This is a genomic window from Pseudoalteromonas sp. NS-SX12 (assembly GCF_057367955.1).
The window spans coordinates 230,686-288,356 of the sequence record NZ_CM170634.1; the positions used below are offsets into that span (position 1 = coordinate 230,686).

The window sequence follows — 57,671 nt, forward strand, 5'->3', positions numbered from 1 at the left end:
TACACAAAATTTGGGTTTAATAAACTTACAAGCAGAGCATTTTGCGCATGCATACGATTTTCAGCTTGTTGTATTATGAATGATTTTTCACCGTCCATTACCTCAGAGGTAATCTCAAATTCACGGTGCGCTGGTTGACAATGAAGCACACTTGATGCGCCTGTCATATCAAGCAGTTTTTGATTAATTTGGTACGGCATGTACTTTTCTTTTACCAGCTCTAATGGTGTGTTATCGCCCATTGATACCCAAGTATCGGCATAGAGTGCGTTCGACCCAACTGCAGCTTCTACGCGGTCACTTACCGAGACCGATGCACCATTTTGTGCTGCGATTGCTTCAGCTTGTTTTACAATTTGTGCATCAGGTGATGCGCCTTTAGGGCATACCGCAACAAAGTCAGTACCTAAACTTGCCGCTAATAGCATTAGTGAGTGCGTAACATTGTTACCTTCACCTAAATAAGCCAATTTTAGTTGGCTTACGTCGCCGTAAATTTCAGTCAGTGTCAAAAAGTCAGCGAGTGCTTGGCATGGGTGATATAAATCACACAAACTATTTACAACCGGCACAGACGAAAATTCGCTAAGCGTAGTTAATGTACTATGCGCCATTACACGCGCCACAATGCCATCCGCCCACGTCGAAATATTCAAGGCAAAATCTTTTACCGATTCACGTTGCCCCATAGCACCGTTTTGCTGGTCAAGATAAACCGCATGACCACCGAGTTTGTTAATGCCGATATCAAACGACAGGCGAGTACGTAAACTTGGTTTTTCAAATAACGTAACAACCGATTTCCCTTTAAGAGCATCGGCAAAATCCATTGGATTATTTTTAATTTGTAATGCTAAGCTAAGTAATTTTAAGTTGGCTTCTTTGTTGAGCTCTAAGCCCGTAATAAATTGTTGAGTCATTGTTTTTCCTATGGCGTAATCTTGGTTCCCACATGCTCACCATTGAGCAATGCGATTAAGTTATCTGGCTTTTGCCAGCTCGAGATATACACGCCACGTCGTAAATGTTGAGCAGCTTGCAAGCTGGTATTTACTTTTACCTGCATGCCGCCTTTAATGACTCCCTCTTCGATTAATGTGCTGATATCAGCACTTGATAACTGATGTAATGGATTAAGCTTGTGATCTAATACTGCTTCTACATCTGTCATAAAAATAAGTTCCGCATCAAGCAATTGAGCGATACTAGCTGCTGCTTCATCGGCGTTTACGTTGTACCAATTGCCTTCTAAGTCAAAACCAATTGAGCTCACGATCGGAAAACATCCCGCATTTAGCAGCGATTTAAGAATACTGGCATCGTTTTCAATGCAGGTACCGACTTGGCCAAGCGCTTTTAGCTTTTGTTCACTAACAAGACCTGCTTCATAAAGGCTTAAACCAACAGGTTTAAAACCATTACTAATTGCCGCGCCCATTAATTGCTTATTTGCGCAGCCCGCAAGCGCACCAACAATGTAAGGCATTTGTTCACGCGGACTAATACGCAGGCCAAGGTGCTTTGACGTAACAAAGCCCGCATCGCTTAACCAGCTATCTACTAATGAGCCACCGCCATGAACTAGAATAAATTTGTCTTCTGGCTTTTGATGAAGCACATCAATTAACGCTTTTGCAGCGTCAATATTATTTAATACCGCGCCACCTAGCTTAATTACCCAATTAGCCATGATTCACTCCTTGAAAGCCACTATGAGCAGGCAGTCCTAAAGTTAAATTAATACATTGTAGTGCTTGGCCTGACGCGCCTTTAAGTAAATTATCAATCGCAGAAATAACAATAAGTTGTTCACCCTGTAACTGCCAACCAATATCAACAAACGGCGTGTTCTCAACACCTTTAATTGATGGAATAACATCGCCAAGTAAGCGAATTAAAGGTTCATCTGCAAGCACTTGATATGACTCAGCTATTTGCTTTGCAGTCGTGCCTGGTTTTACTGTGACATAGATCGTTTCAAGAATACCGCGCTTAAAATTACCTAAATGCGGTGTGAACAACACCTTGTGGTCAAGGTATTTTTCAATTTCAGGGCCATGTCTATGATTAAATAAACCGTAAGGTTTTAGGCTCACTTCGCAAAAATGCGTTGCCACATTGGCTTTACGCCCAGCGCCAGTAACACCAGAAACCGCATTGATAATCACAGTATCATCAGTAAGTAAGCCAGCTTGTTTTAATGGTTTGAGGGCATTTAGCGCAGCGGTTGGGTAACAACCAGGTACTGCTACTAACTGTGCATTTTTGATTTGATCTTTTTGCCATTCAACAAGACCATAAACAGCTTGTTCTAATAGCTCAGGGCTAGTGTGTTTAAAGCCATAATAGGTTTCATAGTCATCATTTGATGAGAGGCGAAAGCCTCCAGATAAATCAAATACTTTTTTGCCCATTGCTAAAAACTGAGGTGCAAGTTCGACACTGACTGAATGTTCAGTGCATAGGCAAATGGCATCAGCATGTTGTTCGATTACTGAAAACGCCTCACTATTTAACGGCGCTAATTCACCTGCAACAATGCCATTTAGTTCGGGGTAAAGACTAGCAAGCGATTTACCTTTATCTAGGCTATTTTCAGACACATACATACCCACTAACTTTAGCGAGTTATGTAGAGAGATTAATTTGGCAAGCTCAGCACCTGAGTAACCGCTTGCACCAACGATAACGATATTCATATTTTTTCCAAAAAACTATTAAGGGTATAAAGACAAGTTTTCAAAAAGTGTTATCGTCGTAAAATTGAGTTCTGCATGCTGTTAGTCTCGGTACTAATTATTTCAAAATAATGAATTGAAATGCAGAATAAACCAATGTAAATTTATATTCAACTTTTTTGAATAATTATTTATAAGGTATTTTGAGGTATTCATGTCGCAATTACAATTTCTTGATATGTACGGTGCACTTATTGCCGCACCGTCGATTAGCGCAACAGTGCCATCACTCGACATGAGTAACCGCGAAGTCATCAATTTATTGGCAACTTGGTGTGAATCTCTAGGCTTTGCAGTCGAAATTACCGAACTTGATAATAATCCAGGAAAATACAATTTAGCGGCAAAGCTAGGTACAGGTGAAGGCGGTTTAATGCTGGCAGGACATACAGACACAGTGCCATTTGACGATAGTCGTTGGCAGTTCGACCCGTTCAAATTAAGCGAACAAGACAATAAGTTTTATGGCTTAGGCAGTATCGATATGAAAGGCTTTTTTGCTTTTGTTTTAAATGCATTACAAGAAATAGATAACGATACTGGACTCGCTAATCTAAAACAGCCTATTACAATTTTAGCGACCGCAGATGAAGAAACCACAATGGCTGGCGCAATTGAAATCGCCAAACAGAATAAGTTAAAGCCAGCTCGTTGTATTATAGGTGAACCTACCGACATGGTGCCTGTTTATACTCATAAAGGACATATGTCGACGGCAATTCGTGTAACAGGTAAAGCAGGTCATAGCTCTGATCCTGATGCGGGTTTAAACGCGATAGAAGTCATGCAGCTTGTGATTAGTCAGCTATTAAAACTAAAAGAAGATATAAAGAATAAATATTCATTATCAGATTTTAAAATACCCTACCCAACTTTAAACCTTGGACACATTCATGGTGGTGACAATGCCAACCGCATTTGTGGATGTTGTGAGCTACATATTGATATGCGCCCAATTCCCGGCATTAGTATTCCAGAACTTCAAGCAATGCTGTTGCAGGCGGTAGCACCGATAAATGACCAATATCCAAACGCGGTGGCGGTACATGATTTGCACGAACCTATTCCCGCGTTTTCAGGCAGCACCGATAGCAGTTTAGTAAAACTTGCTGAAAAACTGTCTGGTGAAAAAGCACAAGCAGTAAACTATTGCACCGAAGCGCCTTTTTTACAACAACTCGGTTGTGAAACAATCGTAATGGGCCCAGGCTCAATACAACAAGCCCACCAACCCGATGAATTTTTAGCGATGGAAAAAATAAAACCAAGCCAAGAGATGATTAAGCAGCTTATTGTCGCATCCTGTTTCTAAAGCCCCTCGCCTTGCTCATGCAGCTTAATAAAGGCGTTAAAGATCAGCTCATCAATATCACAAAATGGTGAGCTGTCGATGACACCCGTTACCAACTCAATAGGGCTATCATGGTGCACGTCAAAATCAACGTCGTTCATTTGCGTAATCAAACTATCAAGTAGCTCTTGCGTATTATGTTTGTCCGCATTACTTACTAGCGCAACAAACCCATTTTCATCGTAATGCGCAATTATATCAGTCGCTCGAAATGTGGTTTTATAAAGTTCAGCTGTCGTATTTAAAATAGTTATATACTTCTGGCGATCATGACGATAACTAAGCAGCCCTTTCATAAACAAATACACTACCGAAACTTTAAGATTTAACTTTTGGCACACCTTTAAACTAATCGGCGCTAATAACTTAAAACCGGCTTTGTTTGATAACCCTGTTACAGGATCTGTGGTATTTGGTAATTTATTTACTAATTCAAGTTCAACAAGCACCGCAAGCTCTTTTAACAAGGTAATATCGTCGGTATTAAAACTACGCGGTTTGCTATCAATAATGCACAAGGTACCCAGACGACATCCATTTTCATGTTCAAGAGGGATCCCCGCATAAAAACGAATATTTGGCTCGCCCTGTACGAGCGGGTTATCTGCAAAACGCTCATCCGCTAAAGTATCTGTTACAACCAATGCTTGCTCACTTAAAATCGCATGACCGCAAAAGGAAATATCACGCGCTGTTTCACTTGCCGTTAAACCAACACAAGACTTAAACCACTGTCGCTCTTTATCAACTAATGATACCAATGCAATAGGCACGTTAAACATTTTAGCGGCAATTTGCGTAACTCTATCAAGCCTTTGCTCTGGAGGGGTATCGAGCACATTTAAGTTTTGCAGGGTTTTAATTCTTGTATTTTCATTGGCTGGTAAATCGGGGGTTAGCATAGTGAACTCTCACATTACATTACACACAGTATAGGCAACATTGAGTTAAATGCGGTGTTCGTGAACAGCTAATTGAAACATTTACTTTTAGCACGCTCGTGCTATTATCACATCAATAATAGCACGAGCGTACTTTTATGAGTAAAGGTCAAGAAACAAAACAGCAGATCCTCGCAACGGCGTTAAAAATTGCTACCCAGTCAAGCTTAGACAACCTCACTATTGGCGGCCTTGCAGTTGCTACGGGTATGTCCAAATCGGGCTTGTTTTCGCATTTTAAATCAAAAGAAACGCTGCAATTGAATGTACTAACATTCGCCAATGAACTTTTTCAAAGCACGGTTATTCAGCCAATCAACCGCGAGCTTGATCCTCTTGGGCAATTACTTAGCTTGTGTGAGAACTGGCTAGATTGGTATGAAAACCAAGCAAAGACCTGCATTTTTATCTCCGCGGCAGTGGAATTTGATGACCAACCAGGCGCTATACACGACCAAGTTAAGCAAGATCTTGCAAATTGGCTTGGCTATCTAACTCACAAGGTTAAGCAAGTAATAAGTGCCGGGCAATTCAAACAAGACGTAAGCGCAGAGCAATTTGTGTTTGAACTCTACGCACTTTATTTGGGCAGCCAAAGCATGTCGTGGCTAGGTGTTGAAGACGCTGAGCATAGCCGTTTTAAAACAGCCCTAAACCAATTAATTGAGCGCCACCGCGCAGAGGAATCTGTATGAGCAGTAAAATCTATTTTTCATCATCGGCAAAAAGAAAGCCGCTTGCCTACTATTTGATTAAAGCGGCATCGACTACCGCGCTTAAAATTGCTCCAAAGTTTGCCTTTAATCAAACAAGAAAATTACTGTTAACACCGGTAAAAAATCGCAAAAGAACAACTTTGTCAGCCCAGTTTACGCAACAAAAACTGTCAACAGAGCACGGTGACTTACACCTTACCTCAATCGGTGAAGGTCCAGTTGTTGTTTTTACCCATGGCTGGTCTGGTAGCAGCCGTCAATTTTTACCACTTATGGAGAAAGTAGCGGCAAGTGGTTTTAAAGCGATGGCATTTGATCATTACGGTCATGGTGAAAGCGATGGTAAGTTTGCTAATTTACCGCTTTTTATCAAAGGGCTAAAATCGGTAATGGCAAGCATTGATCAACCAAAAGCAATTGTCAGTCATTCTATGGGAACAATTGCAGCACTTAATGTGAGTAAAGATGTACCACACTTTTTAATTGCGCCTACCTTTGGCTTTTACGATTCTTTTGAAGAACGTATTTTAAATACGGGCATTCACCAACACTTATTTAGTGGCGTGCTAAAAAGTGTTGAAGATGAACACGATATGCGTTTTGGTGAGATTTTGCCTGAATTACACGTTGCAGATCACGCCCACCCAATTCATATTATTCACGACCAAAAAGACCGATTTGCTAAGTTTGAACTAACCAACCAGCAAGCAAGTCAGCACAGCCATATCAACTTAAAAGCTGTTAATAAGCTTGGTCACGGTCGCATTATAAATTCTGAAGAAACTTGGCAGTTTATGAAGCAAAGTTTATTCGCTTAGCGCAATGAGTGTACCTTCTATAGAACGTACATACGCCAAGTTTTTACCTTCCATTTCATGCGGTGCAGAAAGTGGTTCTGCGCCTGCATCTACCGCTTTTGCAAATGCTAAATTAATGTCATCAACCTTTAAGACTAACTCAAAACCAAGTGCCGGTTGTTTTGGCTGCGCGCGAATATAACTCTGCTTAAAGTGAGATTGCGCTAAGGGGTGTGCCGCGAAGGCAATACACGCACCTTGGAAGTCCAGCTCGCCGTATTGCCCGTCTTCATCGAGCTGAGCCGTGCTGACGGCAAATGCTTGGAAGTAGAAATCTAACGTTTCTTCAACATTATCAACGTAGATAACTGTTTTTAAGTAATCCATTTATGACATGATGGTTAATTATTCTTATTGTCTAATTATTAGCACATAACTGCTGGTAATTGCAGCTATTTCCATCATCACATACGAAAAAAGCACCTATTCGGTGCTTTTTTCAACAAATCTAAAATTAAGGCTTTTTGCTATACATTTTAGAAATACGTTTGCGCTGTCGCTGCTGCGACAAGGTCATCTTATTAGTGCGACCTGCATACGGGTTATCGCCTTCTCTAAATTCAATCTTGATTGGCGTACCCATAACCTTAAGCGCTTTACGATAATAGTTCATCATATAACGCTTGTACGAATCAGGTAAGTCTTTAACTTGGTTACCGTGAATAACGATAATTGGCGGGTTGTATCCCCCTGCGTGCGCGTATTTTAACTTAACACGACGACCACGTACTAACGGTGGCTGGTGATCAGCTTGTGCCATATCCATAATACGGCGTAACATTGCAGTACTGATACGTTTTGTTGCCGATTCATAGGCTTCATCTACTGACTCAAATAAATGACCAACACCAGTACCGTGCAGTGCCGAGATAAAGTGAATACGCGCAAAATCAATAAAACCTAAACGACGATCAAGCTCTGATTTAATGCGATCTTTTACATCCGTATCCAAGCCATCCCACTTGTTTACCGCAATCACTAATGAACGACCCGCGTTAAGCGTATAGCCTAATAAGCTTAAGTCTTGATCACTAATACCCTCACGTGCATCAATTACCAGTAATACAACGTTTGCATCTTCAATCGCTTTCAGTGTTTTAATTACTGAGAACTTTTCTACAACGTCAGATACTTTTTTACGTTTACGCACACCTGCGGTATCAATCAGTACGTACTCTTTTTCATTGCGTGTCATTGGAATATACACAGAGTCACGAGTGGTACCTGGCATATCGTAAACAATAACGCGCTCTTCACCTAAAATACGGTTTGTAAGAGTCGATTTACCCACGTTTGGACGACCAATGATCGCAAGCTTAACCGGTTTGTCTGGGCGCTCACCATCAACTTCTTCACCTTCGTTTTCATCATCGTAAAGTGAATCAACTAGGTCATCTTCAAACTCTTCCGGATTTGCTTCACGATACGCCTCAGCATATTCTGCAATTACTGGCTGTAGTGCCGTATCAAGTAACGATGTAATACCGCGACCATGAGCTGCAGCAATTTGATATACTTCGCCAAGTGCTAATTGGTAAAACTCAGCACAGTTTGAATCCGCATCAATACCATCAATCTTGTTGGCAACAACAAACACTTTCTTTTGCTGTTTACGTAAGTGATCTGCAATGCCAATATCAGATGCGGTTAAGCCCGCTCTAGCATCAACTAAAAACATTACAATATCGGCTTCTTCAATCGCTAACAGCGATTGCTCAGCCATTTCAGATTCAATGCCCTGCTCAGACCCGTCGATACCGCCAGTATCCACTAAAATGAACTCGTAATCTTCATAACTCGCCTGACCATATTTACGATCGCGTGTCAGACCTGGAAAGTCTGCCACAAGTGCATCACGCGTTCGCGTCAAGCGATTAAACAATGTTGATTTCCCAACATTAGGACGGCCCACAAGGGCAATCACAGGAAGCATATTCAACCTCTTAAATAAACAACAAAAGGCTTCGTCCAGAGCAAGCCGTAACGAAGCCTTTAATTTACCAAGTCACACTTGGCAATAAATATTAATTCGCTAGTGGTAAGTTAACTAAACTCACTTCACCATCACGTGTGATAACAATTAGTTTATCACCCGCTGTAATTGGCTCGACGTAGAAACCTGAACTATCGAATTCACTGCGCGATACAAGATCGCCGGTTTCTTTATCTAACCAGTGTAGGTTACCTTCTTGGTCACCCGTTACTAGATAGTTGCCAAATACTGTTGGACCCGTCAAAAACCAACCATTTAAAGCTGGTTGACTCCAACGTTCAATACCTGAGCTTGCATCTAAAGCATAGATAGAACCTTGGCTATCTACCAAATAGATATTGCGACCATCAACGGTAAAATCGCGGTAGCCACTGTATTCACGCTTCCAAAGCACATTACCTGAACGAATATCAACAGCCACTAAGTTGCCGTTATACGCCAGTGAATAAACTGTTGAGCCCTGTACAACTGGCTGCGTATCTACATCCGCCAAACGTTCAAACTCTGATGCACCTTGTGGAATTGCAACGTCAGCTTGCCACGCTAAAAAGCCGTTTTCTGCGATAACTACTGACAGCTTACCGTTCTCTTCACCAAAGATAACGCCGCCGTTTGCTGATTGCGGAGAGCTAATGCCACGTAACGTAAGTGCTGGCACTTCATGCTCATACACCCAACGCTGTTCACCTTCATCTGGATGTAGTGCAACTAACTTACCTGAACCTAAATTCACATAAATTAAGCCATCGCCTGCAGCAGGTGCTGAAAGTGCTTCGCCTGGCACTTGTTTGCGCCAAGCAAGTTCACCGGTTTCACGATCAAGTGCAATCACTTCACCGCGTTCTGTACCAACAAAAATTTTGCCGTACGCTTCGCTTAAGCCACCCGATAGCTTAGCGCTATCGTCATCTTCCCATGGCCAAAACGCAGGGTTTTTACGCACATCGCTGCGCCAAAGTTCTTTGCCGCTGTTAATATCAATTGCTTTGATTTCACCACGACGTGACGCAACAAATACTGTGTCTTTGTAAACCACTGGCGAAAGACGCGAAAAGTAATGTTCAACACCAGAACTGACACTAGTTTGCCATACGCTATCAGCTTCAAACTGATTAACGATTTCAGGCAGTGTTAACTCGTCTTCTTCATCATCACTTGATGAACAGCCAGTTAAGCCAAGTGTTAACAGCAACAAAGTTGCTAAGGTAATTTTTTTCATAAATCACCTACAGCGTCTGAGCAACAGCTAGATTATCCAATTTAACTTGAAGAAGCTGATTTTGCGTTTCACCTGCCGCATCAAGTGCTGCTTGGTATGCTAAACGTGCATTGTCTTTATCGTCTTTAGCAAGATAGATGTCACCTTTAAGCTCTTCTACTTGTGCTTTGAACGCTTCTGGCAACGTTGTGTTTAGTTTTGCAAGTGCCGCGTCAAAGTTTCCTTCAGCAAGTTCAATACGTGCAATACGTGTTGTAGCAATAGCTTTCAACTCAGCTTTTGGTGCATTTGTTACAATCCACTCTAGCTTTTCTTTTGCTGCACTGTAGTCTTTTGCATCAACTGCTTCACGTGCGCTTACAAACGCCGCTAATACAGAATAGCTAGAATCTTTATACTCAGTTAAAAATGCGTCTGACTTTGCAAGTACGTCAGAGTTCTCTTGACCTGCCGTCGAGATTAATTGCGTGTAGGCATCCGACGCTGCTTCAGCGCTATCAATTTGTGATTGGTTATATGCTTTCCAGCCATATAAACCACCTAAACCTAGCACTACACCGGCAATCAGAGATGTGCCATTTTCACGGAAAAATCGTTTTATTGCTTCTGCTTGTTGTTCTTCTGTTGAATAAACTTCCATTCTAACCTCTTATACCAAGCCTGTTAGCAACTCGGCTGCTTGATCTAAATTTAGTGTTTGTTGTTCTTGATGCTCGCGTAAGTGTTTTACAGTCACTTGGTTATTTTCAAGTTCACTGTCACCGATAATCAGTGCGTATACAGCATCGCTTTTATCTGCGCGTTTTAATTGTTTCTTAAAGTTACCGCCACCGGCATGCACGGTAATGCGTATTCCAGGTACTTTTTCACGTAACTTCTCGGCAATAACAGGGGCTTGAATGCTTGCTGCATCACCCATTGCCGCAATATAAACATCACTGGTGCGACGAATTTCGCCAACACAGTTAAGCTCTTGCAACATCAGCACTAAACGTTCCATGCCCATTGCAAAACCCACTGCAGGTGTCGCTTTACCGCCTAGTTGTTCAACTAAGCCATCGTAACGACCGCCAGCGCACACTGTACCCTGTGCACCTAAACTTTCAGTAACCCATTCAAATACAGTGCGGTTGTAGTAATCTAAACCACGTACCAGTTTTTCATTAACCTGATATTCGATGCCTGCAGCATCTAAACGTTCACATAAATTTGCAAAATGCTGTTGTGACTCTGGGTCTAAGTGTTCAGATAGCTTTGGTGCATCAACTAAAACTGCTTGCACGTCTGGGTTTTTACTGTCGAGTACACGTAATGGATTTGAGTGCATACGGCGCTTTGAATCTTCGTCTAATGCATCAATATTTTGCTCAAGGTAAGCAACAAGTGCATCACGATATTGCGCGCGTGCTTCATTTGAGCCAAGTGAGTTAAGCTCTAATCGAACGTAGTCACTAATACCAAATGCTTTCCATAAACGTGCCGTCAAAATAATTACTTCAGCATCGATGTCTGCAGTTTCAAAGCCAAAAACTTCTAAGCCAAACTGGTGAAACTGACGGTAGCGACCTTTTTGAGGTCTTTCGTGGCGGAACATTGGGCCCATATACCAAAGGCGCTGTTCTTGATTATACAGTAAACCATTTTGGTTACCCGCACGCACACATACCGCTGTACCTTCAGGGCGTAATGTTAGGCTGTCACCATTGCGATCTTCAAAGGTGTACATTTCCTTTTCAACGATATCGGTAACTTCGCCAATTGAGCGTTTAAACAAATCAGTTGATTCAACAATTGGAAAACGAATTTCCTGATAACCATACGATGCAACTGTTTCGCGTAAAATGCTTTCAACTTTTTGCCATACCTGAGTATCACCCGGTACACAATCATTCATGCCGCGAACTGCTTGGATTTGTTTTGCCACGCTGCTTTTACCCTATTGCTAATTAAATGCATGGGGCGAATATCGCCCCAGAAAAAAGAAGATTGTCAATTATACTCAACGAGACTACTTACTCAACTAACTTAACGTCTATTTGTTGTTCAGTGTCTTTTTTTGCGATGTAATCGCGAATTTGCGTTTCTAGTTGGTCAACAATTTGAGTATTATCAATACGCGTTTTTTGACGCTCACCATTGATATACAAACCAGAGCGCTTATTAGCGCCCGCTAAACCTAAATCGCTCACCAGAGCTTCGCCCGGACCATTTACCACACAGCCAATAACCGAAACAGTCACGGGTTCAATAACGTCTTCTAAACGCTCTTCGAGCTGATTCATCGTGCTTACTACATCAAATTCTTGACGTGAACAGCTTGGGCAGGCAATAAAATTAATACCGCGAGAGCGAATACGCAAAGATTTTAAGATATCAAAACCTACTTTGATTTCTTGCACTGGGTCGGCTGCAAGTGAGACACGTAACGTATCACCAATACCCTCGGCTAGTAACATGCCTAGTCCAACCGCAGATTTAACTGAGCCCGCTCTAAAACCACCGGCCTCGGTAATCCCTAAATGCAGCGGCTGTTCAATTTCTTTCGCAAGCAATCGATACGCACCCACCGCCAAAAATACATCTGACGCTTTTACCGATACTTTAAAGTTATCGAAATTAAGACGCTTTAAAATATTGACATGACGCATCGCTGATTCAAGCAATGCTTCAGGTGTTGGCTCACCGTATTTTTCTTGGATATCGCGCTCTAACGACCCACCATTCACGCCAATGCGAATAGGAATGTTCTTTTCGCGTGCAGCATCAACAACCGCTTGAATACGCTCTTCACTGCCGATATTACCTGGGTTAATACGCAAGCAATCAGCACCATATTCAGCAACTTTTAGCGCGATACGGTAATCGAAGTGAATATCCGCTACCAGCGGAATATCAACTTGCTGTTTAATTTCTTTAAATGCTTCAGCCGCGTCCATTGTTGGCACAGAAACACGTACAATATCCGCACCTGCGGCTTGAATTGCATTGATTTGCGCAACCGTAGCCGCGACATCGGTAGTTTCGGTATTGGTCATTGACTGCACGGCAATCGGTGCGCCATCGCCAATTGGCACATTACCTACATAAATGCGTTTTGATTTGCGGCGTTTTATCGGAGATTCTGAAAACATACTTATTACTCACTCAACGGCAGGCTAAATTTGGCGAGTCGATTAGTAGGGAAATGTGACATATCAACTAACTCACCATTAAACTCAACATCAACAATATAGTGCTTGCCCAGCACCACATTAAATGGCGCTTTGCCATCTAATGTCATGACATAGCCTTTTTTCTTAACACCAAATGCGACACGCTCGCCATGGGCATCAAAAATCTCGACCCAGCTATCATCTTTAAACGTCATGACAATAGTACTGACGTTTTTCTTAGTATTTCTTTTCTTTTCAGCCACCGCCGGTTTAGTTACTTCTGGCTGCTCAACTGACGTGGTTTCAGGTTCTTGACTGCTTGTTTGCTGAGGTTCGTCATTGCTTAACTGAGACACTTCAGCAAGGTTTATTTGGTTTGCAGCTTGACGCTCAGTTACAACCGGTACAGTACTGTTTTCTTGACTTGGCGTTTCAACCACGGTTTTGCTTGTTTCAGGTTCCGTTGGTGCAGGTTCACGATTTTGCCACCAGATAAACAATGATGAACCAAGAATAAGTGCAATAATTGCGTAACTAAAAAGCATTAATCGGTTATCTTTTGCTTCGCGTTCCGTACGTCTTGAAAAGCTCTGCATTCGCTTTTCGGTTTCTTCCCTTTGGTGCCTAAACTGCGACATTAACTGCGCTTCGTTTAGGTTAAATTCGCGACAGTAACTGCGAATATGGCCTTTTACAAACGTGACAGGCCCTAACTGGCTGTAATCGTCACATTCAATGGCTGAAATTTGTTTTGCTGTTAATTTTAACTTATGTGCCATTTCATCAACTGAAACAGCGTGTTGCTCGCGAGCAGTTGCTAACTGCTCACCTAAACCTGTTGTTGGTTCTTGAGCTAATACTTCTTCGGTCATAGTGCGTATGTTGTAGGGTTTACTAACAAGATCTTTTTACCAGGACTTAATGTTGCCGACTCTTGGATCTCGTTCCACTCAGCAAGCGACTTCATGCGTAAATTGTACTTCACAGAAATACTAAATAGGGTGTCGCCATCTTTAACTAGGTGGTAAATATTCGGATTATTAAGATAAATTTTTGTGCCAGCAAAAACCGGATCGTTCTCTGTTAAGCCATTCCATTCAAGTAGCTTCGCTAATTTAACATTGTATTTAACCGATACCGAGAACAGGTTTTCACCGCCTTTCATAATATGATACGGCGTTTCAACCAGCTTAAGTGGAATACGTTGTGTAACCGGCGCTTGCTGCTGTGCTTTGGCTTGCGCTACAACCACTTCATTTTTTGCAACTTGTGTAGTTGGCTTAGCAACTTCCACTTTTACTTGTGGTTCAATCTCGGCTTTGCTTGGTGTTACTTCCGCTTGCTCTGGTTGTGCTTTACGTTTAACCACTTTTACTTTTGGCTTAGCAACAACCGCTTTACCATCTGGGTTAAGCTCTTTTTTAAGCTTGCTTAACTCATTTTTACGGTATTTTTCACGTAGACGCTCAAATTCACTGTCAGATGTTTTCTTAAGTTTGATCTGTTGCGCTTCAATTGAATTACTGTAGGTTTGCTGTAGCGTTAATGCCAATGTGTTGGCTTTTTCGATATGCCCCATACGGTTTTCAATTAAGTATGACAACATTAACGAGCGTGAAGAGATACGGCCTGATTTTTCATAACGATTCATAAATGTTTGCGCGCGATGTAAATCGCTTTTGGCATAATAAATCGCAGACAAGTTAACCAGTGACGAGCCGCGTGATGGGCTGTGTTTTACTGAAGCTTCAAGATATTCTTCCGCCTCATCAAACTCGTTATTTTCAATCGCACATAACGCTAGGTTTTCATAACTTTGCGAAACGCGCAGATAGCTTGGAATTTCGATTGCACGCAAAATGTATTCTGACGCTTCATCGTACTCACCTAAACCACATAAAAATACACCATAGTTATTTAGTGTATTTGGATCGTCTGGGGCAATGTCAATCGCGCGTAAATATGATTCTTTAGCAAGTTCATTTTCACCCACTTGCTGATAATAATACGCAGTAGTGTAATGAACTTCAGGTAATTTAGGCGCAAATTTAGCGGCGCGCTCTAAGTTATATTTTGCTTGTGTGCTATCGCCAGAAGCTAAGTATTTTAATGCTAATGAAATGCGTGTTCTTGCCGCTTCATCGTTATCAATTCGATTTTCGACAACTGGCTTATCACTACCAACATAAACACTTTCGGTTACACATCCTGTTGTTGCTAATAGCGCAACACCTACTAATATTGAACGACGCATAGTTATACTCATTTTCTGACAATTATCTCAATTCTACCCGAATTAGCCTCGGGATCATCTTATTTTTTCTAGATCCTTTACGGGTTTACCGTATTGACACTAATTTTGTTATCGTCGAGTTGCTTTTTCTTCATTACACGCTTAGTACGATCCACAACATCACCCACTAACTGACCACATGCTGCATCGATATCATCACCACGTGTACGACGTACAATACAAGTTAAACCAGCGGCTTGTAACACTTTAGAGAAACGGTCAATACGACTGTTACTTGAACGGCCGTATTCATTGCCCGGGAACGGGTTGAATGGAATCAAGTTAATTTTTGATGGCGTGCCTTTTAACACTTTAACTAGCTCGTGTGCATGATCAGTGCTGTCATTCACACCTTGCAGCATAACGTACTCAATAGTGATGTCTTTGTTTGCTTTAGAGCCGTCAATGTAGCGACGACACGCAGCTAAGAACTCTTCAATTGGGTACTTCTTGTTGATTGGTACAAGCACGTCACGCAATTCGTTATTCGGCGCGTGAAGTGAAATAGCTAATGCAACGTCGATTTTTTCTTTTAAGATATCCAGTGCAGGAACAACGCCTGAGGTACTTAAAGTAACGCGACGTTTTGATAAACCAAATGCCCAATCATCCATCATCAGTTCCATCGCTGGAACAACATTATTGAGATTAAGTAATGGCTCACCCATGCCCATCATTACCACGTTGGTAACTGGTCGCTTAGTTGAATCACCGTGTAAACCGATATCTTTTGCGACACGCCAAACTTGGCCAATGATTTCAGATACTTTTAGGTTACGGTTAAAGCCCTGTTGCGCTGTTGAACAGAAAGTACACTCAAGTGCACAACCAACCTGTGATGAAACACATAATGTTGCACGGTCTTTTTCAGGGATCCACACTGTTTCAACTTCTTGACCACCTTCAAGCACTAATGCGTACTTAATTGTGCCATCTGAAGCCACTTGCTTAACTGAAATTTCAGGCGCTTTAATTTCGCATTCTGCGTGTAGTTTGGCTTTTAGCTTTTTGTTGATATTCGACATTTCATCAAAGTTATCAATGCCGAAATGGTACATCCATTTCATTACCTGATCGCCACGGAACGGCTTTTCACCCCATGAAACAAATAACTCTCGCATTCCTTCACGGGTTAAATCTAATAAATTAATTTTCTTTTCCGCAGCACTCATAACTCAGACCCTAGTACGTAATACAACTTTATATTAGCTGATATATCAACTTTGCTTTACTTTTACATTTGCGCAACCGGCGTATTAAGCCAAGTACCGTAAATTTAAAGCAAAGTTGACACTGTGACTAAAACAGACTGTTTTAGTTCAAAATGACAAGAAAAGGGCTAAAGAGCCCTTTTCTACTGCATTAACCTAAGCTAATGCATGTTTGTCTACGTCGTTAAAATTAACGAGTACGTGGACAGATTTCTTCGTCAGAGAAGAAGTATGCGATTTCGCGAGCAGCTGATTCTACAGCGTCTGAACCATGTACTGCGTTCTCGTCGATGCTGTCTGCGTAGTCAGCACGTAAAGTACCAGCTAGTGCTTCAGCAGGGTTAGTAGCACCCATGATTTCACGGTTTTTAAGTACTGCGTTCTCACCTTCAAGAACAGTAACCATTACTGGACCAGATGTCATGAACTCAACTAAAGCACCGAAGAAAGGACGCTCGCTGTGCTCAGCGTAGAAACCTTCAGCTTTTTCTTTTGAAAGGTGAACCATTTTAGCTGCAACGATTTTAAGACCAGCAGTTTCGAAACGGTTGTAGATAGCACCGATGTGGTTTTTAGCAACTGCATCAGGTTTTACGATAGAAAAAGTACGCTCTAAAGCCATCTTTTATGCTCCATAAATAATTAATGATTTTAACGGCCGCGAATTATACGCATATTTGTGTGAAAATCCTATTAAAACCGAAAATAATCTGATTACTTTTCCAACAAAGTAAGAAAAATATACAAACATAATCACCTCAACGCTAATTCAATACAGCGAAACAAAACACCTTGGCTAATTTGATCTATATCAAAATTCTCTATTTGTCTGTGCGTTAGAATTGCCCGCTTTTTTAATCATGCAACTGGCCAGCACCCAGTTCGATGTATGAGGACACGTCAATGAACACACCTTTTGTACCTGAATTACTGTCGCCTGCAGGTAGCTTAAAGAACATGCGTTATGCCTTTGCCTATGGCTCTGATGCGGTATATGCCGGTCAACCTCGCTATAGTTTACGCGTGCGTAATAATGAATTTGACCTTGATAACTTAGCGCTCGGGATCAATGAAGCGCACGATTTAGGTAAAAAGCTTTATGTGGTATCAAATATTGCGCCGCATAATGCCAAAGTTAATACCTATTTGCGTGATATTGAACCAGTTATTGAAATGGGCCCCGATGCATTAATCATGTCAGATCCTGGGTTAATTATGCTGGTACGCGAAAAATGGCCAGATATGCCAATTCACCTTTCTGTTCAAGCTAATGCTGTAAACTTTGCAACGGTAAAATTTTGGGCCCAACAAGGGGTTGAGCGCGTTATTTTATCGCGTGAGTTATCACTTGAAGAAATTGGCCAAATTCGTGAGTTATGCCCTGAAACCGAGTTAGAAGTATTTGTTCACGGTGCACTATGCATGGCGTACTCAGGTCGTTGTTTGCTGTCTGGTTATATTAATAAGCGTGACCCAAACCAAGGTACCTGCACCAATGCATGTCGCTGGGAATACGATGTAAAGCCGGGTAAAGAAACTGAAACCGGTGATGTTGTGCATAAAATTGATCCGAGCTCAGTGATCCCAACGTTAGGTGAAGGTGCCCCAACCAGTGAAGTGTTTATGTTGGAAGAGCAAGGCCGCCCTGGCGAATACATGCCTGCGTTTGAAGATGAACATGGCACTTACATTATGAACTCGAAAGATTTACGTGCAGTGCAATACGTAGATCAGCTAACCAAAATGGGGGTTCACAGCTTAAAAATTGAAGGTCGTACTAAGTCGTTTTATTACGTTGCGCGTACCGCACAAGTTTACCGTAAAGCCATTGACGACGCTGTTGCCGGTAAACCATTTGATCCTAACTTGATGCGCACCTTAGAAAACCTTGCGCACCGTGGTTACACCGAGGGCTTTTTAAAGCGCCATGTGCACCAAGAATACCAAAACTATGAATATGGGCACTCAGTGTCAGACAAGCAGCAATTTGTTGGTGAAGTTTTAGGTCGTCACAACAACGGTTTGGTTGGAATTGATGTTAAGAACAAGTTCTGTACCGGCCATTCAATGGAACTTATGACGCCACAAGGCAATATTCAGTTTACCTTAGATCATATGGAAAATAAGAAAGGTGAACGCATTGATGATGCTAAAGGTTCAGGCCATATTGTAAAAATTCCATTACCGGAAGATATTGAACTTGATAAAGCGATTCTATTAAGAAATTTAGATTCAGACCAAGATACGCGTAACCCTTTTAAAAAGGCCTAGTATCATGGCATTGATGATAAATTCGAAGTGTATCAATTGTGATATGTGCGACCCTGAATGTCCTAATCAGGCAATTTACATGGGTGATAAAATTTATCAAATTGATCCTGAAAAATGCACCGAGTGTGTTGGACATTACGACCAACCGACTTGTGTCAGCGTTTGTCCGATTGACTGTATTAAAAAAGACCCACAGCATGTTGAGTCTCTAGATGAGTTAGCCGAGAAGTTTATTCGCCTAACATCAAACTAATAACGGCAATTACAGATATTTTAGAAAGAAAAAACCGAGCATATTTGCTCGGTTTTTTATTATTTTTAATGTGCTAATTAGATTCAACTGGCTCTAACTGCAGCTTACTGGCAATTAATACCGCTTGCGTGCGGTTGTAAACACCTAGTTTTCTAAATATTGCTGTGATATGTGCTTTCACGGTAGCTTCTGAAATATTCAGTTCGTACGCAATTTGCTTGTTTAACAAACCTTCGTGTAAATAGCTTAGCACTTTGTATTGTTGCGGTGTGAGTGATGCAATTTGCTGCGCAAGCTCTGCGTCTTGCTCAATCACTTCTTCAACTTTATCAGCCATTGATTCTGGCAACCAGGTTTCACCATCTAGAATTTCTTCGATTGCAGCGGCAATTTGTGCTGAAGATGACGATTTTGGAATAAAACCAAGGGCACCATAACTCATTACTTTTGAAACGATTTGAATGTCTTCGGTGCCAGAAACAACGGCAATAGGTAAATCGGGGTAATCTTCACGAATACGAATTAGACCATATAAATCGCCGCTACCGGGCATGTGTAGGTCTAGTAATAATAAATCGAGCTCTTGTTGTTGTTCTAGTACTTGCAGCGTTGTATCAAAGCTCTCAGATTCAAATATCTCTAAATCATCGAAACTGCCATTTAAAGCCCCTTTAAGTGCTTCGCGAAACAAAGGGTGATCATCCGCTATCAAAAACTTGCTCATATATGACTCCTAATAAAAAGGCTGTTATCCCTGATAACAGCCTTAATGTTACTGTGAGTTTAATTGATTCACAAACCTTTTAGCGGTTTAGGCGGTTTTCAATTAGCTCCTCTACAACACTTGGATCGGCAAGTGTTGATGTATCACCTAGCTGTTGGTATTCATTTGCAGCGATCTTACGTAAAATACGGCGCATAATCTTACCTGAGCGTGTTTTTGGTAAACCAGGTGACCATTGGATCATATCTGGTGTTGCTATTGGACTAAGCTCTTTACGAACCCAATTGCGTACTTCTTTGGTTAATTCGTCGCTTACCGCTACGCCATCATTCGGCGTAATGTAAACGTAAATACCTTGGCCTTTAATATCGTGTGGGAAACCAACAACCGCCGCTTCAGCAACCGCTTCGTGCGCTACTAACGCGCTTTCAATCTCAGCTGTACCTAAACGGTGACCTGAAACATTCAGTACATCATCTACGCGGCCTGTGATCCAGTAATAATCATCTTCATCACGACGACAACCATCACCGGTAAAGTAAACGCCTGGGTACGCTGAGAAATAAGTTTGTTCAAAGCGCTCATGGTCACCGTAAACAGTACGTGCTTGTGACGGCCAGCTATCAAGAATAACTAGATTACCTTCTGTTGCACCTTGTAACGTTTCACCCTCGGCATCAAACAGTGCAGGCAAAATACCAAAGAATGGACGTGATGCTGAGCCTGGTTTTAAATCTGTTGCGCCTGGTAGTGGTGTAATCATCATCCCGCCAGTTTCAGTTTGCCACCATGTATCAACGATTGGACAGCTGCTGTTACCGATATTTTCATAATACCAAGCCCATGCTTCTGGGTTAATTGGCTCACCTACTGAACCTAAAATGCGCAGTGATTCACGTGTAGAAGAAGCTGTTGGCTCATCGCCTTTCGCCATTAACGCGCGAATAGCCGTTGGTGCAGTATATAGAATGGTAACGTTATGCTTATCAACCACTTCACCCATACGACCTGATGATGGATAGGTTGGTACACCTTCAAATACAACCTGAGTACAACCATTCGCCAGTGGCCCATAGGCAATGTAACTGTGACCGGTGATCCAGCCCACATCTGCGCTACACCAGAAAACGTCATCTTCTTGTAAATCGAAAACATATTGATGGGTAAGCGAAGTATAAACTAAGTAACCTGCCGTGCTATGCACAACGCCTTTAGGCTGACCTGTTGAACCTGAGGTATAAAGAATAAATAACGGATCTTCGGCATCCATTACTTCTGGTTCGCAGTTTGTTGCTTGATCAGCAACTAAATCATGCCACCAAACGTCTACATCATTCCATGCAACATCGCCACCTGTAAGCTGGTGCACAACAACGTGTTCAACACTTGTAACGCCAGCTTGCGTTAATGCTTCATCAACGTTTGCTTTTAATGGAACGGCATTACCACCGCGACGACCTTGGTCAGATGTGATAACTACTTTCGCACCAGAATCTTGAATACGGTCTGCAATTGCTGAAGGAGAAAAACCACCAAACACAACTGAATGCACTGCACCAATACGAGCACACGCTTGCATTGCATAAATTGCTTGTGGCGTCATAGGCATATAAATCGCAACGCGGTCGCCCTTTTGCACGCCTAGCTTACGTAAACCATTTGCTAGCTTACACACTTCATCATGAAGTTGCTGATAAGTAATGTTTTCTGAATGCTCAGGGTTGTCACCTTCCCAGATAAGCGCAACTTTATCGGCTTTATCTTTTAAGTGACGGTCAATACAGTTATAAGACACATTCAGTTGACCATCTTCATACCAACGGATATCAACATGGCCTTTATCAAATGAGGTGTTTTTAACTTTGGTATACGGCTTAATCCAGTCTAGTCGCTTACCTTGCTCACCCCAAAATGCTTCTGGGTCGTCAATCGACCATTGATATAGTTCGTTATATTTTGCTTCGTCAATTAACGCTGCTTCTTTAACAGACGCTGGTACTGGGTAAATTTCTTGTGACATGAGTGCCCCTTTCTTAACTTTGTTGCTAGTCGCCTAAATGCAACCTAGACCAATACCCTCAAGCATTACTCAGCTAGGTGGTATAAAGAATTAGACCTTAGTAGCATCTTAATTTAAATATAGAGAGTACTTAATCAAGATCATCTTTTTAACAACTTAAATTATTACTGCTATCTCAATTACTTTTATTATTCATAATATTAAATTTTTATTTTGCGATTTACCGCTATCTACGACTATATTTTTTAACGAATTATTCACAAATACAACTAGTTCCATAGGTTTTAATGGAATAAACACACTGCTTAAGCCCGTTTAGCTATACCTTAGTCGTATAGACCAATGGGTAATTGAGCAAAATCTGAACATAGCCAACAGTGAAGATGTTAACTTAATCGGGATACAGTTATGAAAAACAATAAACTAACAACAACAGCGCTCAGCGTTTTAGCAGTATTGTTCGGTACTTCAGCCCAAGCGGGTGTATTAGAGTCTACAGATGTAAAATATGGTGGTTATGTAAAGCTTGATGCAATGTGGAGTGATTGGTCTGCTGGTACGGTAGGTGGCACGAGCATTGGTCGTGATTTTTATGTACCAAGTACCACTCCGGTGGGTGGTGACGCAGATACAGATCCTGTATTTGATATGCATGCACGTCAATCACGTTTTAACTTGGCAACATCAACTAAATTAGACAACGGCGAATCAATTAATACCAAAATTGAGCTCGATTTTATTGCATCGCCAGGTGGTAATGAGCGTGTATCAAATTCTTATGCGCCGCGTATTCGTCAAGCATTTGTAACGTACAATGGCTTCTTGTTTGGTCAAGCGTGGTCAAACTTCCAAAATGTTAGCGCATTACCAGAAACACTTGATTTCGTCGGCCCTGCTGAAGGTACTGTGTTCGTGCGTCAAGCAATGATTAAGTACACTTCAGGTGGTTTTTCTGTATCGGCAGAAAACCCTGAAAGCACGATTACCACAGCAGGTGGTGTGCGCAACGAAACCGACGACTCTAGCCTACCAGATATCACAGCTCGTTATACCTTTAAAGGCGATTGGGGTCACTTCACTGTTGCGGGTCTTGCAAGACAACTTACTTATAAAGCAGGTGGTGCAGACGCATCAACATCATCATTTGGTGTGAGCGCATCAGGTCGCGTTAACTTTGGTAAGAATAATTTAAAATACATGGTCACAGCAGGTAGTGGTTTAGGGCGTTACGTTGGTTTAAACGTCGCACATGGCGCAGTGCTTGATGGTAATGATTTAGATGCAATTGACTCAGTTTCGGGCTTTGTTGGTTATCAACACCACTGGAATGAAAAGTTACGTTCAACTTTCCTCGCGTCATATTTTAGTGCTGATAATAACCAAAACTTGTTAAATATCACTGGAGACCCAACAAAAACATCAATGAGTTACAGTGCAAACTTGCTTTATTCTCCTGAGAAAAAACTTACTTTTGGTGTTGAATACAAAGTAGGCGAGCGCGAAACCGAAAGTGGTGTTGATGGCGATATCAACCGCTTACAACTTTCAGCAAAGTATGCTTTCTAAAGGCTACTTGCGAACTTTATAACTTAGATTGCTTCCTAAGTTGTTGTCAGTAATAAGCGACCAATTGGTCGCTTATTTTTTTGCTAATTAACAGTCATTTTCTGCTTGGGGAAACGACACAGTATTTTTCAATACAGTTAAGCAAGTGTTTGCTTAGCAAAAAAACCACCTAATAAGTAAAGTTGATGCTACCTTTGACCTTCACCAAAAAAGTAAATTAGCGAAAAGTTATATGCTGTGTCGTTGTTACTGTATTTACTATTGAAGAAACGTTTAGCGTCTAACTGAAGAGCAAAATTGTTGCTAATTTGGTAATGCATACCTAGGCCTGCATTTAACGCAAATGTACTGTCACCATCATCTTCATTATTCTTTGCATACAACATTTCACCAGCACCTGCGCTAACAAACGGGCGAAAGCTACCATCGCTGTTAAAGTAATAGTTTGCACCCACATTAAATTGTTCAAATGTTTGGTCACCTGAACCAATTTCTCGCGGTAGTTGACCTTTTAAATAATCAAGCTTCATAGAGAATCGCGGTGAAAAATACAGACCTAAATTCCAGCCATTGGCAACATCTTGCTCTAAACCCCAATGCTCACCAGGATTTAAACTGCCGTAATTTAGACCAAGACCTATTACGCCGATATCAACTGGATCTTTATTACTAATATAGTTTTTTTGATAAGTAGGTGCTTGCTGTGCTTTACCTGAACCAAGTTGATAGTGCACATTAAGTTGCACTTGGTCTTCATACTCACCTGTTGGTAGTTGCGTCTTTGCAAAGTTAATGCCACCGGTACCCGCTTTAACCACTTCCATATCAAACAGGTTGTTAATCCCCTTACCCGCAGCATCAATTGGATCAAGTAAAAATAGCGACACATCACCTAAGGTTTTTGAGCCCAACACTTCTCCGCCGGTGCTACGAATTTCCATTTCTGTTTGGTATGCCCATTCGCCGTAAGCCCAACCTAATACCGGTGTAATCACTAAATCTTGCATTGACGGTATTTCAGCAAACCCTTCAATACCGTATTCCCAATAAAATGTGCTCATAGTGAATGCGTATAAAAACGAATCCCACTGGCGATAGCCTGACTTACGTGCAACTTGGTAATAAACACCACCAAAATACGGGTGCCCAATCCAGTTGAGCCACCAAACGTCGCGGTCCCATGTCGGACCTTCTTTTACATTGTCAGTCCACTTAGAAAATACGCCGTTTTCCTTATCCCATTTCGAGATATCTTCTGGCAACATTAAAATCAAACCAGCAACACCAAAACCATATGCCATTACCGATTGGGTTTGCGACCATAAACGTTCGCGATCTTGGCCGTGATTATCTGAAAATAAGTTTATTTGATAAGGTGACTGATAAAAGTCATCGGGAATATCTTTTAGATTCCAATCGCTATTACTCGGTAAATTATAGGTTTTAACTTCAACCGACGTAATGTCATCTTTAAGCTGGGTATTTAACTGTTTTTGCTCTTCCTGGTTAGCAAAAAGAGGTTGAGTCATCACTGATGAAAGCAGTGCTAACTTAATCATACGATTGAGCATTTTCATAGACTGTGTGTGCGTCCGTTCTTGGGTAAGCTGCAAAAAGGCGGCTATTTTAGCTGCTTTTGTAATTTAAGACACTTAATGTTAGCAAAAAATTGTAAACATCAATGCAAAAAGGCCACATTAGTGGCCTTTTTCGTCGTTTAGCTTATTTTATAGTTCAGCGTCATCCGCAGCTAAACTTTGCGTTTCACCTTCTTCAGGTTTAATTGTCGCTTGTAGCAATAACATTTCACGTAGTTTCTGCTCAATTTCATTGGCAATTTCAACATTCTCTTTTAAGAACTTAATAGAGTTTGCTTTACCTTGACCAATTTTGCTGCCTTTGTAGCTAAACCATGCACCCGCTTTATCAACTAAATTATGCTTAACACCTAAGTCAATTAGCTCGCCCTCTTTCGAGATACCTTGGCCATACATGATAATGAATTCAGCTTGTTTAAACGGCGGTGCAACTTTGTTCTTAACAATCTTAACGCGTGTTTCATTACCAACTATTTCATCGCCTTCTTTCACCGAACCCGTACGACGAATATCAATACGTACTGATGAATAGAATTTAAGTGCGTTACCGCCTGTTGTAGTTTCTGGATTACCAAACATAACACCAATTTTCATACGGATTTGGTTAATGAAAATACACAGTGTATTTGAGCGTTTGATGTTCGCAGTTAATTTACGTAATGCTTGCGACATTAGACGAGCTTGAAGACCAACGTGAGTATCACCCATATCACCTTCAATTTCCGCCTTCGGTGTTAGTGCAGCTACAGAGTCAACAATCACTACATCAACAGCACCTGAACGTACTAGCATATCGCAGATTTCTAACGCTTGCTCACCAGTATCTGGCTGAGAAACTAATAACTCGTCAACATTTACACCTAGCTTTTCAGCATAAACTGGGTCTAATGCGTGTTCAGCATCAACGAAAGCACATGTTTTGCCTTCTTTTTGCGCTGCCGCAATTACCTGTAGTGTTAATGTTGTTTTACCTGAAGATTCTGGACCATAAATCTCAACGATACGACCTGTTGGTAAACCACCTATACCAAGTGCAATATCAATACCCAGTGAACCTGTTGAAATAGCTTCAACATCTAGCGCTTGGCTATCGCCTAATTTCATAATTGAGCCTTTACCAAATTGGCGTTCAATTTGTGATAGCGCAGCTGTTAGGGCTTTTTGTTTATTATCGTCCATTTGACTCTCCGAATCTGTGTTATGCAGCAAAGTATACTGTATAGATTACCAGTATCAAGTGTTTTTTTATTAATTAATTAGCTCAATTGCTTTTTTCAATGAATATTCAATCACTTGCAATCTAACCTCGCTACGATTACCTGCGAACAAACAGTGTTCAACTGATAGTTTATCCAGTACTTTTACCGCAATCCATACAGTACCAACTGGTTTATCTTTTGTGCCACCTCCTGGGCCTGCGATGCCAGAAACAGCAATAGCAACGTCGGCGTTAGTTGCATTTATTGCCCCATCTGCCATCTGCTCGATAGTTTCTTTACTTACTGCACCAAATTGTTCAAGTATTTCTTGCTTAACCCCAAGTAACTCGTGCTTAGCATCATTACTGTAAGTGACAAAACAACGATCAATATAAGCTGAACTTCCCGCAGTATCGGTTAACGCATAACTAATACCACCACCAGTACACGATTCAGCAGTAGTGATCCAAAGCTTTTTATTCGTTAAACTAGCACCTAACTTTGCCGCTAGCTCAGAAATATGAGCGGGTAATATCATTTTTACACCTTTTACATAACAACTATTAGTCAATTATGCCGTTAGATTTATATTCAGACCATACTATCAGCCAACAAACGCCTATGATGCAGCAATACTTAAAAATTAAGGCTGAACATCGGGATATATTAGTCTTCTATCGCATGGGTGACTTTTACGAACTGTTTTTTGATGATGCCAAACGTGCCGCAGAATTACTCGATATTTCGCAAACTCATCGCGGCAAAGCCGGAGGCGACCCTATTCCAATGGCGGGGGTGCCTTATCATGCAGTTGAAAACTACCTAGCGCGCCTAGTGCAAATGGGCGAATCTGTTGCCATATGTGAGCAAGTTGGCGATCCTGCCACCAGCAAAGGACCAGTAGAGCGCAAAGTAGTACGCATTATTACGCCGGGTACCATTTCTGATGAAGCCTTATTAAAAGAGCGTCAAGACAACTTGTTATGCGCAGTATCGCATAACGACAAAGGTGCATACGGCATTGCTTATTTGGATATCAACTCAGGTCGTTTTCGCATTTTACAAGTCGATACCGACGAAGCCCTGAATTCAAGCTTGCAACGCATTTCACCCGCTGAACTACTCTATCCTGAAACCTTTGAAAATTTAGCGCTGATTGAACAGTGTAATGGCCTGCGTCGTCGCCCTATTTGGGAGTTCGATTTAGACAGCGCCAAAACAGCACTTAACAAGCAGTTTGGTACCAAAGATCTTGTTGGTTTTGGCGTTGAAAACGCACATATTGCATTACAAGCTGCTGGCTGTTTAATGCAATATGTAAAAGACACTCAGCGCACTGCACTGCCGCACCTTAATGCGATTGGTCTTGAGCAAAATGAACAAAATGTCATTCTGGATGCCGCAACCCGTAAAAATTTAGAACTGACCGTCAATTTATCGGGCGGGTTTGACAATACCTTGGCGCAAGTACTTGATAAAACAGCAACGCCTATGGGCTCTCGCTTGTTAAAGCGTCGCCTGCATAGCCCTATTCGCGACCAGCAAGAACTTAACAACCGCCTTGATGCACTCGGTGAAATCCACGACTTAGCAATTAATTTTGAACTACACGATACACTCAAACAAGTCGGTGACTTAGAGCGTATTATTGCGCGCTTGGCATTGCGTTCAGCAAGACCACGTGATTTATCGCGTTTACGTTTAGCGCTGCAAACACTGCACCCTATTCACGATTTATTAAATGATGCGAATAGCACGCGCTTAAAACAAATCAAGCATGCCACACCGATTTTAACTGAACTTCAAGAGCTACTTGAACACGCTATTATCGACAACCCTCCGGTACTAATTCGCGATGGTGGTGTTATTGCCCCAGGCTATAACGCCGAACTCGACCAGTGGCGCAACCTTAGCAAAGGTGCAACCGATATTCTTGAGCAAATGGAAATTCGCGAACGCGAGCGCACAGGCATTGCAACCTTAAAAATTAGCTACAATAAAGTGCATGGCTATTACATTGAAGTCAGTAAGGCCAACGCTAACCTTGTACCGGCAGATTACGTACGCCGTCAAACACTGAAAAATAACGAACGCTATATTATTCCTGAACTGAAAGAGCACGAAGACAAGGTTCTTAACAGCCAATCAAATGCATTGGCACTTGAAAAGCGTCTGTATGAAGAATTATTCGATATTATTTCGCCGCAAATTGACGTACTGCAAAAAATGGCTGCGGCGCTCAGTGAACTGGATGTCATTAATAATCTTGCTGAACGTGCTGAGTCTCTCGATTATGTTAGGCCCAACCTTAGTGAAGATAACTGCATAGACATTAAAGGTGGCCGTCATCCTGTGGTTGAGTTTGTTATGCAACAACCATTTATTGCCAACCCAACTTACCTTGATGATAAGCGCAAAATGTTAATTATTACCGGGCCAAATATGGGGGGTAAATCAACCTATATGCGTCAAACTGCGTTAATCGTCTTAATGGCACATATTGGTTGTTATATTCCAGCGCAATCTGCGAGCATAGGCATTACCGACCGTATTTTTACACGTATTGGCGCGAGCGATGACCTTGCATCAGGTCGCTCAACCTTTATGGTAGAAATGACTGAAACCGCTAACATTCTTAACAATGCTACCGAAAACTCACTGGTATTAATGGATGAAATTGGCCGCGGTACCAGTACTTATGATGGCCTATCACTGGCGTGGGCAACAGCCGAATATTTAGCGAAGAATATCGCTGCTAAAACACTGTTTGCAACTCACTACTTTGAACTAACTGAGCTTGTTGACCAGCTGGAAATTTTAGCCAATGTACACCTAGATGCAATTGAATACCAAGATACCATTGCGTTTAAACACACTGTATTAGATGGCGCAGCAAGTAAAAGCTTTGGCTTACAAGTAGCGGGCCTTGCAGGTGTGCCAAAAGCAGTAATCAACCGTGCAAAACAAAAGCTTTCATTGTTGGAGCAGCATCAAAGTGTCAGTGAAATGCCGCTTAACAACGCGGCAGATATGCAAATATCACAACAGGCAAGTTTATTTGATGCGCCTAACCCTGTGGTTGAAACCTTAGACACTATTGACCCGAACGATTTAACCCCGCGTCAAGCACTTGATTTAGTATTTAAACTGAAACAACTGGCAAAAAGTAACTAGCTCGCGTCTGCGCTAGCTAGTTTTTTTCTAACCTGAACTCGGGTTACTACCTTTAATTTAGAGCAGAGCTTGTCCTTTTTCTGACAAGCTCACTTTAACCCCGTGATAAAACTCTATTTCTTGGTGCAATAAACTGTCTTGCGTCGATATATTCAAATACTCTCGCATTTCTTCAATCTGACACCAAAAACTTAAATCTCCCATAAACGGGACTTCTTCCAAATCTTGATTCGCACCAAATAACTGCGCTAACGACAAAGTTTGTCCGTTTAAACAATCCAAAATCTGCCATTGTGTGCGGTTTAAACCGATATCATCAGGTTGCTCTTGCAAGAAGCGTTGAACCGAAGTTTTAAGATTAGGCCAGTGTTTGAAATCGAGCGCTAAACATCCTTCTAACGTTGCTAAATCGGTTGTCAGTGCTTGCCACACCGTCGTTGCTAATTCAAAAAATGGCTCACTTGGACTAAAGCGGGTTTTATAATACTGTGCAATTTGGCTTGCCTCTAATTCTCGCGGAGGTAAATGATCAGATAATAAAACCACGAACAGATTACGCGTGGTGTTAAATTTCGCCCGATACCACGCAATAAACTGTAAGCCAATCAAACTATCAAACAGCTCTGGCGTTAACCACAAGGTGACTTCATCGCTGTCTTCTATGGCATTTAATTTATCGTTACGCGCCTCAAACTTGGCCCGTACGTCTTTGAGCGGTAAACAAAAGTAGTCTGCTAAAAATGCGGCGCGATAACCACTCATCGCAGGCAGCGATACTTCAGCGCTAATAGGACCATGATGCAGCACATCTTGCCACGCAATAAATTGCCCCTGAATGCCAATGCGCTTTAAAAATAGGTTTGCACTGTCGCCATTAGTAATATGATACATAAACTAACCTCATCGACTGATAGTTGTTTGTTCTAATCCACTAAATAATATTCAACACTCGAAACCACGCGCACACGTTTAATATGTGGTGAGTTAGAGTCGCGGTCTGAAATACTAAACTGCCCTTGGCGCGCAGATTTAATTTTACCTAAGGTGGATTTTGAATCGGTGGCAAATTTTTCAGCAACTTCGCGTGCTTTTTCTGTTGCTTGTTGGATCATCTCCGGCTTGATGTCATTTAAACCAGTAAAAATGTACTGTACTTTAGCGTCGTAGCGATCGCTTGAGATGGCAATGCCTTGTTTTGCAAGTTGCGTCACTTTAGTTAATGCGTGGCGCACTTTTTCTGGCTCGTGGCTATAAACCGTAATGCTCGACATCACAAAATAACGCATTTGGCCTTTTTCTAATTGCGCGTAAGGCTGCGCTAGTTTGTCTGCAACATTAGGCGGCGATACTGAAATTTCTTCCTCGCTAAAACCATGTAATGCTAAAAATGCACGTACTGCTTGGTTTTTAGCCTCTAATTCATCAATCAATTTTGTTAAGTCGTTACCCGCAAGTGAGTAATTAATCGGCCAAATAACGGTGTTTGCCATCACTTCTTTTTCTGCCAGTCCTTTTACCGCTACACTGCGGTCGAGGGTTTTAAACTCTACAATGCCTTGTTTTAACAACAAGCTGGCAACAATAATTGCCAGTGCAAAGATAATCGTACTGGTTAGCGATTGTTTATTCATGGTTATCTACCCTATGTTTATCCTTGCCAAAGTATTCCGGCGTTTGCGTTGACAGTACTTTCAGCGGCTGCGATGACGTTACCTTAACACCATGTGGTGTATTTTCATCAATCTTTACAAAATCGCCTTTTTTAATTGTGAAGGTTTTATCACCAAGCTGCATTTGCCCTTCACCGTCGACAATGTAAACCATTTCACTGTGCTCTTTATGAATATGCAGTGGTACTGACTTTTTAACATAGATCAGAAATTGGCTTGCATCTTGGTTGCTAGTTAGCGGCACAACTTTTACGTTGTCTAAATCACTTGGTGCAACCATTTGCTCAAGATTGATAGGTGCTGCGCTAATCGCAGCGCTCAGCAGCAGTAGAGTCATATTTATTAGTCCATATTTATGCCCTGTTGAGCATAACAAGACCCTGTTTTATATCAAGTATCTAACAACATTATTGCTTTATACTTGTAAACGAATTTTATAAGATAGCAACAACTCAACTGTGGTGAAACGCTATGACGGTAAAAAGGATAAGTCAATTTTTCAACCCTAAATCAGTGGCAGTTATTGGTGCGTCAAACCGTACCAATCGCGCGGGTTACGTGGTGATGCGCAACTTGTTGCAAGGCGGTTTTAATGGCCCAATTATGCCAGTAACGCCAAAATACAAGGCTGTTCATGGCGTGCTTGCTTACCCTACAATAGACGCCCTGCCACAAGTGCCCGATTTAGCCGTTATTTGCACCAGTAAAGACCGTTGCTGCCAAATTGTTGAACAACTAGGTAACAAAGGCTGCAAAAATGCCGTCATTATCGCATCAGGTATTGATAAAGATTTAAAGCACGCACTTATCGAAACCGCACGCAAAGCTAATGTAAATATACTCGGGCCAAATAGCCTTGGATTATTAATCCCGCGTATCGGACTTAACGCAAGTTTCTCCCATATGGTCGCTAAGCCCGGAAAAATAGCTTTCGTGTCGCAATCTGCCGCTGTTTGCTCAACAATTCTCGACTGGGCACAAACAAAAGACATTGGCTTTTCATATTTTGTCTCGGTGGGCGATTGTGGCGATATTGATTTTGATGAATTGGTCGATTTTTTAGGGCGTGATGCCAATACCCAAGCGATCTTGCTGTATATCGACAATATTGAACATACCCGTCAATTTATTTCCGCTGCACGAGCCGCTGCGTTCAGTAAACCCGTCATTGCAATAAAAACGGGGAAAACCGCCGCGGGCGCAGATGCTGCTATGGCGCACACCGGTGGCAACCAAGGTTCCGATGCGGTGTATGATGCGATGTTTCAGCGTGCCGGTATGCTGCGCGTAAATGACTTACGCGAACTGTTTGCCGCAACACAAACCTTAGCACTGCACCCTAAACTATTAAAACAAGAAGCCCTGACCATTTTAACCAATGGCGGCGGACCAGGTGTAATGTCTGTAGACACCTTGATCCAAAGCTCGGGCAAACTTGCTGAACTTTCGAAAGAAACCATTACTAAATTAAATCAGGTATTGCCTCAGCACACCTCGTTCGCCAACCCTGTTGATATTTACGGCGATTCCGATCCGTGGCGCTATCAAAAGGCGGTCGAAATTTTAGTGCAAGCACCTGAGGTTGATAATTTACTCATTTTACATAGCCCATCGGCATTAGCTCCTAGCGAGGAGTTTGCTAAGATTATTGCAGAAACGGTAAACAAAGTACCGAAAATGCAGCGCCCGTATGTAATGACCAACTTTATGGGTGAAACGGCAGCCTATGAAGCGCGTAAAGTTTGCCAATCAGCGGGCATTCCCACTTACCGCACACCCGAAGGTGCAGTAGCGGCTTACATGCACTTAATTCAGTATCGCCGTAACCAAAAGCACTTAACGCAAACACCAGAATCCCTATTAGATTCAGACAATATTCACACTGAACAAGCTGGCAAACTAATAAGCGGCTACCTGCAAGAGAAGCGTCACTACTTGCCTACGCATGATGCAGCAGCACTGCTTGAGTGTTATCAAATTAACTGCATTGCAACTGAGCATGCATTTACACCTAGCGAGGCGCGCGAACTAGCCGAGAGCATTGGCTTTCCGGTTGCGCTTAAATTAGTAAGCCCTAACATTCCATCTAAGTCTGATGTTGGTGGTGTCGTATTAAATTTAAACGATGGCGTTGAAGTAGAGCAAACAGCATTTAATATGCTACTGCGAATTAATGAAACTTACCCAGATGCCAAAATTGATGGTTTTGCGCTACAAAAAATGGCAACCCGTGCTGGCGGTCAAGAGCTGCGCATAGCAGTTAAAACAGATGCTAATTTTGGCCCGGTTATTTTACTCGGCGAAGCTGGTACTGCTCTTAACTTTGACCTTGCAGCTGTTGCTCTGCCACCGCTTAATATGAATCTAGCCAAGTACTTAATTGCCGCAGCAAGCGATAAAGGGTTTATCAAAGAAAAACATTTACCAACCAAAATCGACAAGTACACTCTGTGCGCTATGCTTACTCGCGTATCACAAATGGTGGTTGAAAATCCCGATATCAAATCACTTGAGCTTAACCCAGTACTGGCTTTACAAGGTAAATTCTTAGTACTTGATGCAGCTATTGAGCTTGAAAAATACCAAGCATCAAGTCGCGCAAAACGCTTAGCAATTAAACCTTATCCAAAAGAGCTTGAGCAAAATATTAGCCTTAAAGATGGATCAGCTGCGATATTAAGACCAATTCGTCCAGAAGATGAAGAAGCGCATCGAGAGTTTGATAATCAGCTAACCAAAGAAGATAGATACAAACGCTTCTTTGGTGAAATGCCACAATTTAGTCATGAGCAATTAGCCAAAATGACGCAAATTGATTACGACCGCGAAATGGCGTTTATCGTTACGCAACGACGCGACGATAAATGGCAAACACTTGGTGTGTCGCGTGTGTTAATGGACCCAGATAACCTTGTTGCCGAGTTTGCCGTAGTTGTGCGCTCCGACCTAAAAGGGCTTGGGCTTGGTCGTATTCTAATGCAATCGGTGATCGATCATTGTAAACGCCAAAATGTGCAAAAAATTGAAGGCCTTACCTTACCTGAAAACGGTGGCATGATTGGCCTGTCAGAAAAACTAGGCTTTAAAGTCACGCGTGATTTCGAAGAAGGTACGGTTATTATGACAATGCCACTTAACTAAGAGGTCGATGTGAATCAATTACGACTGAGTATTGCACAAGTATTAGAAAGTTCTGGTGAAGGACTAAAACTTGGTAGGTTTATCGATGCGCTGTTGATACTGCTGATTATAGGTAATGTCGTTGCGATTGTACTCGAGTCGGTTGAAGAGGTCGCTGCCAGCTACACGCATCTTTTTTTAGCAATTGAAATCTTCTCTGTCGCGATTTTTACTATCGAATACCTGCTGCGCTTATGGGTCTGTGTTGATAAAGAACATTATCGCGATTTACCTATTCCTAACTGGCGAAAACGCATTCGTTATTTGCGCTCTCCTTTAGCGATTATTGATTTAATGGCGATTTTGCCAACATATTTAATGCTGTTCGTCAGCTTTGATTTGCGTTTCTTACGTGTATTTAGACTATTACGTGTTTTTAAGCTGACTCGCTATTCCCGTGCAATGCAATTATTGTTGCAAAGTATTCGAGAAGAAAAAGGCCCATTGCTTGCCGCATTTTTCATTATGAGTGTGGCGCTTATCACCGCATCGTGCGGTATTTACTTAATTGAACATGACGAACAGCCGGATAAGTTTGGCTCTATTCCCGATGCCATGTGGTGGGCAATGGCAACACTCACCACGGTTGGTTATGGTGATGTTGTGCCAATTACCCCGCTTGGCCGCTTTTTTGGTGGGGTAATAACCGTGCTGAGTATGGGTATGGTGGCAATCCCAACAGGTTTGCTGGCATCGAGCTTTTCAGATCAATTAAGACGCCGTAGGGTGCAATTCGCGCAGTACGTTGCGTTATGCTCACGCGATGGTGATATTTGCGAAAAAGACCAAATACAAATTGAAGAAATGCGTATTGAACTAGGCTTAAGTAAAAAAGAAGCTGAGCGCGCCATTAAGCGTAAAATGAATGAAATAAAACACATTAATTATTGCGCTAACTGTGGCCATAAAATCCCTTAGCATTTAACGCTTAAGCAATGACTTAACTTGTGACGCATCAAGCGGTGAGTAAAAGTAATAACCTTGCACATACTCACACCCTTCTGCCTGCAAGAACAGCAACTGCTCCTTGCTTTCAACTCCTTCAGCAATACACACTTTACCTAAGCTTTTTGCAAGCGCTAAAGTTGAGCGAATAATCGCTTCGTCGTCTGCTTCATGGCCAACATTTCGAACAAAGCCACCATCAATTTTAATCACATCCACCGGAAAACGTTTTAAGTAAGCCAGCGATGAGTAGCCAGTGCCAAAATCATCAAGATAAATACGACAACCTGCACTTTTTAGCTTATCCATAGCCGCTTTTGCACTATCAAAATCAGCCATAAGTACAGATTCGGTAATCTCAAGTGCCACCATATGACACGGCACTTCATACGTGTTGCACAATGCGATAATTTGCTCTGCCAGATCAAGGTGATGGAAATCTTTCGCCGATAGGTTAATCGATACATAAAAGTCGTTATCGATCTCGCACCAGCGTTGCATGTCTTGTACTACGCGTGTTAACGATGCCATTGTCATTTCAGTAATGAGACCGGTATTTTCGGCAATGGCGATAAAACGCGATGGACTAATTGCCTCACCATTGTGCTGCCAGCGCATTAAGGTTTCAAAGCCAACCACCTTGCCTGTATTAACATCAATAATCGGCTGATATTGATTCGACAATTCATTTTCGCTATGCGCTTGCTTAAGCCTTGATTCTAAACGAAGCAATCGCTGTACTTTTTTATTCATTTCTTGTTGGAAAAACAAAAAGCACTCGCCACCGCGTTTTTTAGCGTGATACATCGCAATATCGGCAGCTTTAATCAAGTTAATTGCGGTTGTTTCATCATCTGGAAATATGGCAACACCAATGCTGGCAGTAATTCTCACGGTTTCACCCGCCAGTGCAAATGGCTCTTTAAGCGCCGCAATTAAACGCTGACACAAGGCTATAACGTCTTCTTTACTATTAATATTCTCGAGTAATACAGTAAATTCATCGCTATTTAATCGCGCCGCGGTCGCCTTGCCGTCAATGACCTGTTTAATGCGTTCGGCTATTTCCACCAACAATTTATCACCATCATGATGACCAAATGAGTCATTCACTTTCTTAAACTGGTCAAGATCGATAAATAACACTGCCAATAACTGATCGCTATTTTTATTAAGACTAATGGCATGAGCCACTCGATCAATAAACAAACTGCGATTAGGTAATTTGGTTAGTTTGTCGTAATTTGCCAGTAAATACAGCGCTTGCTCAGCTTCTTTTTGACTACTGATATCGGTGATCACCACAATATAGTTATCAACCTCACCGTTTTCAGCCGCAATCGCTGTGGCTTTTATCAAGCAATTATATTTTGTGCCATCAGGGCTGGTGATGGTTTCTTCCGATTGATAATGTTCACCTACGTTTAGCTTACCAATCGCCCTCAAATAATAAGTGCGCCTTTTAGCACTTAGGCCAAGTGATAGCTTGCGCGCTGAGTCTTGTTTAAGGTCAAAATGATGGCTTTCGCGCAATGCTTTATTTACCGCAAGAATATTAAACTCGCGGTCCATCACAAATACCCAATCGCGAGTATGCTCAAATGCGGCGCTAAATAAACGGGCACTGTTTTCAAAGTCACGCTCGCGCGTAAAGTTGGTGTAGGTGCCCGACACGCGCTGCGGCACATCTTCATTCCACTCAATAACGCGACCTACATCTTTATACCAACGCCAGTGGCCTTGGCTATGGCGTACACGGTAAGCAAGTTCAAATTCGCCTTTATCGGTGCTGACAAACTCTAACCATTCAATGCGATAACGGGCTCTATCATCGGGATGGATTTTTGCTAAGTACTCATCCAGTGATACTTCGCTTTTATCAAACCCCAATTCATCAACTAAACGTGGCTGATAACAATGACCAAGGCCACTTTGCCATTCCCACACCCCAGATTGGCTGCTTTGTAGCGCCATTTTTAAACGCGTGGCATTTTCGCTGCTTTGTTTATGTGCAGCTAACAAGCGCGTTTGATAGCGATGACGACGCAACATCCACACCGACACAATACTTGCCAATAATATAAAGTAAATGGCAAATGCCGCGGGCGAGCGCCAAGGTGGGTAATTTACTTGAATCGTAAAACTCTTAAAATCGGTATAACTGCCGTTTAACGGGTCTCTGGCGCGTACGTAAAAAGTGTGTTTTCCCGGTGAAATTCGTGCAAACGCAACTTTGTTATTACTTGTTCTAACTAATGCAGAATCATCTAAGCGGTATTCATATTCAACGCGTTCCTGATACTTAAATAACATCGCAGAAAAGCCAATTTCTAATCCGATATCATCGTAATCAAGCTCAAGTAAGTTTTGCTGAATAATCGACTCAGCTTCAAGTTTACGCGACATTAGGGTAATTGAGGTGATATTCACTCGCTCTGATATGTGTTCATTCGCGTCATTGCGCTCAGGGAAAAAGCTGGTCACCCCTTTAATTGAACCAAATACAATGCGGCCATCAGAGTAAGTAATTTTAGCGGCTGAGTTAAACTCATTAACGGCAATACCATCATCCACTGTGAACTGCCTAAAGTGTTGGGTATTTGGGTCAAAGCGCCAAATACCACTGTGGCTCGCCATCCAGATCATGCCTCGCTGATCTTTGGTTAGGCTATAAAACAACGAGCCGCGGGTATCAACCCTGTCTTCGATTTTGTATTTTTCTTCAAATGTGGTGCTATCTAAACCAACTAACCCGTAGCCATAATAAGACAGCCAAAGAATGCCGTTGTTATCGATTACATAAGACGCAAGCGACAAATACTCCACCTCATCGGGGACTGGCGCGGTATAACGATACTCTACGGTGTTGTCCGGCATCAGTTGATACAACGTTTTATTGTGATAAAACAGCGGTAACTTGCTGTCATCTAGCGGCGGTAAAAAATACCCTGCAAACGTATCACCAATCACTTTTACGTCGGGGTGAATTTGCGTTAGCTCCTCTGTGACTACATTGTATTTAAAGTAGCCATAGCGAAAGCTCTTAAAATACATATCACCTGCGTCGTTAAAATGCCCTATCACAATCTGCTTGCTAAACATGTCCTTGTACTTTTCAAAAGGCATTTCAACCGCTGAAATTGTTAACGTTTCCAAGTCAAAGGTAAATAATCCTCGCGTACTTACCAGCCATAACTTGCCGTTAAAGCTAAACATTTTATATACGTGGAATTCATGGTTTAAGCGGTCAGCTAAGTAACCTTCTAAATAAGTTTGGCTTTGGTAAGAATAAGGATTGAAACGCGTAATACCGTCACTGGTTGCTAACCAAATGTCTTTATTATGCTCAACAATACTCCAAATATTGTTATGGGATAAACCACCATACAAGGTATCGCGGTTATAGTTTTGAAATGAGTAATTATTATTCGAGACAAAATACGCACCGTCGGTTTTACTGGCAAGCCACATTGAACCGTCATCTGAAAGCAGCATATCAACAATGCTATTGTCGCTTAACTTAAAATCGGAATTATCGAGTTCTGTGCTTTTTATTAGCTGATCATCATCGGCAAAGTAATTATAAACACCTTCATTGGTAGCAAGCTTTAATCCCGATTTAAACGGCATGATTTTCCATATGTTTAAATCTGAAATACGCAGTTCGCTACTCAGTTTATCTATTTCACCAGCTACCAAGCGCTCGATATGATCAAGTTCAACTGTGTGTAAACCTTGCACGGTGCCAAGCCAAAGCTGAGACCCCGAGATATGGAATGACTTTGTATTATATTGATCGTGATGCGCTGCTGGCTCATTTAAAAACGCTAGTTTAACGATTTTTTCAGTGCGCGTATCCATCACAAAAGCACCTTCCGATGTGCCTATGATTAAAAAATGTTTGTAATATTTAAGCGCTCTAACATACGCGTATTTAAAGTCTCCTGGGATTTTAAACACACTTTTCACTTCACCGGTTTCACTGTTTAACAGCGCTAAGTCATGAACACGCCCCAACCAGTAAAAATTAGGTTGATGGGTTTCTAGCATCACGACTGGAGAGTGAGTTCGGTCATTTTTAAAATCAAGCACGCGCTCTAGTTGATAAGTATCGGTTTTATATCGATACAAGCCAGAGTAGGTAGTGGAAATCCAAATATCGTTTTGTTTGTCTTCGTAAAGGAAATCAATCGATTTATCGCGCAGTTGCCCTTCAGCACCTGTCATAGTCGATAGTTGATAACCATCGTAACGGTTTACGCCTGCTTCGGTTCCAACCCATAAGTAACCATTCTTATCAACTAGTAACCCCGTTACATAAGACTGCGCTAACCCTTCATTTGGCGAGAAACGACGTACGTTTGCCTTACTGTTTGCCAGCGCATTTATTGATACAGCACACAACAAAATCGCCAGTACGCAGTATCGCCAAATCATTATGCACAATCCTTATTGGCTATCATACAGACGATTTGACGCCCTTGATTTTGATAAGCGCTAAAAAACGGAGCCAACTCAGCTGGCGCGGTATGTTCGGTAAATCCGCAGCTTTGATACCAGCTAACTAAATGATTGTACGCAAACGTGAAAAATGGTTTTCGATAATCCAAAGCGATTGTTTTAATTAGTCTTGATGCCAGTTTTTGACCGCGAAAGCATGGTGCTGTAAATACGCCAGATAATAGAAACTGTCCGTCTTTTAAGCTTAACTTTGCAGCTGCCACAATTTGATTTTCAGCTTTGATAACCCACACCCTATCATGGCTTTTAGCACGCCCTCTTACCTTAAAGTTTTGATAGAACTTATTAACCAAAGGATACATAACTGGGTCCAATTGCTGGCACGTAAATGAACTCACATCATTGTCGCTAAATAGCGTTCAAAACGTTGTTTTAGCTCACCTTGCTCTGATTGTGGACGCTGTAAAATAGATGAATAAATTTGATCGCGCGTTGCTTTGCCACGCTTTACTTTAAACGCCCAAAACGACGCCTCGTAATCGAGTTGAATTAAATACTTTTCTTGACGAGGTAAGTTACACAAATTGAAAGACATGTTCTTTTAATACAGCTAATAAAATATTATGTTATTGTAGCAATGTACCATATAAGTTTGACCAATCAACACTAAAATGAACGCTGCGTTACGTCATAAAATGATAAAAAACTCGATAACTAAAAGCTGCAAGCGTGCTTGTATCCTGCTTTGTGCCTTGTTGTTTTTGAGTAAGATGGCGTGGGCAAATACCCCTATCAAGCAAACGCTAGTGTTTAATAAACCGTTAGATACACACGTTTCTCGCTTATTAATCAAACGCCTAACACCTGCTTATAAAGCAATTGGTGTCGATATAAGCATTATTGAATTTGATCACAAAAGCTCACTTGCAGCGGCTAACCTCGGAGAACTCGATGGCCAGATTGGTCGTGTGATTGGTATTTCTAAGGAATACCCAAACCTAATTGCAAGTAATACTCCGTTAATGTATTTGAATCTGGTACTGCTTACTAACAAGGGGCAATGCGAGAATTGTCGCATTCAGCAGTTGAGTACAATTAGCCACAATCCAAGCTACCCGTTTGCACAAAAATTTATTGCTCAAGAAAAATTTAAAGGTGAGGTAATAAGTAATAATAACCTTGCTAGTCAGCTGCATATGCTGCGCGACCGCACAATTGATGGCATTTTGGTACTTGAGTATTTGCTAACGCATCACATTGATGATGCCACCCTAGCCCATTTTGATAAACGCATTGTGTCGCAAAAACCTATCCATCATTACCTGCACAAACAACATAAAGCAATTTTGGCACAATTAGACCTACAGTTAATGCAAAGTGCTGAAGCTACCCTTGAGCATAAAACCCCTAAATAAGTGAATCTAGATTAGACAAGGCGAGATTAGACAAACCTAAAAGTCGAGTTTTGTTTGCTCTGTATCCAGCTCTGGTGAGATTTGCTGTTGAGCCATTTTTTGGCGAATGCGCTTTTCACGTTGTGCGCAAAGCTTAATCACATGTTTTTTTTGCGCGTTCGTTAATTGGTTCCAATGAAAGCGCTCTTCTCGCGAACGAAAACACCCTAAGCAATAACCTCGGTTATTAGCCTGACACACCCCTTTGCACGGACTGGGTATTTCAAATATTTCTATTTGCTCAATAATTGGTTTTTGCTCAGCCATTCACTCACAGTGGCTTGCTTGCAAAACAGGCAAACCTAGGTCTTTTTTTACGCACTCATATTTACAGTTTAACCATTTTTTGCACAAAAAAAACCAGAGTATTACTCTGGTTTCTTAAAACTATAATTTACTTTGGCTTGCTGGTTACTTTTGATTAAATACCGGCTTCGCGTAAATTTGCTTAATAAATTCATGTAATTCCGGAGCAACCCCTTCAAAGCGGCTGTGGTAAACACGCTTCGCATCATCACAAATTTCATGTTCTGCAGATTCTGCCGCCAAATAATTATTGGGGTGCAAGAAGTAGTTTTTGTGAATGTAGTTATCAATGGTTTCAGCAAGTTGATCTGGGGTATCGCAATCGCTGGTAATTGGCTCGCCAAACGATAAATGCACATGCCCTTTATTCGTAGCAAACCCTTCAATAATGCTGGCAATATCTTCACCTTGCGCTTTTTTGTATTCGCCAAAGGTCGCTTTATGATACTGCTCTTTTGCCTTCGCCTTTTCGCATGGTTCAAATTCGTATGAAATCGCAACCGGTACAACATTGATCGATTTTACATAGTCTGCAAAGTCCATTTTTAGTTTGCGACCATGTAGCTGCAACATTTTAATTAGTGCAGGATCGGTAACATCATTACCATCTTTCGCTCGTCCTTCTTTTTGCGCAATCCAAACTGAATTCCCGCTATCAAGCGAATCGTAGATATAATGCGAAAGTGTCGTAAGCGTTCTCAGCATCTCTTTTGGCGACTTAACAGAACGTTTAACAATAAAACTCTTATTTAAACGCATTAACTCAGTCATGTATGGCACTTGCAACAGGTTATCACCAATCGCAATGCGCACGGTTTTCATATTATTTTGAAATAGACCGTAGTTTACAAAAGCCGGATCAAGCGCAATATCACGGTGGTTTGAGATAAACAGGTACGCTTTGTTTTTATCAAGCTTATCTAACCCTGAGAAAGTAACTTTGCTGGTTGTGCGCTTAACTAAAATATCAAGATAACGTGAAACGGCCTGCTGAACTTCATCAACAGTTTTAAATTTACCGTATTTGTTACGTAATTTTGATTTAACTAAATAGTTGCCAAGAAATGGAATAGCACGCAACCACGATGGTAAGTTGTGCTCAGCAATTACCGAGATAAATGCATCATCATTTAACAGACGCTCAACAGACGCGGCTACTTCTTCATCATTATATGGGCGAATATCTGCAAATTTATCGTTTGAATTAGTCATAACTTGGTTTACTGCATCACAAAAAGGTCGGATATTTTACCTGTCATTATTCTGTTTGGCTAAATTTAACATCTCTTACCAGTTAAGAGTAAATTAAATGGTTATCAAACCGCAACGGTTGTAACTGAAAAATAGGCATATTTTTACTATCGTTAATTACTTGTCCCTTGCCGTTTGTGACAATAAATTCATTTTGCGCACTCGCTACACCCGCACAATCGGCAAAACGTTCATGACGAATAAACTGATGATTATCCAATTGCCAATAGGCCACAATAGCACCCCGAGGAGAAGTAACAGCAATACGATTATCACTGTCAGCAATTGCAATACTGGCAACGTATTGCTCGAAGTTTTGCCAAAATTTTGGCTCCGCCTGCAATGGCTGAAGTTCGCGGCCTATTTTATGGCTAAACACCAAAGGATGCGCATCGCGATAGTTTCCCTGATATTGCGCTCCAACAATCACTTCGCCACTGTTTGCTACCGCCAGATGACGTAAACTTAACTGAAAATGCGGAGGAGTGACAGATTCAACCAACTTGCCAGTATCGAGGTGAATGTAGCTTAAATTTGGTGCCATACTCGCTAGATTTAATTTTTCACGACCTTTATCTGGATGTGTTTTAATACCTCCATTGGCAACCACAATATGTTCACCATCGGGCATTAACGCGCATTGATGCGGCCCAATACCGCCACTTGGTACACGCTTTTCCACGGCAAAATTGTGAGTATTGCGCACAACTAAGTAACCACCAGCACTTTCAATATGATTTTCTGTGGTGATCAGTTGCTTGCGTTTTTTATCAAACACACCATGACCATAAAAATGAAAACCTTGCTCTGCATTGATGATTTTCTCTAGCTGGTTTTGTGCTAAGTTCACCACAAACAGCTTGGTAAACGGGCGGCGTGAAAACACCACAACCCGTTCACTATCAAGCATTAATAAATCATGGCCGCGATTATCAATTTTAACCTGGTTTAATAAATTCCCTGCTTGATCAAACGCCACCACGAAATGTTCACCCTGGTGGTTGGTTGCCGCACTAACAAAACGACGTTGCGCTTTGCTTGAACACGCAACTAAGTTAGCGCCGAGTGATAAACTTAAACCACATAACGCTAAACTTTTGATAAACGCTCTACGCTCCATGATTAATCACCGTCATTCGAATTAAAGTTAGGATTAAGGCCTGTAAGCTGAATAAAATCGGTAGACAGGTAAGTTCTTAATTCGTCTATTTTTGTGATAAGTGGCGACAGTTTATTGCGGCTGTCTTGTATTGTTACCGCTTGCGATAGCGGTTTCTCGATATCATTTAGTAACACATCAATTTCGTCGAAGTAATTTAGAATAGTGTCATTCACTTGTGTATTTTCATGAATATCCACTAAGTACTCGTCAAAGCCATAACCATTGCCCGCAAGGTAGGCCTGTTTCAGCCCTGCAAAATTGGTTTTAATGTTTTCAAGCGACGATAAGCTAATGTAACTTTCCGCTTTTTCTGGGTAACCTGGGATCAGCGTGCCTTTAACATTATTGAGCTTGTTATCTTTAATCACTTCAATTAGCTCAAACCAATTAGTAATAAAATCTTCAAGCACCGCTTGTTTCGTATTGTACTCGCCGCTGCCATTTTTAAAATCAAGGACAAAACCAATCTTCTCGTGTTGCCATAGTGCTAAAATTTCAGTTGCGACTGTTTTTACATTAGCGGCAATTGCCATTACCGCGAGGCAACGATCGTGTTTATTGCTTGCACTTAGTAACGATGCATCTTGTGCTTGATTAAAAATTAATAACTCGAGCGCTGGTAACCCTTGTGCACCATCTTGTAGGCTAGCAACGGCGTTCTCATCTATCACTTGAGCCGCAAGTAATGACGCAACACCGCGCTGAACGGCATTGTTGTTATCAGGCCAAAATTGTAAGCGATAATGGCGAAATTCTTCAGACTCAGGCCCCATTTTTACCGCTTTCGCAAATTGCCATGCCTTGCTTAATGCTAACCATGCATTTTTTAATTCTGTTAGCTCGCTTTCGCTTGGCGCCTGATAAGCACAAAACATAATGCTCGCCGCATCTAGTTTATCCGCCTCATCCATCAGTGTTTGATACGCAGGCAAAATATAATTATCAGCTTGCGCTGCTAATAATTTTGTCATGGCTTCATCTTTCGTTAGTTTAACCACGGGTGGCGTAATGGGTGGTTTTTCGCTGTTGGTATCGCTGCCACCACCACATGCACTTAGTAACGCAGCCGTCACAAGCAAAGAAAGTGCTTTAAGTTTCATCGTATTTGCCCTTAAATTTGTTTTAGAAAATAAATCAATGCGTCACGCTGCTGTTGGTCAAACGCTACAAACGCGCTTTTTGATTGCTCGGCTTCGCCGCCATGCCACAAAATCGCTTCAGCCACTGTGTTCGCACGGCCATCATGTAAAAATGCCTGATAGCCCTGTACTTTTTCTTGTAATCCTAGCCCCCAAAGTGGTGGCGTACGCCACTCCCGACCATTGGCTAATCCTTCTGCTTTACCATCAGCCAGTGCTTCGCCCATATCGTGTAACGCCAAATTGGTGTAAGGCCAGATAGTTTGATTTGCCAGCTCTTTAAGAGGATAGTCGCTTGCCGTGGTATAACTTGGGGTGTGACAACTATGGCAATTCGCTTGATAAAAAAGTGCTCTGCCCTGTTGTGCTTTTTCTGAAGTGAGCTTTCGGGTCGGTTGCACCGCGATGTGCGCCCCCATAAACACCGTTAACTTATGCAGTTTTTCGGGTATTTCTAGCGTGCGGTCGTGGCCGCCCATTGCTGATGCAAGTTGACAAAGCTGCTGTGATGGCGTGCAAGTATCGTGTGTGAAAAACGGATTGGTTATGCCGATATCATTAACAAATGCCGCTGCCGTTTGTGATGCTAAACTTGGTTGACTCGCTTTAAAGCCAAAACGTCCTATAACCTGCTCCTTAGTTTTAGCACTCATCACACGATTATACTTAGCCGAAATACCATCGTTGTTTTTATCCACAATATCCTCTTGCGCAATAAGATCGTGTTCATTAATCGCGTCCAACAACCCCATTCCGTATAGTGCTGGCGCATAACGTGGCGATAACACCGTATTGGGTTGCAATTCGCCATAGGCTAAATCAACCAATTGATAATGTGGTTTGCTTAAAGTGTAAGGCGTGCCATCCGCATATTGACCCGATACGGTTTCGTAACGAATGGTTACTTTGCCTTCCGCCGCAAGTGATTCAGGTTTTGCTAGTTTAATCGCAAATGGCTGAAATTGACCGCCATAGTGTTTATCGACCGCATCACCATCATCACGCTTGCCTAAACGAAAAAGCAATGCCATTGGCGAATGCGTGCCTTCCCCAACAAGCTTTCCTCGACCACCACGAATATGACATGCTTTACATGAACGCGCGTTGTAAAGCGGGCCTAAACCATCACGGTCTTGGGTTGCAGCAGGTGCTGCGACCCAAGGATCACGAAAAAATGAAAAGCCATCCCAAAAATCAAGCTGCCTATCTAAATCGAGATTTTCTGAGGGGTGAATAAAAGTACGTGTATTGAGTCGCTTTAACGTTGTTGCGCCACCAGGGCGCAACTCGCTATGTGAAAATTCAGGTACAGTTTGCTCTTTACAACCAATTAGCAAAGTGCCAAAAGTACACGCAGTTAAAAGACTTCGTTTAATCATAGTGAATTTAAAAACGCCAATAATTGTGAACGCTCAGTTTTAGACATTGCAAGGTAGGCTTGCTTAGCTTTTTCTGCCTCACCGCCATGCCATAAAATGGCCTCGCTGATGGTGCGTGCTCGACCATCATGCAAATAAGTAGCGCGCGCATTTACTTGCTGAACCAAGCCTAATCCCCAAAGCGGTGTTGTACGCCACTCAGTACCAGATGCTTCTCCCTCAGGACGGTTATCTGCAAGACCTTCACAGCGCTGCACATAAATGCAATTTTCACCAGCCTGACAGCTACCGCCTTGTGCGTTTTCTAATTTAATAGGCGCACATTCACCGCCCATATCATGTAGTAACAAGTCGCTATAAGGATAAATAACTTGCTCGCTAAGTGCAGCAATCGGCGTACTTTCGCCAGTAAAGCCAAGAATATCGACATCACCTAATAAGCTTGCCGGTGCTTCGCCTGTTTTATGGCGTGGTACATGGCAGCCATTGCAGTTCGCGTCGAAAAATAACGCACGGCCACGCATAATATCCTCTTGCCAAGTACTGGTTTGCACGTCAAACCCTCGCCTTGCTGGCACAGCTAATAGACGGTTATAAAATTCAACTTGTGCGAGATCTAAATCACTTAAATCAAGACCATTGGCTTCACTGTTTTGCTCTAATGCAGCTTGTTCATTACAGGCAACTTGATTGTCGGTGCACGGCTCTGCTTGGTTAATACGATTAGTCACGCCCATATCACCGCGATAAGCCCCCGCTATTTGCTGTAATACTGATGCAGTGCCAAGTTTATAGCCAAAGCGTGCTAATTTAGTTTGCTCTGAAATAGGCTCTGTTACATACACAGCACGACCAGAAATACCATCATTATCAACATCGTCAGGGTCCGCGTAGCTGGTAATGTACTGTTCAGGAATTGCATGCAGCAGACCTGAGCCAAAAATCGCAGGTGAAACACGGGCAGAGAACCTTACCGTGTCGTTAAATGGGCCGTAAGATAAGTCGGTTACTTTATAAATGGGTTTGCGCAACTCGTATTCTTCGCCATCGGCAAATTTACCTGTTACGTTTTCATACTCAACAAACGCATAGGCTTCGCCATATGCCAAACCTTCATCTAACGCGCCGTTAAACTTAGGTAATGCGCCTGTCGGGTGTCCGGCAACCGTGCCAAATGTTTGTAATTGATCGCCATACACGGCATCGGGTTGACCACTCTCATCACTAATACGTAGGAACATACTGGTCATTGCACGCTGCGGTGAGCTTGGTACTTCGCCACGTCCATCTTTAATATGACACCCTTGGCAAGTTGGGTTATTAAAAACTGGGCCTAATCCTTTGTGTGTGCCTCTAAACAAGTGGTCGCCCGATTTAAATACCGCGTCTAATGCAAAATCACTGCGAATTGCCGGTGCCGATTGGCTGAATGCGTCTTCATTTTGAACATCGGTTGTTACTGCACCACCCGCTAGGTGCTCGTTGTTGTCAGGCGTACTGCTGCTAAGCGGCGCTAAGCCATCATTTGGCTGCCCCGGCAGTGTGACAACAGGCGGTTGAGGTTCGCTAGGCTTTGCTTCTGGTGATTGCGATGAGCCACCACAACCCAAAGCACTTAACATAAAACTAGTTAGTAAAAGATGTCGCTTCATAAATGCCCCTAGAAACGAAAAAAGCGCTGCAAAATAGCAGCGCCAATAATAGTGTTAGCCTAATTAGCTACCAAACTCGTCAGTATCTTGCTCAAGATCACCCGTGGTTACTTCTAACGCTTCAATTGCTTGTTTAATCACTTGTGTTTGTGATTTAAGCGCTTCGATTGTGTGCGTAACAGGTTGCTTTAAGTCAGCATTTTGAATTTGCACATCAAATGAGTAACCTAGCTTAGCGTTAGTATCGATAACTGCCGCTTTCGCCATCGTATCTTCAATCGCAGCACGTAATTCATTGGCAAGTTCGTGCGAACCATCCACTACCAGTAAATCGTAAATGCTAGCACCTTCTAATGTTTCGCCATCCATACGCTGGTAAGCACCATTAAATGCGTTTTGAATACCCTTAGCATTTAAGAAAATATCGCGGTGTGTATTATCTGAAAAACACGAGTGCTCGTCTTCTTGTGAATCGGTACGAAGTGCAATACTCATGCGCTCACCAGCAAGTTCACCAAAGCTTAAACGGCCCATGCCTTCTAGAATTTTCGCTAACGACGCTTTTACATTTTCGTCTTTAGTAAATTCAACATAGTGAAAACCTGAACCTGGAGTCCATGCATCAACAACACCTTGTAAATCGTCGATCAGTAAATCTGCTGCTGCAATTAGGTAGTCACCACGGCGTTCACAAATAACCGAATCAACCACGTTATCTACGCCAGATGTACACTCACCCATGCCACTAGCCGCAGTGTAATAATCGTTTACTTTACGGTAGCCAGCACTGTAGTCACGGTTTGGCGTGTAAGAACCATCGGCGTTAAGATCTTGTCCCCACAGTAAAAATTCAATCGCGTGATAGCCTGATGTTACATTGGCTTCATCATCGCCGCGCTCAAATTGTTCAGCGAGTAACGCTTTGGTGATATCTGGGAACTCAGCAAGATCGGCAATAATATTGCCACCTACAGGTAAGCTTGCAGGGTTTTCAGGCAGTTGTGCGCCATCCATGTCAACTGTGTAATCAATTAGCGCTTCGGCTAGTGGCCATGCGTTGATTGCGCCTTCTGGACCTTCTTCAGCAACTAATACCAGGTTGCCATTGTCATCACGCGTTAGATTGTCGATTGGCCCTTCACGAAAACGATACACTTCTGACTGACCATAAGGTTCGCGAGCATCTAACCACGCATTTTTAGCAGCGCTAAAGTTAGCTTCGCTTGGCTCTGCAACAAACTGCTCAATCACATCTTTAAGCTGCTTAGCAGCGATAAGTGAATCGGCATAAACCGCATATGCATGCTGCGCATTGGTAACAACGACATCTTTTTCGGTCACATACGTTGATACACCACTTTCGCCACTTACACCTGGTGCGCCGTCTGCCCCGTCTTTGCCATCGTCACCGCTACATGCTGCAAGCATTGCAACACATAACGAAGAAAGTGCAAAATTCGCTATTTTTTTCATTATGTTAATCCCTGATATTTTTATGATTGAGTAATACCAATTTTTATCAAAAACGTAATTGGCTTAATAAAACTGCGAAGCATTCTAAAACCCAAAACAAATTAGATCAATAACAGAAATCATTATCATTTAAAAATATTTAAAATAAGTTTATATTTTGATTCATCTAAATTTATAAACTTGATCTAGATCAAAAAAAGGAGCCTATGGGCTCCTTTTTATTAAACGAGTCATCGTAAAAAACAATGTCTTTCAAGCTTAAATATCAATCAACTAGTACACCTAAAAGCAAATACACAAGTTACTTGCGGCTACTTAATTTGAGCCAAACCAAGCGCAACATTAACACCAAAAGTAAGGCTCCCGCACCGTACTCTAGCCACATAGGTAATACATGATGCGATTCTTGTAGCGACGGTACGATTGCGAATTGATAGCGTGCTACCAAATAGTCGGTAATAAAGCCGAAAATTAGCGCAACACCAATAACCCCTGTTAAATAAGCGACCACCGCGCGCTTGCCTAGTTCGCTCGCTACCACACCTAATGTAGCTACATTAGTTGCCGGCCCCGCTAACATAAATACCAGCGCAGCACCGGGGCTAACGCCCGACATCAATAACCCTGCAGCAATAGGCGTTGAGGCAGTTGCACATACATACATTGGAATACTAATTAAAATTACGATTAGCATGGCCCAAATTCCATTACCATACTGTTGTAGAAAATCTTGCGGTACAAAGGTTTGCACTAACGCGGCAAAAAACAAACCTATCATCAGCCACTTTGCGGTATCACTTAGCAGTTTGTTAGCACTAAATGAAAATGCACGCTTGAGTTTTGCTGTCGCGGTTTCTGTTACAAGCTGCGTCTCTTTGTCTGTGGAACAACACGAGGTAGTATTTTCTTTTTGCTCATCAGAATCTTTTACCGAGCAACAAGCAGCACTGGTTGTTACATTCGGCTTAGCTTCAGCTACTGTTGGCGCACAACAAGGAGAAGTTTGCACAACAGGCTTTTGCTGAGTACTACAGCATGACATCTTTTGTTCTGAAACCATATTGCTAGCCTGCGCCGCATTTTGCTCTTTAGTGTGCGCACTACTGCAGCAAGTATCATCGGCTTTTTCTTTTATGTTATGAGCGCTTTTTTGCGTATTGCCTTTGCTTTCACCGCCCACTAATAAACCTGCCGTAATGGCGCTGACAACCGCTGCAATCGGTCGGATAATTGCCATAAATGGACCAAGCAAAACATAGGACACAGAAATTGAATCAACACCTGTTTCGGGCGTAGAGACTAAAAATGCCGTGGTTGCGCTTTTTGACGCTCCCGCCCTTCGCAGCCCGAGTGCCGCTGGAATTACGCCACAAGAACACAGCGGCATTGGCGCACCAATAAGAGCCGCTTTAATGGTAGTAGCAAAGCCCTCTTTGCCAAGGTGGCGATTGAGAAAATTCTCAGGTAAGTAAACGTTAATTAATGCCGCTATAAACAACCCCAATAACAACCAAGGCGCTGAAATAATAAAGAGATCAATAAAGTTATTAACGAGCGTCATTTTGTGCCTCCAGCGCTGAAAGAATTGAACAATGAACGGCGGGTTCATTACCGCCGCAGCATGATTTGTGCAGTAGTTTAAGCGAATTTAAAATAGTATTTAACTCGGTAATTTTACGCTCAACTTGCGTTATTTTTTCACTCGTAAAATGTTTAACTTGTTCACAGCTGTGACTTTGCTTATCTACTTTTATTGCAAGTAACTCTTTAATTTCATTCAGTGTAAAGCCTACATCCTTTGCCCTTAGTACAAACGACAGCTGCGCAACATCTTGTTCTGAATACAAGCGATACCCCGACTCACTGCGCGCCGATGAATTGAGAATGCCTTGCTTTTCATAGTAACGAAGCGTATCGGTCGAGACCGCTAACCGTTTTGCAATTTCACCTATTTTTACCATTTGCCTGCCTAATTGAGATACACTAAATCTAACTTTCCTACTAAGTATAAACCTTAGAGTTAACTCCAAAGTCAAACCAAATATTTAAAATTATGAAAATTGCTATTCTCGACTACGCAACAATTGAAAATGGTGACTTATCACCGCTAAATGCGCTGACACAAAACATCGCATTATTTGACAATACCACGCCTGCACAAGTGATTGAACGTTGCCAAGGTATGGACGTGATAATTACCAATAAAGTAGTGATAGACCAAACAGCATTATCTCAACTAAGCACGGTAAAGCTAATTTGCATTGCCGCCACAGGCACCAATAATGTTGATTTAGTGGCGGCAAAACAGCATGGCATTGCGGTTACCAATGTTGCAGGCTATTCCACCGCAAGCGTGGTGCAGCACACGTTCGCTTTATTATTTAACTTACTAGGTAATACCCATCAATACATTGCTGATTGTCATAACAATCAGTGGCAACACGCGAGCCATTTTTGCTTTTTAGACCACTCAATAGACGAAGTAGCGGGTTTAAAAATGGCATTAATCGGGTATGGCGATTTAGGACGCGCAGTAGCAAAAGCCGCGACAGCATTTGGCATTGAAACCTTGATTAGTGAGCGTAAAAACAGCCCTGTACGTGACGGTCGAGTTGCATTTGATGACGCGATAGCAAACGCCGATATTGTTTCGGTTCATTGCCCCCTTAACCAAGAAACTGAAAATTTAATTAGTACACGCGAATTTAAACTAATGAAATCTAGCGCGGTAATAATTAATACTGCACGCGGTGGCATTGTTGATGAAAGCGCACTTGCACACGCACTGCAAACCAAACAAATTAAAGCAGCGGCGATTGATGTTTTAAGCAAAGAACCCGCACAAGACGACAACCCGCTCGTTCAGTATCACGGGAGCAACTTATTGCTCACACCACATATTGCATGGGCCAGCAAGCAGTCTATCTCGCGCTTAATTAAGCAAATAGCGCTAAATATTAGTGCCTTTGAAAATGGCGAAACACGTAACCGAGTATAGGGTTGTTGACCTTTTATCGAAAAAACTTCGATTTTTAAGCGAAATTGATACACTGACTTTAACGCGGCTTTAACTCGCTTAGTCGCTTTAATCACTCAAGGGAAACACAATGAAAAAAACAGCCTTAAGTTTAGCGCTGGTTGCAGCACTTGGCCTTAGTGCATGCCAAACAACCAATTCAACAACTGACGCACCTGCAAGCCAACAGCAGTCTCAAGCTGCTGCATTTGAAGCGTTTTCAACACAATTTATTGAAGACTTTTGGCGTCACCGCCCTGAGTGGTCACAATACGCAGGTTACGGTAAATACGACCATATTTTAACGGTTCCCGACGCACAAAGCCGCGTTAACGATATTAACTTTGCCAATACACAACTCGCTAAATTGGCCCAGTTTGACCTTAATAAGTTACCAGCCAATTTAAAAACCGATTATCACTTAATCGAAAATCTATTAAAAAAATCAATTTGGACGGTAAACACGTTTAAATCGTGGCAATGGAATCCATCAAATTACAATGTTGCGGGTGGGTTTGCACAAATCATTAATAGTCGCTTTGATGATGACAACACAAAAATCACGAAAGTATTAAAACGTCTTGAAAATGTACCGGCCTATTATGCAGCAGCCATTGCCAATATTGATACGCCAACACTTGAGTACACACAGTTGGCAATTAGCCAAAATAAAGGCGCATTTAGCGTATTAAATAAAGATTTATTTAATAAAGCTAAAACTTCAAATCTATCGGACGCTGATAAGCAATTATTTGAAACCCGTTTTAAAGCAGCAACAGCAGCGATTAATGAATACATTGAATTCTTAACTAAGCTGGAACAAGAGCTGGTTGCAAACAATAACGCACGTTCATTTAGAATTGGCGAAGCGCTTTACGAGCAAAAATTCGCATTTGATATTCAGTCGGGTTACAGCGCAAAAGAGGTTTATCAAAAAGCGTTGTCAGATAAAGACCGTGTTACCGCTGAAATGTTAAAAATCACCGAGCAACTTTGGCCTAAATATTTTGCCAATACAGAGATGCCAAGTGAACCTCAAAAAGCAATTTCAACACTGATTAATCACCTTGCGGTTAAGCACGTAAAACGCGAAAACTTTGTTGATGAAATTAAAAAACAAATTCCTGAGCTTGAAGCCTTTATTAAAGAAAAAGATCTCATTACTCTTGATCCTGAAAAACCGCTAGTGGTGCGCGAAACGCCAGATTATATGCGCGGTTTTGCTGGTGCATCGATTAGTGCACCGGGTCCATATGCGAAAAAAGAAAACACCTACTACAACGTTACGCCACTTGATAATATGAGTGAGGAACAAGCCGAATCGTATTTGAAAGAGTACAACCATTGGATTTTACAAATTTTAAATATTCATGAGGCAATTCCGGGCCATTACACTCAATTAGTTTATTCAAATGAGTCACCGTCTCTAATTAAGAGTATATTCGGAAACGGCGCAATGATCGAAGGTTGGGCAGTGTACACAGAGCGCATGATGCTAGAAGAAGGTTACGGTAATTTTGAACCAGAAATGTGGTTAATGTACTACAAATGGAATTTACGCGTAATTTGTAACACGATTTTGGATTATCAAATCCAAGTGGAAGGCATCAGTAAAGAACAAGGCCTAGATCTACTTATGAACGGTGCTTTCCAAGAACGCGCTGAGGCAGAAGGCAAATGGCGGCGCGCGACGCTGAGCCAAGTTCAGCTAACAAGCTACTACACTGGCTACCGTGAAATTTACGATTTCCGCGAAGCGCAAAAAGCGAAACTGGGTGACGATTTTGACTTAAAAGCATTCCACGAACAGTTTTTAAGTTACGGTAGCTCGCCGGTTAAATACATTCGTGAATTAATGGATAAGTAACCTGTATTCAAGGTAAATAATCCAAGATTTAAAAGGAAGCATGTGCTTCCTTTTTTATTACCCAAATTAATAGTCTTAGTAATCAGCATTAACACAGTTAGCTTTCGAATTTATTAATTGAATAGAAATATTTCGTTCTATCACAACATCTTGACTAAGCTTATTGTTATTTATGACAATTCACCTAACAGACTTTACGAACCTCGGATATTATCATGGTTAAACTTAAACCAAGTTTATTACTCGCAGCCATTTTGAGCCTTTGCGCTTTACCACTTTTTAGTCACTCGTTCGAGCGCAAAGTGGTACAAGAAAAACAACAACAAACGTTTTATTACACTTGGTTTGATGATCAAAACAAGGAACAAAAGCTTAGTTTTAGCTACTCAAACGACCAGCTATTTAACCACTACCGCCGCTTTAAAGGCTTTAACGCACAAGAATACCTCGACAAGATTGATATAAAGGTAAGAAACACCATTAGAGAGTTCGACCGACGTAAATACACACTCGAAACACAGCGTAAAGAACGTAGCATTGAATATAAAGTTTACAGTGATGACAAAGCGCTATTAAAGGACGTTGAAGCACGAGTAGAAAAAGCAAAACAAAGTGCGCGTAAAAGCTATTTACGCAAGCATCACTATGCTGATTTAGAGGCCATCTGGGCAATTGATGCAGTTAGACCCGACTTACCGCGCTTTGTGAAACATTCATATGACTATATTTCACCGATTAGAGAAGCGATTTTAACTAAGTTTGGCAATAACGTTAGACCAAAAACAGTCATTAACTTTGTATTAAGTTGGGTACAGGCGATGCCAACATCTGAGTTGCCAGACCGTTTTCATAACAGTGGCGAAAACTTTAAGCCACCTCTTAAGCTGATCCGCCAACAATACGGCGATGTAGATAGCAAACTTGTACTCACTAGCGCTATTTTAAAAGCGATTTACCCGCGCCTGACCATCGCTATTATTACCTCCCCTAACCATGCGCTAATTGGGTTAAATTTACCGATTCGCAAAGGCGACAAGCATGTTGAAATTAATGGCTTAAAATACTTAGTCGGTGAAGTCACTGGGCCAAAGCAATACCCAATCGCAGAGGTAAGCAGTAGCTCTTGGAGTATGCTGAAAAGTAAGCAATACATAGTTGATATAATTTAAGCCGCACTCGCCATAGCACATGATTCTCTTGCGGCTGCGTTTATGTATTGTAGCGTTAAATGTGTTAGCGATAGTTCCGCGTAAATCATCAAACAAAAAAAGGGCTGATAAACATCAGTCCTTTTAACTTTTCATCGATGTCATTTTTAGACACCTTCACTCGTTAGCTTATAAATTTTCTTCAGCGAAGCTCGCTAAACGGCTGCGTACTACACCATTTAAATTAATCGTGCTGCTGCCTTGGAAGTCTTTAAAACGTTCAACAATATAGGTTAACCCTGAAGTCACTGGGGTTAGATAATTACTGTCAATTTGTGCCAAGTTACCCGAGCAAATTAATTTAGTACCTTCACCACAACGGGTAATAATGGTTTTTAATTGCGATGCGGTTAAGTTTTGGCTTTCATCTAAAATAACAATCGCATTTTGAATACTGCGTCCACGCATAAAGTTTATCGACTTAAATTGAATATTAGCTTTTTCCATAATGTAATTACGGCTCGAAACCGGATTTTCGTCGTTTTTATGAAGTACTTCTAAGGAATCGGTTATCGCCGCAAGCCAAGGCATCATTTTCTCTTCTTCGGTGCCAGGTAAAAAGCCGATTGATTCAGCAATTTCGGGCGTGTTACGGGTCACAATGACCTTATCGTACATTCCCCGTTCAATCACAAGTTCAAGGGCGCAAGCCAATGCCAACAAGGTTTTGCCGCAACCAGCTGGGCCTGTCAAAATCACTAAATCCATATGCGGGTCGAGCAGCGCATTAATCGCCATTGCTTGATAAACATTTTTGGGCTGAATACCCCACGCACTGCGTCCCATAATACGTTCAAAACCCAAATCAAGTAGCTTTATATGCTCTTCGTCGTAATCCACCACACGGGCAGCAAAGTGACCTGTCTCGTCGAGTAAATACTCATTGATAAAGACTTCATTAAGCAAATTACGGGGTACGGTATGATACGTATCTCGACCGCTTTGCTCACTGTCGCACTCTTTTACATGCTGCCAAAAATCGCCATCAAGTTTTTTATAGCCGCTAGTTAGCAAGCTAATATCGTCAATGAGCTGATCGGTGCGGTAGTCTTCAACAAACTCAAGCCCCGCTCCTTTAGCTTTTAAGCGCATGTTTATATCTTTAGTGACTAACACTACTTTTACTTCAACTTTTAGTTGCTGCAAATGCAATGCGGTATTAATTATGCGATGGTCGTTTTCATCTCCTGGTAAACCCGAAACCGCATCTTCAAACATATGGTCGTTAACAATTGTTAGTTTACCCGTACAATTTTTAGCGACCGTTGAAAGATCAACCCCAGCAAGCATTTCTTCAGGACTTGCGTCTCTTAACACATCATCCAAAGCACGAATAGCAATACGTGCGTCTCGACTCACATCTTTTTTGCGATCTTTTATGTGGTCCAGCTCTTCTAACACTGTCATTGGGATAACGACTTGATGTTCTTGGAAAGATAAAAAAGCGAAAGGTTCGTGAAGTAATACGTTGGTATCTAGGACATAGAGTTTATTATCGTTATTGCGCATTTTTCCCATAAGCTGTTCCTTCTCTTAGCTGGCGGGTTTATGGTTTTTGCTTTACTTTTAAGTTTAGTCTATTTCAGGAATTTGGCTTTTTTATGACAAAAAAAGTGCAAAATTCTGGCTAAATTACAAACATTAAAGCGGCGAATAGGTATTAACCTCACGAGTTCTAAATTAACAGGTGAATCCAACGAGAAATCTAGGTAACATAGCCGCCTTTTTTCGATAGTAGCGAGTTAAAAATGAGCTTTTCTTTAGGTCAACGCTGGATCAGCGACACCGAATCCGACTTAGGCTTAGGTACGGTCGTAGCCTGTGAAGGACGCCAAGTAACTATTTTATTCCCAGCCAGTGGTGAGAACCGCGTTTACAGTATTTCTGAAGCACCTGTTACCCGAGTGGCATTTAATGTAGGTGATAAAATTCGTAGCGTTGACGAATGGGAACTCATAGTTGAGCAGGTTGACGAAGAAAATGGCTTGTTTACTTACACTGGTACTCGCGAAGACAATCAAGAACAAGTCGCACTTAAAGAAACCTTTCTTGATCACTTTATTAAGTTTAATAAGCCGCAAGATAAACTGTTTTCAGGGCAAATTGACCGTTTTGATCGCTTTACTCTGCGTCATAACACGCTTACCCATGTTCACCAAAACCAACAATCAAGCTTAAAAGGGTTAGTCGGTGCGCGTGCTAGCTTAATTCCACACCAGCTTTATATTGCTG

Annotated in this window: 49 protein-coding genes (2 of these 49 only partly in view); 14 read left to right on the top strand and 35 right to left on the bottom strand. The window is 41.8% G+C overall.

Going from position 1 to position 57,671, the window contains the following annotated elements; genetic code table 11:
* The 3 genes in view from AC2IOM_RS01135 to argC are tightly spaced (at most 8 nt apart) and all read right to left on the bottom strand, a layout consistent with a single transcriptional unit that may run on beyond the window.
* A protein-coding gene (locus AC2IOM_RS01135; protein ID WP_138630053.1) for an ornithine carbamoyltransferase crosses the window boundary here: on the bottom strand, window positions 1-920 show its 5' portion. The gene continues 1 nt to the left of window position 1, outside the view; only the first 920 of its 921 coding nucleotides appear in the window; it begins with the start codon at window positions 918-920; its stop codon straddles the left edge of the window (only 2 of its three bases are visible, at window positions 1-2).
* Window positions 921-928: 8 nt separating this feature from the next.
* Window positions 929-1,690: an acetylglutamate kinase gene (gene argB / locus AC2IOM_RS01140; RefSeq protein ID WP_486358866.1), complete on the bottom strand. Its 762-nt coding sequence runs from the start codon at window positions 1,688-1,690 to the stop codon at window positions 929-931.
* Window positions 1,683-2,699 carry an N-acetyl-gamma-glutamyl-phosphate reductase gene (argC, locus tag AC2IOM_RS01145; protein WP_486358867.1) on the bottom strand — a complete coding sequence of 339 codons (1,017 nt, stop codon included), beginning with the start codon at window positions 2,697-2,699 and terminating at the stop codon, window positions 1,683-1,685. Before argC ends, argB begins: the two co-directional genes overlap by 8 nt.
* 193 nt (window positions 2,700-2,892) lie before the next feature.
* Between argC and argE the strand changes: the two genes are divergently transcribed.
* Window positions 2,893-4,050 carry an acetylornithine deacetylase gene (gene argE / locus AC2IOM_RS01150; RefSeq protein ID WP_486358868.1) on the top strand — a complete coding sequence of 386 codons (1,158 nt, stop codon included), beginning with the start codon at window positions 2,893-2,895 and terminating at the stop codon, window positions 4,048-4,050.
* Here the strand turns inward: argE and AC2IOM_RS01155 are convergent.
* The gene (locus tag AC2IOM_RS01155) at window positions 4,047-4,991 is read right to left on the bottom strand and encodes a GAF domain-containing protein (protein ID WP_486358869.1); all 945 of its coding nucleotides are present in this window, start codon (window positions 4,989-4,991) and stop codon (window positions 4,047-4,049) included. The two genes, argE and AC2IOM_RS01155, sit on opposite strands and share 4 nt — an antisense overlap.
* A gap of 137 nt (window positions 4,992-5,128) precedes the next feature.
* Here AC2IOM_RS01155 and AC2IOM_RS01160 point away from each other — a divergent pair, with 137 nt between their 5' ends.
* Both AC2IOM_RS01160 and AC2IOM_RS01165 read left to right on the top strand, forming a co-directional pair.
* The gene (locus tag AC2IOM_RS01160; protein WP_486358870.1) at window positions 5,129-5,725 is read left to right on the top strand and encodes a TetR/AcrR family transcriptional regulator; all 597 of its coding nucleotides are present in this window, start codon (window positions 5,129-5,131) and stop codon (window positions 5,723-5,725) included.
* Window positions 5,722-6,564, top strand: coding sequence for an alpha/beta fold hydrolase (locus AC2IOM_RS01165; RefSeq protein WP_486358871.1), 843 nt, complete (start codon window positions 5,722-5,724; stop codon window positions 6,562-6,564). Before AC2IOM_RS01160 ends, AC2IOM_RS01165 begins: the two co-directional genes overlap by 4 nt.
* On the opposite strand, the gene AC2IOM_RS01170 is transcribed toward AC2IOM_RS01165, so the two are convergent.
* From AC2IOM_RS01170 to ndk, 10 genes are all read right to left on the bottom strand, one after another.
* The gene (locus AC2IOM_RS01170) at window positions 6,553-6,930 is read right to left on the bottom strand and encodes a VOC family protein (protein ID WP_010560874.1); all 378 of its coding nucleotides are present in this window, start codon (window positions 6,928-6,930) and stop codon (window positions 6,553-6,555) included. The genes AC2IOM_RS01165 and AC2IOM_RS01170 overlap by 12 nt on opposite strands.
* Before the next feature lie 127 nt (window positions 6,931-7,057).
* A complete protein-coding gene (der, locus tag AC2IOM_RS01175) occupies window positions 7,058-8,536 on the bottom strand; it encodes a ribosome biogenesis GTPase Der (RefSeq protein ID WP_100912819.1) in 1,479 nt (492 codons plus the stop codon).
* Window positions 8,537-8,627: 91 nt separating this feature from the next.
* A complete protein-coding gene (gene bamB / locus AC2IOM_RS01180) occupies window positions 8,628-9,815 on the bottom strand; it encodes an outer membrane protein assembly factor BamB (RefSeq protein ID WP_486358872.1) in 1,188 nt (395 codons plus the stop codon).
* Between the two features lie 7 nt (window positions 9,816-9,822).
* Window positions 9,823-10,455, bottom strand: a complete 633-nt coding sequence (locus AC2IOM_RS01185) for a YfgM family protein (protein WP_100912817.1) — start codon at window positions 10,453-10,455, stop codon at window positions 9,823-9,825.
* Window positions 10,456-10,464: 9 nt separating this feature from the next.
* On the bottom strand, window positions 10,465-11,739 hold the full coding sequence (gene hisS / locus AC2IOM_RS01190; RefSeq protein WP_010560878.1) for a histidine--tRNA ligase: 1,275 nt from the start codon (window positions 11,737-11,739) through the stop codon (window positions 10,465-10,467).
* A gap of 88 nt (window positions 11,740-11,827) precedes the next feature.
* Window positions 11,828-12,946 (bottom strand): flavodoxin-dependent (E)-4-hydroxy-3-methylbut-2-enyl-diphosphate synthase, encoded by a 1,119-nt coding sequence (gene ispG / locus AC2IOM_RS01195; RefSeq protein ID WP_010560879.1) that lies wholly within the window; start codon window positions 12,944-12,946, stop codon window positions 11,828-11,830.
* 5 nt (window positions 12,947-12,951) lie between these two features.
* Complete coding sequence (locus AC2IOM_RS01200) at window positions 12,952-13,839, bottom strand: RodZ domain-containing protein (RefSeq protein WP_486358873.1); 888 nt, start codon at window positions 13,837-13,839, stop codon at window positions 12,952-12,954.
* Complete coding sequence (gene pilW, locus AC2IOM_RS01205; protein ID WP_486358874.1) at window positions 13,836-15,221, bottom strand: type IV pilus biogenesis/stability protein PilW; 1,386 nt, start codon at window positions 15,219-15,221, stop codon at window positions 13,836-13,838. Before pilW ends, AC2IOM_RS01200 begins: the two co-directional genes overlap by 4 nt.
* A gap of 77 nt (window positions 15,222-15,298) precedes the next feature.
* Window positions 15,299-16,432 (bottom strand): dual-specificity RNA methyltransferase RlmN, encoded by a 1,134-nt coding sequence (rlmN, locus tag AC2IOM_RS01210; RefSeq protein ID WP_010560882.1) that lies wholly within the window; start codon window positions 16,430-16,432, stop codon window positions 15,299-15,301.
* 229 nt (window positions 16,433-16,661) lie between these two features.
* Entirely contained in the window at window positions 16,662-17,093 is a 432-nt protein-coding gene (ndk, locus tag AC2IOM_RS01215) for a nucleoside-diphosphate kinase (protein WP_010560883.1), read from the bottom strand.
* Between the two features lie 281 nt (window positions 17,094-17,374).
* Here ndk and trhP point away from each other — a divergent pair, with 281 nt between their 5' ends.
* Complete coding sequence (trhP, locus tag AC2IOM_RS01220) at window positions 17,375-18,742, top strand: prephenate-dependent tRNA uridine(34) hydroxylase TrhP (RefSeq protein WP_486358875.1); 1,368 nt, start codon at window positions 17,375-17,377, stop codon at window positions 18,740-18,742.
* Between the two features lie 4 nt (window positions 18,743-18,746).
* The gene (locus AC2IOM_RS01225; protein ID WP_054979682.1) at window positions 18,747-18,995 is read left to right on the top strand and encodes a YfhL family 4Fe-4S dicluster ferredoxin; all 249 of its coding nucleotides are present in this window, start codon (window positions 18,747-18,749) and stop codon (window positions 18,993-18,995) included.
* 73 nt (window positions 18,996-19,068) lie between these two features.
* Here AC2IOM_RS01225 and AC2IOM_RS01230 read toward each other — a convergent pair whose 3' ends face one another.
* Both AC2IOM_RS01230 and acs read right to left on the bottom strand, forming a co-directional pair.
* The gene (locus tag AC2IOM_RS01230; protein WP_100912813.1) at window positions 19,069-19,719 is read right to left on the bottom strand and encodes a response regulator transcription factor; all 651 of its coding nucleotides are present in this window, start codon (window positions 19,717-19,719) and stop codon (window positions 19,069-19,071) included.
* A 79-nt stretch (window positions 19,720-19,798) separates the two neighbouring features.
* Window positions 19,799-21,739: an acetate--CoA ligase gene (acs, locus tag AC2IOM_RS01235; protein WP_105170859.1), complete on the bottom strand. Its 1,941-nt coding sequence runs from the start codon at window positions 21,737-21,739 to the stop codon at window positions 19,799-19,801.
* 408 nt (window positions 21,740-22,147) lie between these two features.
* Between acs and AC2IOM_RS01240 the strand changes: the two genes are divergently transcribed.
* Entirely contained in the window at window positions 22,148-23,305 is a 1,158-nt protein-coding gene (locus AC2IOM_RS01240; RefSeq protein ID WP_010560888.1) for a DcaP family trimeric outer membrane transporter, read from the top strand.
* A 188-nt stretch (window positions 23,306-23,493) separates the two neighbouring features.
* On the opposite strand, the gene AC2IOM_RS01245 is transcribed toward AC2IOM_RS01240, so the two are convergent.
* From AC2IOM_RS01245 to AC2IOM_RS01255, 3 genes are all read right to left on the bottom strand, one after another.
* On the bottom strand, window positions 23,494-24,864 hold the full coding sequence (locus AC2IOM_RS01245; RefSeq protein WP_486358876.1) for a DUF3943 domain-containing protein: 1,371 nt from the start codon (window positions 24,862-24,864) through the stop codon (window positions 23,494-23,496).
* Window positions 24,865-25,032: 168 nt separating this feature from the next.
* Window positions 25,033-26,082, bottom strand: coding sequence for a recombinase RecA (recA, locus tag AC2IOM_RS01250; RefSeq protein WP_010560890.1), 1,050 nt, complete (start codon window positions 26,080-26,082; stop codon window positions 25,033-25,035).
* A gap of 69 nt (window positions 26,083-26,151) precedes the next feature.
* On the bottom strand, window positions 26,152-26,640 hold the full coding sequence (locus tag AC2IOM_RS01255; protein ID WP_010560891.1) for a CinA family protein: 489 nt from the start codon (window positions 26,638-26,640) through the stop codon (window positions 26,152-26,154).
* A gap of 35 nt (window positions 26,641-26,675) precedes the next feature.
* Here AC2IOM_RS01255 and mutS point away from each other — a divergent pair, with 35 nt between their 5' ends.
* On the top strand, window positions 26,676-29,276 hold the full coding sequence (gene mutS / locus AC2IOM_RS01260; RefSeq protein ID WP_486358877.1) for a DNA mismatch repair protein MutS: 2,601 nt from the start codon (window positions 26,676-26,678) through the stop codon (window positions 29,274-29,276).
* A gap of 57 nt (window positions 29,277-29,333) precedes the next feature.
* On the opposite strand, the gene AC2IOM_RS01265 is transcribed toward mutS, so the two are convergent.
* The 3 genes from AC2IOM_RS01265 to AC2IOM_RS01275 are packed head-to-tail and all read right to left on the bottom strand — an operon-like array spanning window position 29,334 to window position 31,283.
* On the bottom strand, window positions 29,334-30,167 hold the full coding sequence (locus AC2IOM_RS01265) for a DUF1835 domain-containing protein (RefSeq protein ID WP_486358878.1): 834 nt from the start codon (window positions 30,165-30,167) through the stop codon (window positions 29,334-29,336).
* A 32-nt stretch (window positions 30,168-30,199) separates the two neighbouring features.
* Complete coding sequence (locus tag AC2IOM_RS01270) at window positions 30,200-30,907, bottom strand: SIMPL domain-containing protein (protein WP_486358879.1); 708 nt, start codon at window positions 30,905-30,907, stop codon at window positions 30,200-30,202.
* Entirely contained in the window at window positions 30,900-31,283 is a 384-nt protein-coding gene (locus AC2IOM_RS01275; RefSeq protein WP_010560895.1) for a cupin domain-containing protein, read from the bottom strand. Before AC2IOM_RS01275 ends, AC2IOM_RS01270 begins: the two co-directional genes overlap by 8 nt.
* A 134-nt stretch (window positions 31,284-31,417) precedes the next feature.
* Here AC2IOM_RS01275 and AC2IOM_RS01280 point away from each other — a divergent pair, with 134 nt between their 5' ends.
* Both AC2IOM_RS01280 and AC2IOM_RS01285 read left to right on the top strand, forming a co-directional pair.
* Window positions 31,418-34,087 carry a bifunctional acetate--CoA ligase family protein/GNAT family N-acetyltransferase gene (locus AC2IOM_RS01280; RefSeq protein WP_336434563.1) on the top strand — a complete coding sequence of 890 codons (2,670 nt, stop codon included), beginning with the start codon at window positions 31,418-31,420 and terminating at the stop codon, window positions 34,085-34,087.
* A 9-nt stretch (window positions 34,088-34,096) separates the two neighbouring features.
* The gene (locus tag AC2IOM_RS01285) at window positions 34,097-35,044 is read left to right on the top strand and encodes an ion transporter (RefSeq protein ID WP_100912805.1); all 948 of its coding nucleotides are present in this window, start codon (window positions 34,097-34,099) and stop codon (window positions 35,042-35,044) included.
* 3 nt (window positions 35,045-35,047) lie between these two features.
* On the opposite strand, the gene AC2IOM_RS01290 is transcribed toward AC2IOM_RS01285, so the two are convergent.
* Genes AC2IOM_RS01290 through AC2IOM_RS01300 form a run of 3 tightly spaced genes read right to left on the bottom strand, consistent with a single transcriptional unit; the run spans window position 35,048 to window position 40,127 of the window.
* Entirely contained in the window at window positions 35,048-39,508 is a 4,461-nt protein-coding gene (locus tag AC2IOM_RS01290; RefSeq protein ID WP_486358880.1) for an EAL domain-containing protein, read from the bottom strand.
* Entirely contained in the window at window positions 39,508-39,930 is a 423-nt protein-coding gene (locus tag AC2IOM_RS01295; RefSeq protein ID WP_138630023.1) for a GNAT family N-acetyltransferase, read from the bottom strand. Before AC2IOM_RS01295 ends, AC2IOM_RS01290 begins: the two co-directional genes overlap by 1 nt.
* Complete coding sequence (locus AC2IOM_RS01300) at window positions 39,927-40,127, bottom strand: DUF3283 family protein (RefSeq protein WP_010560900.1); 201 nt, start codon at window positions 40,125-40,127, stop codon at window positions 39,927-39,929. The genes AC2IOM_RS01295 and AC2IOM_RS01300 overlap by 4 nt, the downstream gene beginning before the upstream one ends.
* A 175-nt stretch (window positions 40,128-40,302) precedes the next feature.
* Between AC2IOM_RS01300 and AC2IOM_RS01305 the strand changes: the two genes are divergently transcribed.
* A complete protein-coding gene (locus AC2IOM_RS01305; protein WP_486358881.1) occupies window positions 40,303-40,947 on the top strand; it encodes a hypothetical protein in 645 nt (214 codons plus the stop codon).
* 36 nt (window positions 40,948-40,983) lie between these two features.
* Here the strand turns inward: AC2IOM_RS01305 and AC2IOM_RS01310 are convergent, their stop codons facing one another.
* The 9 genes from AC2IOM_RS01310 to zntR form a co-directional block, all read right to left on the bottom strand.
* Entirely contained in the window at window positions 40,984-41,232 is a 249-nt protein-coding gene (locus tag AC2IOM_RS01310; protein ID WP_040641367.1) for a DUF1289 domain-containing protein, read from the bottom strand.
* A gap of 165 nt (window positions 41,233-41,397) precedes the next feature.
* Complete coding sequence (locus AC2IOM_RS01315) at window positions 41,398-42,504, bottom strand: lysophospholipid acyltransferase family protein (RefSeq protein WP_100912801.1); 1,107 nt, start codon at window positions 42,502-42,504, stop codon at window positions 41,398-41,400.
* 82 nt (window positions 42,505-42,586) lie between these two features.
* Window positions 42,587-43,663 carry a DUF1513 domain-containing protein gene (locus tag AC2IOM_RS01320; protein WP_486358882.1) on the bottom strand — a complete coding sequence of 359 codons (1,077 nt, stop codon included), beginning with the start codon at window positions 43,661-43,663 and terminating at the stop codon, window positions 42,587-42,589.
* A 2-nt stretch (window positions 43,664-43,665) separates the two neighbouring features.
* Window positions 43,666-44,805 carry an imelysin family protein gene (locus tag AC2IOM_RS01325; RefSeq protein WP_486358883.1) on the bottom strand — a complete coding sequence of 380 codons (1,140 nt, stop codon included), beginning with the start codon at window positions 44,803-44,805 and terminating at the stop codon, window positions 43,666-43,668.
* Window positions 44,806-44,816: 11 nt separating this feature from the next.
* Window positions 44,817-46,223 carry a di-heme oxidoreductase family protein gene (locus AC2IOM_RS01330; RefSeq protein WP_486358884.1) on the bottom strand — a complete coding sequence of 469 codons (1,407 nt, stop codon included), beginning with the start codon at window positions 46,221-46,223 and terminating at the stop codon, window positions 44,817-44,819.
* Window positions 46,220-47,875 carry a di-heme oxidoreductase family protein gene (locus tag AC2IOM_RS01335; RefSeq protein WP_486358885.1) on the bottom strand — a complete coding sequence of 552 codons (1,656 nt, stop codon included), beginning with the start codon at window positions 47,873-47,875 and terminating at the stop codon, window positions 46,220-46,222. The genes AC2IOM_RS01330 and AC2IOM_RS01335 overlap by 4 nt, the downstream gene beginning before the upstream one ends.
* A 63-nt stretch (window positions 47,876-47,938) precedes the next feature.
* Complete coding sequence (locus AC2IOM_RS01340; protein ID WP_486358886.1) at window positions 47,939-49,348, bottom strand: imelysin family protein; 1,410 nt, start codon at window positions 49,346-49,348, stop codon at window positions 47,939-47,941.
* 301 nt (window positions 49,349-49,649) lie between these two features.
* Window positions 49,650-50,909, bottom strand: a complete 1,260-nt coding sequence (locus tag AC2IOM_RS01345; protein WP_486358887.1) for an SO_0444 family Cu/Zn efflux transporter — start codon at window positions 50,907-50,909, stop codon at window positions 49,650-49,652.
* Window positions 50,896-51,309, bottom strand: a complete 414-nt coding sequence (gene zntR / locus AC2IOM_RS01350; protein ID WP_336434554.1) for a Zn(2+)-responsive transcriptional regulator — start codon at window positions 51,307-51,309, stop codon at window positions 50,896-50,898. Before zntR ends, AC2IOM_RS01345 begins: the two co-directional genes overlap by 14 nt.
* Before the next feature lie 92 nt (window positions 51,310-51,401).
* Here zntR and AC2IOM_RS01355 point away from each other — a divergent pair, with 92 nt between their 5' ends.
* The 3 genes from AC2IOM_RS01355 to AC2IOM_RS01365 all read left to right on the top strand — a co-directional run bounded on the left by AC2IOM_RS01355 (window position 51,402) and on the right by AC2IOM_RS01365 (window position 55,400).
* Window positions 51,402-52,346 (top strand): D-2-hydroxyacid dehydrogenase, encoded by a 945-nt coding sequence (locus tag AC2IOM_RS01355; RefSeq protein ID WP_486358888.1) that lies wholly within the window; start codon window positions 51,402-51,404, stop codon window positions 52,344-52,346.
* A gap of 109 nt (window positions 52,347-52,455) precedes the next feature.
* Window positions 52,456-54,231 (top strand): DUF885 domain-containing protein, encoded by a 1,776-nt coding sequence (locus AC2IOM_RS01360; protein WP_486358889.1) that lies wholly within the window; start codon window positions 52,456-52,458, stop codon window positions 54,229-54,231.
* A gap of 215 nt (window positions 54,232-54,446) precedes the next feature.
* The gene (locus AC2IOM_RS01365; RefSeq protein ID WP_486358890.1) at window positions 54,447-55,400 is read left to right on the top strand and encodes a hypothetical protein; all 954 of its coding nucleotides are present in this window, start codon (window positions 54,447-54,449) and stop codon (window positions 55,398-55,400) included.
* Between the two features lie 168 nt (window positions 55,401-55,568).
* On the opposite strand, the gene AC2IOM_RS01370 is transcribed toward AC2IOM_RS01365, so the two are convergent.
* On the bottom strand, window positions 55,569-56,957 hold the full coding sequence (locus tag AC2IOM_RS01370; RefSeq protein ID WP_105170879.1) for a PhoH family protein: 1,389 nt from the start codon (window positions 56,955-56,957) through the stop codon (window positions 55,569-55,571).
* Between the two features lie 230 nt (window positions 56,958-57,187).
* Between AC2IOM_RS01370 and rapA the strand changes: the two genes are divergently transcribed.
* Window positions 57,188-57,671, top strand: partial view of an RNA polymerase-associated protein RapA gene (gene rapA, locus AC2IOM_RS01375; RefSeq protein WP_486358891.1) — the beginning only. It continues 2,411 nt past the right edge of the window; only the first 484 of its 2,895 coding nucleotides appear in the window; its start codon is at window positions 57,188-57,190; its stop codon lies beyond the right edge, outside the window.

What these genes read in the sequence shown, in the direction of transcription:
- argB (WP_486358866.1), bottom strand. Translation starts at nt 1,690, where the DNA reads ATGGCTAATTGGGTAATTAAGCTAGGTGGCGCGGTATTAAATAATATT.
- argC (WP_486358867.1), bottom strand. Translation starts at nt 2,699, where the DNA reads ATGAATATCGTTATCGTTGGTGCAAGCGGTTACTCAGGTGCTGAGCTT.
- argE (WP_486358868.1), top strand. Translation starts at nt 2,893, where the DNA reads ATGTCGCAATTACAATTTCTTGATATGTACGGTGCACTTATTGCCGCA.
- AC2IOM_RS01155 (WP_486358869.1), bottom strand. Translation starts at nt 4,991, where the DNA reads ATGCTAACCCCCGATTTACCAGCCAATGAAAATACAAGAATTAAAACC.
- AC2IOM_RS01160 (WP_486358870.1), top strand. Translation starts at nt 5,129, where the DNA reads ATGAGTAAAGGTCAAGAAACAAAACAGCAGATCCTCGCAACGGCGTTA.
- AC2IOM_RS01165 (WP_486358871.1), top strand. Translation starts at nt 5,722, where the DNA reads ATGAGCAGTAAAATCTATTTTTCATCATCGGCAAAAAGAAAGCCGCTT.
- AC2IOM_RS01170 (WP_010560874.1), bottom strand. Translation starts at nt 6,930, where the DNA reads ATGGATTACTTAAAAACAGTTATCTACGTTGATAATGTTGAAGAAACG.
- der (WP_100912819.1), bottom strand. Translation starts at nt 8,536, where the DNA reads ATGCTTCCTGTGATTGCCCTTGTGGGCCGTCCTAATGTTGGGAAATCA.
- bamB (WP_486358872.1), bottom strand. Translation starts at nt 9,815, where the DNA reads ATGAAAAAAATTACCTTAGCAACTTTGTTGCTGTTAACACTTGGCTTA.
- AC2IOM_RS01185 (WP_100912817.1), bottom strand. Translation starts at nt 10,455, where the DNA reads ATGGAAGTTTATTCAACAGAAGAACAACAAGCAGAAGCAATAAAACGA.
- ispG (WP_010560879.1), bottom strand. Translation starts at nt 12,946, where the DNA reads ATGTTTTCAGAATCTCCGATAAAACGCCGCAAATCAAAACGCATTTAT.
- AC2IOM_RS01200 (WP_486358873.1), bottom strand. Translation starts at nt 13,839, where the DNA reads ATGACCGAAGAAGTATTAGCTCAAGAACCAACAACAGGTTTAGGTGAG.
- pilW (WP_486358874.1), bottom strand. Translation starts at nt 15,221, where the DNA reads ATGCGTCGTTCAATATTAGTAGGTGTTGCGCTATTAGCAACAACAGGA.
- rlmN (WP_010560882.1), bottom strand. Translation starts at nt 16,432, where the DNA reads ATGAGTGCTGCGGAAAAGAAAATTAATTTATTAGATTTAACCCGTGAA.
- ndk (WP_010560883.1), bottom strand. Translation starts at nt 17,093, where the DNA reads ATGGCTTTAGAGCGTACTTTTTCTATCGTAAAACCTGATGCAGTTGCT.
- trhP (WP_486358875.1), top strand. Translation starts at nt 17,375, where the DNA reads ATGAACACACCTTTTGTACCTGAATTACTGTCGCCTGCAGGTAGCTTA.
- AC2IOM_RS01225 (WP_054979682.1), top strand. Translation starts at nt 18,747, where the DNA reads ATGGCATTGATGATAAATTCGAAGTGTATCAATTGTGATATGTGCGAC.
- AC2IOM_RS01230 (WP_100912813.1), bottom strand. Translation starts at nt 19,719, where the DNA reads ATGAGCAAGTTTTTGATAGCGGATGATCACCCTTTGTTTCGCGAAGCA.
- acs (WP_105170859.1), bottom strand. Translation starts at nt 21,739, where the DNA reads ATGTCACAAGAAATTTACCCAGTACCAGCGTCTGTTAAAGAAGCAGCG.
- AC2IOM_RS01240 (WP_010560888.1), top strand. Translation starts at nt 22,148, where the DNA reads ATGAAAAACAATAAACTAACAACAACAGCGCTCAGCGTTTTAGCAGTA.
- AC2IOM_RS01245 (WP_486358876.1), bottom strand. Translation starts at nt 24,864, where the DNA reads ATGATTAAGTTAGCACTGCTTTCATCAGTGATGACTCAACCTCTTTTT.
- recA (WP_010560890.1), bottom strand. Translation starts at nt 26,082, where the DNA reads ATGGACGATAATAAACAAAAAGCCCTAACAGCTGCGCTATCACAAATT.
- AC2IOM_RS01255 (WP_010560891.1), bottom strand. Translation starts at nt 26,640, where the DNA reads ATGATATTACCCGCTCATATTTCTGAGCTAGCGGCAAAGTTAGGTGCT.
- mutS (WP_486358877.1), top strand. Translation starts at nt 26,676, where the DNA reads ATGCCGTTAGATTTATATTCAGACCATACTATCAGCCAACAAACGCCT.
- AC2IOM_RS01265 (WP_486358878.1), bottom strand. Translation starts at nt 30,167, where the DNA reads ATGTATCATATTACTAATGGCGACAGTGCAAACCTATTTTTAAAGCGC.
- AC2IOM_RS01270 (WP_486358879.1), bottom strand. Translation starts at nt 30,907, where the DNA reads ATGAATAAACAATCGCTAACCAGTACGATTATCTTTGCACTGGCAATT.
- AC2IOM_RS01275 (WP_010560895.1), bottom strand. Translation starts at nt 31,283, where the DNA reads ATGACTCTACTGCTGCTGAGCGCTGCGATTAGCGCAGCACCTATCAAT.
- AC2IOM_RS01280 (WP_336434563.1), top strand. Translation starts at nt 31,418, where the DNA reads ATGACGGTAAAAAGGATAAGTCAATTTTTCAACCCTAAATCAGTGGCA.
- AC2IOM_RS01290 (WP_486358880.1), bottom strand. Translation starts at nt 39,508, where the DNA reads ATGATTTGGCGATACTGCGTACTGGCGATTTTGTTGTGTGCTGTATCA.
- AC2IOM_RS01300 (WP_010560900.1), bottom strand. Translation starts at nt 40,127, where the DNA reads ATGTCTTTCAATTTGTGTAACTTACCTCGTCAAGAAAAGTATTTAATT.
- AC2IOM_RS01305 (WP_486358881.1), top strand. Translation starts at nt 40,303, where the DNA reads ATGGCGTGGGCAAATACCCCTATCAAGCAAACGCTAGTGTTTAATAAA.
- AC2IOM_RS01315 (WP_100912801.1), bottom strand. Translation starts at nt 42,504, where the DNA reads ATGACTAATTCAAACGATAAATTTGCAGATATTCGCCCATATAATGAT.
- AC2IOM_RS01320 (WP_486358882.1), bottom strand. Translation starts at nt 43,663, where the DNA reads ATGGAGCGTAGAGCGTTTATCAAAAGTTTAGCGTTATGTGGTTTAAGT.
- AC2IOM_RS01325 (WP_486358883.1), bottom strand. Translation starts at nt 44,805, where the DNA reads ATGAAACTTAAAGCACTTTCTTTGCTTGTGACGGCTGCGTTACTAAGT.
- AC2IOM_RS01330 (WP_486358884.1), bottom strand. Translation starts at nt 46,223, where the DNA reads ATGATTAAACGAAGTCTTTTAACTGCGTGTACTTTTGGCACTTTGCTA.
- AC2IOM_RS01335 (WP_486358885.1), bottom strand. Translation starts at nt 47,875, where the DNA reads ATGAAGCGACATCTTTTACTAACTAGTTTTATGTTAAGTGCTTTGGGT.
- AC2IOM_RS01340 (WP_486358886.1), bottom strand. Translation starts at nt 49,348, where the DNA reads ATGAAAAAAATAGCGAATTTTGCACTTTCTTCGTTATGTGTTGCAATG.
- AC2IOM_RS01345 (WP_486358887.1), bottom strand. Translation starts at nt 50,909, where the DNA reads ATGACGCTCGTTAATAACTTTATTGATCTCTTTATTATTTCAGCGCCT.
- zntR (WP_336434554.1), bottom strand. Translation starts at nt 51,309, where the DNA reads ATGGTAAAAATAGGTGAAATTGCAAAACGGTTAGCGGTCTCGACCGAT.
- AC2IOM_RS01355 (WP_486358888.1), top strand. Translation starts at nt 51,402, where the DNA reads ATGAAAATTGCTATTCTCGACTACGCAACAATTGAAAATGGTGACTTA.
- AC2IOM_RS01360 (WP_486358889.1), top strand. Translation starts at nt 52,456, where the DNA reads ATGAAAAAAACAGCCTTAAGTTTAGCGCTGGTTGCAGCACTTGGCCTT.
- AC2IOM_RS01365 (WP_486358890.1), top strand. Translation starts at nt 54,447, where the DNA reads ATGGTTAAACTTAAACCAAGTTTATTACTCGCAGCCATTTTGAGCCTT.
- AC2IOM_RS01370 (WP_105170879.1), bottom strand. Translation starts at nt 56,957, where the DNA reads ATGGGAAAAATGCGCAATAACGATAATAAACTCTATGTCCTAGATACC.